This is a genomic window from Arenibacter aquaticus, from assembly GCF_003957295.1.
Lineage (GTDB): Bacteria > Bacteroidota > Bacteroidia > Flavobacteriales > Flavobacteriaceae > Arenibacter > Arenibacter aquaticus.
Genome location: NZ_RQPJ01000003.1, coordinates 333665 through 379124 on the forward strand (window position 1 = coordinate 333665; position 45460 = coordinate 379124).

26 protein-coding genes are annotated in these 45460 nt (G+C 39.4%); 6 read left to right on the plus strand and 20 right to left on the minus strand.

The window, feature by feature from the left end:
- Window positions 1-675: 675 nt before the first annotated feature.
- The 7 genes from EHW67_RS08365 to EHW67_RS08395 form a co-directional block, all read right to left on the minus strand.
- A complete protein-coding gene (locus EHW67_RS08365) occupies window positions 676-1509 on the minus strand; it encodes a sialate O-acetylesterase (RefSeq protein ID WP_126161925.1) in 834 nt (277 codons plus the stop codon).
- Between the two features lie 46 nt (window positions 1510-1555).
- Window positions 1556-3133: a sulfatase family protein gene (locus EHW67_RS08370; protein WP_126161926.1), complete on the minus strand. Its 1578-nt coding sequence runs from the start codon at window positions 3131-3133 to the stop codon at window positions 1556-1558.
- 50 nt (window positions 3134-3183) lie between these two features.
- Window positions 3184-6225, minus strand: a complete 3042-nt coding sequence (locus tag EHW67_RS08375; RefSeq protein WP_126161927.1) for a M64 family metallopeptidase — start codon at window positions 6223-6225, stop codon at window positions 3184-3186.
- Between the two features lie 1014 nt (window positions 6226-7239).
- Entirely contained in the window at window positions 7240-8988 is a 1749-nt protein-coding gene (locus EHW67_RS08380; RefSeq protein WP_126161928.1) for a RagB/SusD family nutrient uptake outer membrane protein, read from the minus strand.
- A gap of 12 nt (window positions 8989-9000) precedes the next feature.
- A complete protein-coding gene (locus EHW67_RS08385; protein WP_158285099.1) occupies window positions 9001-11979 on the minus strand; it encodes a SusC/RagA family TonB-linked outer membrane protein in 2979 nt (992 codons plus the stop codon).
- Window positions 11980-12037: 58 nt separating this feature from the next.
- Entirely contained in the window at window positions 12038-13873 is a 1836-nt protein-coding gene (locus EHW67_RS08390; protein ID WP_158285100.1) for a RagB/SusD family nutrient uptake outer membrane protein, read from the minus strand.
- A 34-nt stretch (window positions 13874-13907) separates the two neighbouring features.
- Window positions 13908-17138 (minus strand): SusC/RagA family TonB-linked outer membrane protein, encoded by a 3231-nt coding sequence (locus EHW67_RS08395; RefSeq protein WP_126161931.1) that lies wholly within the window; start codon window positions 17136-17138, stop codon window positions 13908-13910.
- A 575-nt stretch (window positions 17139-17713) separates the two neighbouring features.
- Between EHW67_RS08395 and EHW67_RS08400 the strand changes: the two genes are divergently transcribed.
- The gene (locus tag EHW67_RS08400; RefSeq protein WP_158285101.1) at window positions 17714-19621 is read left to right on the plus strand and encodes a ThuA domain-containing protein; all 1908 of its coding nucleotides are present in this window, start codon (window positions 17714-17716) and stop codon (window positions 19619-19621) included.
- Between the two features lie 348 nt (window positions 19622-19969).
- Here EHW67_RS08400 and EHW67_RS08405 read toward each other — a convergent pair whose 3' ends face one another.
- The 9 genes from EHW67_RS08405 to EHW67_RS20360 form a co-directional block, all read right to left on the minus strand.
- A complete protein-coding gene (locus tag EHW67_RS08405) occupies window positions 19970-21370 on the minus strand; it encodes a sulfatase family protein (protein WP_126161933.1) in 1401 nt (466 codons plus the stop codon).
- Between the two features lie 38 nt (window positions 21371-21408).
- Window positions 21409-23259, minus strand: coding sequence for an arylsulfatase (locus tag EHW67_RS08410; protein ID WP_126161934.1), 1851 nt, complete (start codon window positions 23257-23259; stop codon window positions 21409-21411).
- A gap of 73 nt (window positions 23260-23332) precedes the next feature.
- Window positions 23333-24571, minus strand: a complete 1239-nt coding sequence (locus EHW67_RS08415; protein WP_126161935.1) for an ROK family transcriptional regulator — start codon at window positions 24569-24571, stop codon at window positions 23333-23335.
- Between the two features lie 709 nt (window positions 24572-25280).
- Complete coding sequence (locus EHW67_RS08425; RefSeq protein WP_126161937.1) at window positions 25281-27893, minus strand: WD40/YVTN/BNR-like repeat-containing protein; 2613 nt, start codon at window positions 27891-27893, stop codon at window positions 25281-25283.
- 331 nt (window positions 27894-28224) lie between these two features.
- Window positions 28225-29799, minus strand: a complete 1575-nt coding sequence (locus tag EHW67_RS08430) for a sulfatase (protein ID WP_126161938.1) — start codon at window positions 29797-29799, stop codon at window positions 28225-28227.
- 1067 nt (window positions 29800-30866) lie between these two features.
- Window positions 30867-32753: a cytochrome-c peroxidase gene (locus tag EHW67_RS08435; RefSeq protein ID WP_126161939.1), complete on the minus strand. Its 1887-nt coding sequence runs from the start codon at window positions 32751-32753 to the stop codon at window positions 30867-30869.
- 124 nt (window positions 32754-32877) lie between these two features.
- A complete protein-coding gene (locus EHW67_RS08440) occupies window positions 32878-34548 on the minus strand; it encodes a metallophosphoesterase (RefSeq protein ID WP_126161940.1) in 1671 nt (556 codons plus the stop codon).
- Window positions 34545-35414 (minus strand): tetratricopeptide repeat protein, encoded by an 870-nt coding sequence (locus EHW67_RS08445; RefSeq protein WP_126161941.1) that lies wholly within the window; start codon window positions 35412-35414, stop codon window positions 34545-34547. The genes EHW67_RS08440 and EHW67_RS08445 overlap by 4 nt, the downstream gene beginning before the upstream one ends.
- A gap of 336 nt (window positions 35415-35750) precedes the next feature.
- Complete coding sequence (locus EHW67_RS20360; RefSeq protein WP_158285102.1) at window positions 35751-35909, minus strand: hypothetical protein; 159 nt, start codon at window positions 35907-35909, stop codon at window positions 35751-35753.
- Window positions 35910-36248: 339 nt separating this feature from the next.
- Here EHW67_RS20360 and EHW67_RS08450 point away from each other — a divergent pair, with 339 nt between their 5' ends.
- Window positions 36249-36962: a hypothetical protein gene (locus EHW67_RS08450; RefSeq protein WP_126161942.1), complete on the plus strand. Its 714-nt coding sequence runs from the start codon at window positions 36249-36251 to the stop codon at window positions 36960-36962.
- Window positions 36963-36988: 26 nt separating this feature from the next.
- On the opposite strand, the gene EHW67_RS08455 is transcribed toward EHW67_RS08450, so the two are convergent.
- Both EHW67_RS08455 and EHW67_RS08460 read right to left on the minus strand, forming a co-directional pair.
- Window positions 36989-37393: a DUF3761 domain-containing protein gene (locus EHW67_RS08455; protein WP_126161943.1), complete on the minus strand. Its 405-nt coding sequence runs from the start codon at window positions 37391-37393 to the stop codon at window positions 36989-36991.
- 71 nt (window positions 37394-37464) lie between these two features.
- Complete coding sequence (locus EHW67_RS08460; protein ID WP_126161944.1) at window positions 37465-38190, minus strand: hypothetical protein; 726 nt, start codon at window positions 38188-38190, stop codon at window positions 37465-37467.
- Window positions 38191-38364: 174 nt separating this feature from the next.
- Between EHW67_RS08460 and EHW67_RS08465 the strand changes: the two genes are divergently transcribed.
- From EHW67_RS08465 to EHW67_RS08480, 4 genes are all read left to right on the plus strand, one after another.
- Window positions 38365-38781: a hypothetical protein gene (locus EHW67_RS08465; RefSeq protein ID WP_126161945.1), complete on the plus strand. Its 417-nt coding sequence runs from the start codon at window positions 38365-38367 to the stop codon at window positions 38779-38781.
- On the plus strand, window positions 38778-39836 hold the full coding sequence (locus EHW67_RS08470) for an ABC transporter permease (RefSeq protein WP_238389870.1): 1059 nt from the start codon (window positions 38778-38780) through the stop codon (window positions 39834-39836). The genes EHW67_RS08465 and EHW67_RS08470 overlap by 4 nt, the downstream gene beginning before the upstream one ends.
- Window positions 39837-40256: 420 nt before the next feature.
- The gene (locus EHW67_RS08475; RefSeq protein WP_238389871.1) at window positions 40257-40970 is read left to right on the plus strand and encodes a hypothetical protein; all 714 of its coding nucleotides are present in this window, start codon (window positions 40257-40259) and stop codon (window positions 40968-40970) included.
- A 203-nt stretch (window positions 40971-41173) separates the two neighbouring features.
- Entirely contained in the window at window positions 41174-41671 is a 498-nt protein-coding gene (locus EHW67_RS08480; RefSeq protein ID WP_126161947.1) for a thermonuclease family protein, read from the plus strand.
- Between the two features lie 357 nt (window positions 41672-42028).
- On the opposite strand, the gene EHW67_RS08485 is transcribed toward EHW67_RS08480, so the two are convergent.
- A complete protein-coding gene (locus EHW67_RS08485) occupies window positions 42029-42859 on the minus strand; it encodes a carboxylesterase family protein (RefSeq protein ID WP_126161948.1) in 831 nt (276 codons plus the stop codon).
- A gap of 49 nt (window positions 42860-42908) precedes the next feature.
- Window positions 42909-44420 (minus strand): alkaline phosphatase D family protein, encoded by a 1512-nt coding sequence (locus EHW67_RS08490; protein WP_126161949.1) that lies wholly within the window; start codon window positions 44418-44420, stop codon window positions 42909-42911.
- Between the last annotated feature and the right edge of the window lie 1040 nt (window positions 44421-45460).

The window sequence follows — 45460 nt, forward strand, 5'->3', positions numbered from 1 at the left end:
TAGATTAATATTAATTAAACTATTTTGACACTTGTTTTTAATTTCAATTAGTCGCTCTAATTAAAATGACTTTAAAAATCAAGTAGTTATTTGAGTTGTTTTTAAATCGCCTGCCGTTGTTACTCAATCCACATTAACACGAACCCTTTTTTTTACCCGATTAAATTTTGGACTTTAGATTAATAGGCTGAGCATTTATTATTTTAATCTACATTTAATAGTTACAAAGACGCAACTTGTTGTTTTTCAGTTTTATAATTTCAACACTTATCCAATCATTACTCTTCTTCATAATATTTTGTTAAAAATATTATGAAATTACCACAACACTATCCTGTACTGTGCTGCTTTTATATATCATATTATTAAGTATTCCTAATGTTAGTGTTTATATACAATTAAGTGGTCTATAGAGCATACAAACAATATATAACTGATTCTCACGGACCTACCATTTGTTTTTAAAAGAACATTAATAAATTAATTAAAGTAAAGTCTTGAAGAACCCTCTGGCCAACCCTAAATACTACCGTATAACCTTCAAAAAAAATAGATTCTTACGTTTTACCCTACCTCATATATCTCCTACTTTTTATTATTAAAATAGACTAGTATATACTCTTCACACTGGCTTACATACCACATCATGGCTACAGTTAAAATTGCTTATAATTATTACTTGGACTTAACCTTATTTTTCCTAAGCAAGGCTATCATTGATTTCCCCATCTTTTTACCCAGCCATATATTGGATTCTGAGTTAAAATGGGTATTATCCTCCCAGGTTTCAAGTTTATCTGTATTTATGATACGGACATATTTATCAGCTGCGGCCACCCTTTCCTGAGCTGCCTGGACCACCTCGGTAAAATCAAAGTTCCAAGGGGTTTTTCTTAGAAGGCCAATAGAGATACGCCCCATAACTATAGGTAGGTTATCTTTCCCAGTCTCCTTTCTTACGTCATTATAGAGCAGTTTTAAATTGTCCTCATAGGCATTTGCCCATTCCAAAAACTCCGCATCGGATTCCCCTTGCATCCACAACATCCCAGAAATTTCATAAGACCTTCCCTCACCCTTTAAATTTTCAAGGGCGTTTTCCATATTCTTGAGAAATCTTACATACATGGGTTTGCCGGGAAGCCAATGTTTCCACAACTTGGTACCACCTCCGGAGGTCTTTACTATGGCTATGGTATGTTTCGGATATTTTTTGGCAAGTAGATGGGTAAAAGCAATTTCGGGACCGAATTTGAACTTTCTACGTTCTGCAAAAGTGTCGGTTCCCAATGTGACCCACATTTTCTTTTTATTGTCCCAGATCATACTATTTCCCGGGGGCACAGCATACTCCTCTGGCAGCCCTTCAGCTCTTCCGGTACCATCCATATTGGACTGTCCTCCAAGAATAAAGACCTTTACGGGCCGGGGAGAATCTATTTGCGCTATACAAGCCACACTTGCCAAAGCAAATAGAAGAAATAATAGTGGGGAAACTTTATATCTCATTTTTCTACATTTTATATGGGCCCTACAAAAGCAGCGCCCTTATTTATTATTCGGTCACCAATGCAGTGGTGTCCTTATATTGCTCTCTTAAACCGGCCAATTTTTCATGAAGATCTTGGGTTATATCACCATAGCCTTCTTGTCCGTATATATTGTGCATCTCTGTGGGGTCTTCTTTAAGGTCATAAAGCTCCCATTGATCTATATTATTGTAAAAGTGGATCAACTTATACCTATCTGTCCTTACCCCATAATGTCTTTTTACAGAATGCGGACCTGGGTATTCATAGTAGTGATAGTACAATGCATCTCTCCATTCCGTTTTTTCCTTCCCTTCCAAGATTGGCAGTAAAGATTTACCTTGCATATCCTCGGGCACTTCTACACCGGCCAATTCAAGAAAAGTAGGGGCATAATCTATATTTTGCACTAATTGGTCCACTGTTCCTGTTTTAAACCTGGATGGTAGTTTCATCACCAATGGTGTACGGAAGGATTCCTCATACATAAACCTTTTATCGAACCAACCGTGCTCTCCCAAATAAAACCCTTGATCCGAAGTGTACACTACAAGAGTGTTTTCTGCCAAACCATTTTCTTCCAAATAATCCAATATTTCACCTACACTATCATCTACGGAAGCAATACATCTTAGATAATCTTCAAGATATCTCTGATACCTCCATTCCATTAACTCCTTTCCACTAAGGTTGGCTTCCTTGTAATACTTTATCTCCTTATCATAAGCCTTGTCCCAGGCCGCACGTTGCTCTGGATTCATACGGTTTATTTGTCTTTCAAAATACTTACGGAGTGGTCCATCTATTTCCCCTTCCTTATCGTACATCTTTAGATCGTTCACCGGACAGAAATCTTTTATATGCATCTTCTGGCTTGCCGCCGCCGTTCTATTATCGTAATCATCGTAGAAATTATCGGGCAGGGGAAACTTTACATCGTTATATTTTTCCAAATAGGTAGTATCTGGCATCCAACATCTATGCGGAGCCTTATGGTGCATCAACATAGCGAAAGGCTTTTCCTGATCCCGGTTTTTTAACCAATCCAAACTAAACTTGGTAATGAGTCCTGTTACATAACCCTCTACCCTTTCTTTTACCCCCATTTCATTGAAATCAGGGTTATAATAATCTCCCTGTCCAGGTAAAATGTTCCAATAATCAAAACCAGTAGGGTCACTTCCCAAATGCCATTTACCTATCATAGCGGTTTCATAGCCTTCTTTTTGCAACAACTTAGGAAATGTCATCTGGCTGCCATCAAATCTCTGACTATTGATCTGCTGCCCGTTCAAATGAGAAAATTTACCGGTAAGCATAACAGCCCTACTTGGAGAACAAATGGAATTGGTAACAAAACTTCTGGTAAACTTTACACCCTCATTGGCGATCCTATCAATATTAGGGGTTTGGTTCAATTCCCCATTATAAGCGCTCATAGCCTGGTAGCCATGGTCATCTGTCATAATATAGATAATGTTCGGTTTTTTGGTGGCCACGGCCACCTTTTCCCCCTTACAGGACGAAAGACCCACAAGCAGTATCAAACCAAAAAGAATTAAACAAATATGCGATATCTCAAAAGTTGAATTTCTCTTTGACATTTAGAAAATTTAAGTGTTATATAATTGGTTTTTCTATTCTTATTAATTTCTTAAAACTTTACATCCACAGTAGAGAACCATTTTCTTCTAAGGTATTCCTCCACTCCCTTTCTTTCCCATTCCTCAAGCTCCCTATCCAAAAGAATCATTTCGGCTATAGACCCCTCCCAAAGACCTTCGGTCCTGGCCAGACCCGAACTGGACTTGGATTCCAACTGCACCGTTAGGATACAAAACTCCATTGGGTTTGGCGTATTGAACGGATCTATTTGAATTCCGTTCAAGAACACCTTTCCATTTTTGGTTTTGGGATCTATATTATCCTTGTCGAAAATAGCCTTGCCAGAGTCCTTACTTTTTCCCAACCAAGCATTGGACCCCCTAAAGAGGCTTGTTCCCGGGAAGGACATACTACTTTCCTTATAGACCATAATGATGGTTTGATAATCCTTCACCTCTTCTTTCATAATGGACACCCATACATGATCAAAAGCAGCAACACCTTTGCCATTCAATTTATTGGGCTCATATTTCATGAACAACTCGTTGGGACTCCTTCTAAGCTTATCTTTCCAATCCCCTACCGGCCCACGTTGAGGGTACACCTCATCTACCTTGCCATTCCCATCAATATCACTGGCATCAAACCACATCTTAATACTCTCATACCCCAATTCTGATGGCTCTATTGCAATAGGTCTTTTGTTGGCCAAGTCGTCCACTCCAAAACCGATCCTATTAACACTCTCCGCCCTGGATAGATTGTTCTGTGCAGCCACATAATAATTTCCGGTTGCACTGGGCTTAAAAGAATTACCTATAGCCAAAGGCTCTTCATAGGACTCGCCTTTTGTTTTCCGTGCATCGGCTGCATACCACTTGTAGGTATATCCTGGAAGTGGGTCCACGACAGACACGGCCCCTTCCATATTTTCAATTTCCAAATTATCAATCTCAAAAGGATATACTTCCGGAACCGTAACAGTACCCTCCATTAGCTCGTCTTCGCTATCTGTTACCATATAACTGTACTCCCCGGGCGCCAGATTTATTCTTTTATCATCAATGCCCATCTTGGACCTAACACTACTAGGTACCCTTAAATAATTAATATTGGGAATAGACTGTCCATTGGAAACAATTGCCACTTTGTTTACACCTTCATGGAGGTATACTTTCATGGTCGCCACATCCCATCCCGTATATAATGGCCTGGTCTGGTTAAAGTGTATAGTCTTGGATTCCAATTTCCCATTAACGGAAATCTGGGCATCCGACCCCTTTAAGTTGATACCGCCATAAATTACATCTACAGGATAAAAACCACTATTGGCCACTTCCACATCCCAAGACACGGAACCTTCACCTCCCTTACAATCCAAATAGGAATTGTCACTGGCGCTAAAAAATGTCTTTATTTGATGTTCTGGAAGCGTTATGGTCGCATTTTCAGGCTCATATATAATGCTTTTCCCATATTCATAAACTGCATTTTTCCACTTTACGGTATAGGGCGACTGACCACCGATAACACTCAGGGCTATGGTTCCATTATCTTTATTGATTTCTGAAGCCTTAACATCTGCCACCACCGCTATAGTGGATTTCTTCTTTTTATTTTTCTTGGATTTTTTGGTTGAACCAGCACTCCCCAGGCTACTTTCATAAATAGAGGCACGGGCCTTAGCAGTTCTAAATTCGCTATCCATTACCACAACGTCATAGATACCCACTCCAACTTCGTCCAATGATTCTGAGGTGCTTCCGTTGGTCCATTTGTAGGTAAATGGTGGGGTTCCTCCAGAAACAACGGGCTCCACATTAAAAAGTCCAGCTTGCTTACTAACTTTCTTAGTACGGGTTGTCACCTCCAATGGCTTGGCATCAGAAGTTGGTGCGGTATTTAATATATTCCATTGCACCTCAACCTTTGGGAATCGGGCAAATGGTGGATCAGGTCTAATATTTGGGGTTTCATCTGTAATGGAACAAACAAGTTCATATTCTTCAATTTCCCCAAATTCAACTTCCAGTTCATCGGTCCCGCTTGCAATCAATTTTCCATTTAAAAACCATCTTACCACTTGGGTATTGGGTTCCGGCACAATATGATCTACCGCAAACCGAAGCTTTTTATTACCTGCAATTTCAATTGATTTTTGTTCAGGGACAGTACTTTTAATAATATCCACCAGGTCATACGCCCTCATGGAAACCCTTTGGTTACATATGGGGCACATTTCCTCCGTATTATCAAACACCCCTGCACCCATTATACAACCTTGGGCAGTGGACCTATAATAATCCACAAGGTGATACTGATTTCCTTCAAAGGCACCTACCTTATCCAGGTATTGCGCTTCATAAGGAGTTGGCAATGGAGTACTGGGCTCTATCCACTTTCTCCATTTAATTTTTTCCCTTTCATATTCCAGTTCGGACGCGTAGGTAGGAAAGGCTGAGGTTCCTGTTGCTCCGGTGGTATACTCATCCCCCAAACTCATACAGGTATGGGAAATCTCGTGTAGCATTTTTCCTATTCCATTCCCAGCAATGACTGCATTACCTACCCGTTTCTCTAAATTACGGGCAGCTCCTCCGCCACCCTTCTCACGGTTGGGCATTATCAAAAAAGTAACCCATCCCCGGTGTTCACTTTTCCATGGCAAAAACAGCTTGTCGCGGATGGCATCCATAGCCTCCAAGTCTATCCCTTTTTTCCACTCAGGAGTATCGGGCATCCAAAGCCCATAAACATTAAAAAACTCTTTGTAATGGGAATATGCCGTTTGCGCTCTTTCATCTCCGTAAGTAAGGGCCGCGACCAAGGATTCCTCTATATCCTTTACAAATTCGCCCCTCATATCAGGGGAATTATAAGGCTCCTCCTCCCTAGAGGTCCATTGGTTCACAATAACTACGTTAATCCTATTGTCCTTATCCCCTGTTACCTGTATAGGAATTAATTCGGACATTTCAATAAACGCATCAATTTGAGCCTCTGTCCATTTTTCAGCCTTTCCCCTATTCTGGGTATAGCCTTGAAAGAACATCAAAGAAGCAAAACCAATAAACGCTATCCATTTTTTCATTCTAGGGAAACTTTAATTTTTATTTTTCGCAAATGTCCAAGCTTGAAAATCCCATTGACTCCAAGAAAAAGACTCTATTACATCATCCTAGATTATTTAAACCAAGTAATTAAACTTATTTTAAATAGTCACCCAAAACAATACACTCTGCAAAAATATTAATCCAACACTTCATTTTTAAGCTTTAAATTACCCACTTTATGTACTATTTAAACTAAAAAGCACATATTAGTGAGCATATGTTGAATAATATATCGCCAAAATTAGATAACAAGACAATACATTCCTATGTCAATAACATAATAATTTAATTAATAATCACGATAAAATAAAAATGCGCGTCCCATTATTAAATAATATTTAATAAGTTAGATCGCCTTTATATTCCTTTCCTACCATAATACCAAGGCTACATTATATTTAACCACCTAATAAACACAGATTACCATGAGGTTGCGTATTCCCCCCTCCAACTGCTCTCTTACAAGACTGAATATAGTGCCTGGTTTTACTAGCTAAGACCCCTCAACATTAAAGAATCCCGAACAACCAAGGTTGTCGGGATTCTTTTCTTTAAATCTATTACAACAGTGTAGTCTGGCAATACTTGATGACTACCTAGAGTACCTTGTAGCTCCCTTACTACGCCCTGTTTTTACTTATGGGTCACGTTAGGATACATAATCTTTATTTCCCAGCTACCTGGTCCGTTTATTTGAAGATTGGTTCTAAAGTTCAGCCAGTATTCGTCCTCAGGGTTGTAATCGTCATGATCTAGTACACCACATCCTCATTACCAAAGGCCAAGTCATTCACAAATCTGTTGCAATTGAAACCCTACGTTTTTTTAGGAAAGATAAAAGGGTAACTAAAAAAGTGTGTTTAGGTTTACTTCTAAAAGTATTAAAATCAAAGACCATTGGATTAAATATCCAATGGTCTTTGATTTTATTCCTGTTCTAAAACAAGTACTGAATTTACTCCCATATAATTGGGAGGGAAAAATACATGTGATTACCAGCCATAATTTTGGAAGTCGATCCCAAGTGCATTATACTTGTTTTGTTCGGTCAAAGGAATTGGCCACATCAAATACTTCTCATCTGTAACATTCCTTTTCTGCACCACAATTCGATCATAGTCAAAATCTTCTCCATTTTTGGTAATTTTCATTCCGGTAACAACACCTTCGTAATCGCCTTGAATTTCCCATCTACGCAAATCATAGTAGCGGTGTTCTTCAAAGGCCAATTCAATTCGACGTTCATTCCTCAATCTTGCTTCAAATTCACTTGCTGAAATTCCCGATGGTAAGTCGGGCATACCAGCTCTGGATCTAATCAGATTAACAGCAGCAAGAGCTTCAGGGGTAGCAGCCCCGTTTGCGTAAAAATTAGCCTCAGCAAAATTAAGATAGATTTCGGCCATTCTGAAATCATGCCAAAAACCATCTTTATTTGAATTGTTTTTAGAGTCGTAATGAATAAACTTTCGCAAATAATAACCCGTTCTGGTGTACAAGTTACTGTTATCCGAGATCTGAGAACTACCCCCTACATACGTTTCAACAGGAATTGTATTGTTGCTTAGGTTATGGAAATTACCATTGCAATAAACCGTTGAAAAAAGACGTGGATCCCGGTTTGCATATGGGTTTTCAGGATCATATAAGGTGTTTTCCGAATTATAGTTGGGTTGCAAATGATCGTCATCCAAATAAGGCATCTCTGGATCAAGCACCGGTACCCCGTCAATGGTTTCATAAGCATCAACCAACTCCTGGGATGGACTTATACCCGCTTTGGTTACATCAGGCACAACTGGAAGGCCGTAATTAGACCACAATGTCATTCTTGTTTTCCCTAAGATAGTCTCTTTCTCTTCTGAAGGAAACTCTACGTTTTCTGGTTGGGTAAGAAAATATTCCTGATATTTACTATACATCCCTGAAATGGATACACTAGCTGGATTGAATAAACCAAAGCCAGCACCCTCCAGTGCATCAACAGCCTCTTTAGTTATTTCTGCAGCTTCATTCCAATGGTCATTACCATCATTCCACAAAGGACTGGCAGCAAAAAGAATAGCTTGTGATTTAATAGCATAAGCCACCCCACGTGTCATAAAACCATCCTGAAGACCGTCAACCTGGCGATATAAAAGTTCTGGCTGTGCCAAGGCCGCATCACAATCGGCAATAATAGCCTGTACATTCTCATAAAAGGACGGCCTTTCCATTGTTGAAAAATCATAATCCAACGGGAGCACCTCCTTAAAAATAGGAACTGGACCATAGCGTTTTATTAATTGAAGATAGTAATAAGCTCTTAACAAATAAGCTTCAGCTTTCCATTGCCCCCTATGTTCCTGAACAGTAAATGTTGGTACGTCATCCACATTAGCAAGAAATACATTACAAGTTCTAATACCCTTAAACATATTGTCATAAAGTGAGCCCTTAATCAAATTATTGGCAGAAGACATATTTCCTTCATAATACCTTAAAGAATTACTGCCTGGTACCACATCCTGAGCATCCTGAGCCTCATCTGTAAACGAAGCTAAAAAAGTACCTCCTGCACTACTTGCACCATAATAGGGAAAGTAAGAATAAGCGGTTGCGAGATATTTGCCCGTTAGTTGGTAATCCGAAAAAATTTCATCATAGGTCACGCGTCCATCCGATCCAAAATCAAAGGGATCTTCACAAGATGAAAAGAACAGACCGAAGGTTATCAATAAGATTATAATTTTTTTTGTCATTTTTCTATTTCTTTAAAACGTTAAGTTAAGTCCAAGAACAAAAGCTCTACGGGTGGGGGCACTGTTGGTGGAATTCATAAAGACAGTCAAGTCATCACTTTTCATATTATCAATATTAAACAGGTTTCTTCCACTAAAATAAACCTGAGCTTCTTTGCTCCATATTTTATTGGATACGTCAGCTGGAATGGTATAGCTCACAGTTACCTCCCTCAATTGTAGATAGCTTTTATCTTGAAAATAATAATCATTTGCCTTATGACTGGCGCTACCATTAAGCGACAAAGCTGGTGCTGTAATCTCTTCACCATTGGCGTATCGATCGGCCGTCCAAGCATTCAAATGTTGCGTAAAGAATGTTCCGTTATTAAAGGACTCATAAAAGCCAGCACCACTGTTAAAAGTGCTCACCTGAGCCACACCAAAAAATAAGGCAGAAACATCAAATCGGTTCCATTTCATACTCAATTCTGTGCCATAGCTAATTCTTGGAATACTAGAATATCCCATTGGTGCTATATCCTGAACATTAATAACACCATCGTTATTTAAATCCTGATAGATAAAATCTCCTGGTCTAGGGGAAGCTCCCTCGTAAGCGAGTCCCGAAGCTGTAATTTCATCGGCACTATTGAAATAGCCGTTACCATTGGAATAGTCAATAAGATAGCCCCATTTTTGCCCAACACGATACCCCGTAGTTCTATAAGGATAAGCATAATCATCTCCCAAGTTCAATTCTGCTATGTTTTCAACCTTATTATCGTTAAAAGCAAAGTAACCATTTACTCCAAGAGAAAAATCTTTATTAAAATCCTTCTTATACCCCAACTGTGCCTCATAGCCATAAGAATGAACTTCACCATCATTCATTAAAGGCAAAGAACTAGAACTAACACCAAGCATAGCTGGAATGATGTTATTGGACACTAGGATATCTGTGCGTCGGTCGTCAAAGTATTCAAAAGACAGGGATAACTGATCCCAAAGTCCGATATCAAAACCAATATTGGCAATTCTTGAAGTCTCCCAAGTAATATTTGGATTTCCTAATTGATCCTCTCCAATGTTGTTTCCACCGGTGGTTAGGTTGTCTTTATAAAGAAAACGATTGTTTCCGGCTATATTATCGTTCCCAACAAGACCATATGAACCACGTAGTTTTAAGAATGTCACAGCCTTATCATCCTTTAAAAAATCAAAATTTGAAAGAACCAAGGCCGTCGACGCGGAAGGGAAAAATCCGTATCTGTTATCAGCACTAAATTGTTCTGATCCCTGATAGCCAGATACAAAATCAGTAAACAACAAATTCTTATAAGCATAATTAGCATTAAAGCCATAAGTCATTTTAATAAATGGCTGAACCCCTTCTGCAGCCTGCGAATTGTAATATTGTTTCTGAATTAAAGCAGTGGCGTTAATATTATGATTACCAAAGGTATTTTTATACTTTAAATGTCCCTGATATTCCGTTCTATAACTACTAGAGGTAGATTTTGTGAAAGTAACAGGCTCATTTCTGGCATTACCGAATCTCATAAATACCAAATCGTCTTTTATGGTCATATCACGTATCCACCTTTCATAATCGGTATTTCCATAAATATAAGATGTAGGAACCGTATAATACTTTATTTCACCACCTGTTGATAGTCCGGGAAGTAATTTATTAAGGTCAAAATTCAACCCACTAATAGAAGAAATATGTACACCTGTTGTTTTAACGTATCCTGCCCTGTTAATTTTAGCATAGGTAGAGTTTCCTTCTGTTTCTGTAACAACCACATTCCCTTCAGGAGTTAGCGGGCCATAAACAGTGGGGCCAAGATTAAAAATAGTTGAATAAATATTATTCGCTTGCGGATTCATTGTGCGATTTATCCTTCCAGAGATATTCATGTACCCACTGATGTAGTCATTGATCTTGATATCCAAATTGGATCTAATATCAAAGCGATTGGTTCCATATTTTTCAGGAACTGTACCATCGGTTATGTAGGGAGAATTTTGATGCAAATAACCCATTCCTACATAGTACTTAAAAACTTCTGAACCTCCACGACCACTTATATTTATGTCTTGAGTTTCCACCAAAGAATTGATAAACATATCGTACCAATTGTTATTAGGGTACAACTCGCGGTTTTCACCTGACTCATAATTGCGAATATCCTCTTCCGTATAAATAGAAGGATCGGTATTACCATCATTTACCCACGCCTCATTATACAATCGGGTATACTGTCCCGAGTTTAAAACAGTAGGCGTTGTAATTGGTGTTTGCATTGTGTAATTGGTATTCACGGTAATAGTTGATTCACCGTCATAGCCTTTCTTGGTTTTTACGGAAATAATCCCGTTACCCCCTTGTAAACCATATAACGAGGTTGCTGCAGCATCCTTTAATATTGTCACCGACTCTACATCGTTTAAGTTTATATGGTTATAACTATTGGTTACCATTCCATCTACCAATATAATAGGTGCTTTTCCGTTAGTTGTGGAAATCCCTCTTATGTAACCAGAAGTATAACCTGGAAAGCGTCCTAAAAGAGCACTCCCTAAAGTTGATGTCTTGGTTCTGGATAAAACATCCTGTGATATGGTTACGGCGGAAGCACCAACAGAACTCATAGTCCTGTCTCCTGTTAAAAGAGACACGGTATTATCGCGCCCCGAAACGTCTGTTTCCAAAATTACCGAAAAACTATCCTGTCCCTCAAAGGTTACAACCTTAGTTCTATAACCGTCCAAAGAAACATAAAGTTCTTCTTCTTCAGGAAAGGCTTCTTTTATGGTAAAGGCACCATCAACCCCACTAACAGTATTGATAGCATTATTTTTGGTTTTAACAGTAGCTCCGGGTAATCCATGCCCAAAAACATCTTTTACCGTGCCTTCTAGATAAGCACCATCTGTTTGAGCGTTTATATGACCCGCGGATAACATAAAAATTATCAGCAAAATCGAAACTATGTTTGATGACATATTATTTCTTAAATTTATCATTTATATAAAATTTAATTGTAAAAATTGTAATGGTAGATTACCATCCTGGATTTTGAATATCAACCCCGGTACTATTTAATATCCTGGAAACTTCTAAAGCATCATGTGGATGAAGCAAATATTTTGAGCTATAACATGCTTTTTCCAATCCTTCTCCAGTCCAAGTCTGCGTTTCCGGATCATAGCTATCCCCTACTTGAAAACGCATATGGGTTAAAGTACCATCTACACTTTTCTCGATCCACATACCGGTAGCGTAACGAATAACATCCATATCATCACCAGGGGCGGTCCATCTTCGCACATCATAATAACGGGTCTCTTCATACGCCATTTCTATTCTGCGTTCATTTCGGTACATCAAACGAAGATTATCCTGATCAATGGTTACACCTTCCACTTCATCCAGATTAGGCATACCCACGCGATCTCTAATTGGTTTAATCGCTGCTAACGCCTCGGTCAAGTGATTGTTTTCAATTGCACATTCTGCATAGTTTAAATATATTTCGGCCAAACGCATATAACGCCATGATACAGCAACGTTTCTACCCCTTCGCTGTAAGGGATGATAGTGTCTACGCGGATAATAACCCGTCTGTGTACGCTTAGTATTACTTCCCATAATACTGCTATTCCCCGTTCTAAAAGTCTCTATCGTTATCTGTTTATTTTGCTGATTTAATGCCGTTGAACCGTTGTAATAAACAGTTGCATAAAAACGGGGATCGCGATCTACATAAGGATTTGTTTCATCATATCCCGACCCAGAGGCGAAATTTGGGGAAAGATGTTTGGCATCATTATAGGGTTTAGCAAGGTCTAGGATATATTTCCCGTTTGTCATAGGGTAAGCATCCACCAACTCTTGAGTTGGAGCCATTCCAGCCGATACTGCATTATTAATAGGCAATCCTTGATAATTCCAATTGGTACCTACATTGTTTGTAGCCAAAATAGTTTCCTTATCTACTGGGGAAGAGGAATAATCCCTTGTGGAAGTACTGTATTCTTGATAAGCATTGTCTCCAAAAACAGAGGTATTACGAACGGTTGTATACAATTCAAAATCATGTGCCAAAAGCTCGTCCAAGGATTCTTTACAGATTGCTTCAGCTTCCTCCCAATAATTTTGTCCATCAGCAAACAAAGGGCTGGCCATAAACAGTGCCACTCTTGATTTTAGTGCAGCGGCTATACTTTTATTCATTCGCCTAAAGTCTGTACTTAATTCTGGCCTCCAAGGCAATTCATCAGATTTCATAGCTTCACGACATTCACTAATGATAAAATCAGCAACCTCCTTATAGGTAGACAATTCAAGGGTTGTCTCATCAAAGCCCACTTCGGTGGGTTCGGTAAGAAGATAGACACTACCATAACGATTAATAAGCTCGGTATAATAAAAGGCCCGCAAAACTCTAGCTTCAGCGGTCCACTGTGCCCTTTCTGTTTCCGAAGGAACGGCAGCAGTGTCTATACGACTAAGGAACACATTGATACGGCGTATTCTTAGGTAAAAATATTTCCAGGCCGAGACATTATTCCCAAACATTCCCTTCATATAGCCAAGTTTGTTATTATTGCCGACAGTGGTCACAGCTCCCAGATAAAGACTGGCACTGTTAGCTCCATTTCTACCAATACTCCAAGCGTCATCCGATATAGCTGTAGGCAAATTCTCTAGGCCTACATAGCGATATGAGAAACCTGGAAATGACTGGTAGCACGAACTTAAATAACCACCTGTAGTTGATTCGTCACTAAAAATCTCATCTAGGGTCTGTGTTCCATCAGGAGAGATATCTAAAACATCACTACAGGAGGCAAACAGAAATAAAGAAAAGACGGTTATCAATATTTTTGTTTTCATATTTTTCATTTTTTTATTTAATAATTGCACCAATCTAAATCTTAACGTTTACACCAAAATTGAATATCTGAGTAATAGGAATTAAAGGGGAACGTCCAATCTCTGGATCTAAGTGAGAAAACCTATTTTTTGTCCAGGTAGCAAGATTACTCCCATTGGTATATATCCTAATTTTTTGTAATCCTAAATTTTCACACAAACTCTTTGGAAAAGTAAAACCAATCTCTACGTTTTTCAATCTTAAATAAGATACATCGGTAGTAAAAAATGAGTTGATAGTGTGGTTGTTATTCCTTTTAAAGGAGGCCAATGCCGGATAAGAAATAGTTTCCCCATTTTCCCATCTTTCCTGAGTCCAGTGATTTTGCTGATACTCAAAATAATAACCAGGGTCCCCGTATTCCCACACTCCAGAAGCCGTAAAGTTTTTGGTAACCTGAGCAGCTCCCTGGAACATTAGGGACAAATCAAAACCTTTATAAGCAATGTTTAATATTGAGCTGTAACTGACTTGAGGAACAGTAGGGTATCCTATTACGTCGTTATCCTCAGGTCCTATATTACCATCACCATTTAGGTCCAAATATTTTAAATCGCCCAGTCGCGGCTTGGCTCCTGAATAAGTGGTTTCATCAATCTCCTCCAATGAAATATAATACCCATTACCAGGGGAATCCCAATCAACAATTTTACCGGTATATTGACCTATAGAAAGGCCTTGCTTTCTATATTGTAAATAATAATCATCCCCCTGACTGGCTTCATCGGCAAATACGTTTTTATTTTTCGCATAAGAAAAGGTATTACGAATACCCATAGAAAAATCTTTAGTGAATTGCTTACTGTAGCCCAGCTCAACTTCAAATCCTTTGTTTTCTACAATTCCAAGGTTAGCTTTAGGATAAATGGTGCTAAGTCCTGTAACTTCAGGAACGGTCTGGCGCGTTATTAAGATATTCTCTCTTCTTTCTTTAAAAGCATCCACGGCAAGCGTAAGTGAGTTTTTAAAGAAACCTAGATTAATACCATAATTCTGCTTATAAGCTACCTCCCAGGTAATATTAGGATTACCAAGTAAACTCTCTGTTACAAACAAATCACTAATTGTTGCAATTCTCCCACTGGTCCCAACATTCATTTTATCCAGATAAAGGAAGCGTGAGCCACCAATATTATCACTACCTACTTTACCATAAGATGCCCTCAACTTAAAATTGGACAAGAAGTCGACCGACTTCATAAAAGGTTCGTTAGAAACCACCCATCCTAAAGATCCTGCAGGAAACACTCCAAACCGATTACCAGGAGCAAACTGCTCCGAACCGTTATAACCAACATTAAATTCCGCCAAGTATCTGTTTTTATAGCCATAAGTAGCACGACCGGCAACGCCCATATAATTATAAGGGAGCAAGTTTTCACTACTTCCACCAGCAGCTTCACTATTATCGCGTTGGGCCAATATCATTCCCGAAACTTTGTGAGTACTATTAAAGGTTCGGTTGTAGTTTATAATCCATTGTAAATTTGTTTTATACCTAAAACTAGAACCTTTAGACAGGGTTATGGGATAAAACTGGGGCTCTTGTTCTGGCGTAAATTCTATAAGGTCATATGTTTCACCTTCCAAAGTCTGTTCTTCATTAATATCAAACTGATAACTGTTGTAGCTCTTTTTACCATTAAGAGTAGAGCTGGAATAGGTATCAAAGGACACCATCATTTTAGATGAAAGCCCCTTGGTTATCATCCCTAGGTCAAAGTCAATATTAGCAGTTGTATTCAGGTTATTGGATTCTGAACTATTGTAACCGCGGTAATTCAACAAGGCGTAAGGATTCTTATAGCTCACACCGTCCGGGTTAATAGGATTACCTTCTGGAATTCCATACTCTTCCCATCCTGCAGGAGATAGCGGACCAGGTGTAACAGGTGTCATTGAATTAATCCCTACATATATTTGTGAAGCCTGTGCGGTAGTCCCATTTACCTTACTTAAATATCCGGCTAAATTAACACCTGCAGAAATCCAGTTATTTACTTTCATTTCTACATTAGTTCTGAAATTGTAACGGGTTAATTTAAACTGTGGATCATATCCTAGTTCGTCTTTCGGCAAGGCGTTATAGAAACTCTTTTGATCAAGAAGACCGGCGTTAAAGAAATATTTGAAACGCTTATTTCCTCCAGACATATTCACATTGTATCTATTTATAGGTGCAAAGTCGTTTGTCATTATTTCATACCAATCAGTATTGGGGTAAAAAGGGCTCGTTCCAGCTTTCATCAACGCAATCTGACGGTCGGAATATTTTGGAGCATACCCATCGTTAATTAGAGCCTGATTTCTCATTGCGGCATAGTCCCACGAATCCAACATTTCCGTTTTATAGGTCAAGTATTGCATTCCGGTTTCATAAGAAAAATCGATCGAGGGTTCTTCGGTATTACCTACTCGTGTGGTCACCAAAATAACTCCGTTAGCCCCTCGAACCCCAAATACAGCGGTAGCTGAGGCATCTTTCAAAACCGTGACATTTTCAATTTCATTGGGATCCAGTTGTGTAATATTATCACGAGGAACCCCATCTATAAGTATTAAAGGCGAAGATCCATTGGTTGTACTAAGCCCTCTCAAATAAATTCCGTAACCCTCAGCTCCAGGACGACCACTACTTTGAACGGTAACAAGGCCTGGAAGACGTCCGGTAAGAGCACCCACAACGTTTGGGGAAGGACTCTGTTTTATGCCCTCTGTTTTAATATCGGCCACAGAACCTGTAACACTTAATTTATCCTGCTTACCGTAGCCAACTACTACAATTTCTTCAAGCTCTTCAATACTATTTTTCATTGTGACATCGACAACGGATTTTCCAGAAACAGGAATTTCCTGACTCTCCATGCCCAGATAACTGAATACAAGAACGGCATCTTCAGGCACATTTTTCAAGGTGTATTTTCCATCAAAATCCGTAACAACACCTTTGTCTGTTCCTTTAATTGAAACCGTGACGCCAAGAATAGCTATTCCATCAGATCCAGTAACGGTTCCCAAAACAACTCCTTGCTGTTGCATCATACTAGTAGAACTTCCAAAAACACCGTCAACAGTCTTAACATAGTCATTGGACGACAAAGCCGATGCCATAGCATCTACACTACTAAAAAGTAAAAACACCAATACGGCCCGAGCCATATTTTTTTTCCTTTCAGCAAGCAAATGCAGTATTAATAACTGTTTGTACCGTAGCTTTTTTTGCATAATTTAATATTTGTTTAGAAGGTTATTATTGAGGTTTTTAAAAAAACATTCAAAAGATCTATTCCTGTAAAAACCTACTCACCCAGCAATATTATGTTAAAATCAATGGCATTTACAACAATAAATTAACACAAGGCTGTACTATTTTAACAAATTCATAATCCAGATATACTATATTAGCCCATCACTGTATTATATCTACAAATATTAATTAATCTTTATAATATTTAGTTAAAAAGTTTACTGAGATATTGGATAATTCTATGTAATTCTTATTACTCTTTGCGCTTATCACCAAAGCTTAGATTTTGGCCCGTAAAATGTTTTGAATATTATACCCCAAGAGGTCTCCCTGAACTAATCTTTTACTCTTGTGGATGTTTTACAAAAAAGGGTTCGGCATTTATTTTGAAAAAAGGCTAATTGGAAAGGGTTTGATCAAGAAAACACACAAGAGCCAACTACTTTTAAGAATTCATTTTTTTATAGTGCAGGTATTAGCGGTAATGTATATTTTTAAGCGGATAATTCACCATACTTCCATTAGTTCAAAGGAGGATAACAAAGAAACGTTTATGAAAAATATTTTCCATAAGAGATTGGCCATTATAGCTTCAATTTTATGCTGTAATGTACTAATGGTTAAAGCTCAAATAAAAAATGCCTCTTTTGAAAAAGACCGAGTAACCGGCGAGAGACAGGTTGTAAATAAGCTAAAAGGCTGGACCATCAGCAGCGGCAATGTGGAATTGATTACAAGCAAAGTGTTTTCGGCAGCTGAAGGAAACCAAGTCCTGGATTTAAATGGCAACCAAGCCGGGAGTATAAAACAGACCATAAAAGGGCTTGAAAAATCTGCAGATTATACTTTAAAATTTGAATATGCCGACCAGAAAGGCAGGCAGCGAGATGACCAAACCCTCTTAGCTACTGCTAAGGTCATCATTAACGGAACAACAGTGGCAACAGTCCGAAACCTATCGCCGGCACCCAATTACATTGGGGGCATTGGTTTTGGTTTTAAAGCCACATCCAAAGGAACCGCCACTATAGAATTTGTATCCACCACCAAAGGGGACATGGGATTGGTACTGGACAACCTAAAAATAGAAATGGGATCCCCTATTACACCTCCGGTAAATGATCATTTAGTAAATGGTGGTTTTGAAATGAAAGTGGATAGCGATAGTGGAAACCCCCATATATATGGAGAGCAGCTACCCGGATGGTTGATCATGCAAGAAAATATAGACCTTATCGCCATTGACCGCTTTGGCTCACCAAGCGGAAAATGGGTTATTGATTTGGGAGGTCATGGACCAGGGGGCATTGCGCAAACCGTAACTGGCCTAACAGCAGGAGCCAAATATCGGTTATCAGCTCTATATTCACGCCATCAATCCTGGGACCAACAAGATCCACTAACCGGTGAAATCTTTATTGATGATGAAATGGTTCTAAGTCTAAACAGGGACAAATTAACAAAAGCACCCCGTTGGGAAAAGATATCGCACGATTTTATAGCTCCACCCGACGGTGAAATAACCCTCTCATTCTATTCAACAGCACTAAAAGTAGGAGGTGGAATTTTATACGACGACATTAAGATTGAAAAGGTAAGTGAAATAGCAGAACCAAAAAAAATTCCGGTACTCATTATTGATGGTTTTAGCAATCATAATTGGAAATTGAACACCCAATATTTACAAAAAATACTTGAAGCTACAGGGAAGTTTAAGGTATCGGTAAGTACCTGCCCCAATCAAAACACGAATAAATTCGATTGGGAAAGCTGGAATCCTGACTTTAATTCCTACCCCGTTGTGATTCAGACTTGCAATAATATTTTTAAAGAAGATAGTTTGCAATGGCCCAAACATGTAAAGCAAGCTTTTGAAGAATATGTATCAGAAGGCGGTGGGGTATATATGTATCACGGTGCAACCAATGCTTTTAAAGGATGGCCTGCCTACAATAAAATGCTAGCTTTAGGATGGCGAAATAAGGATTTTGGGGTAGCTGTAACTATTAATGAAAAAGAAGAACTGGAGATTATTCCCAAAGGAGAAGGTGAAAACACTGGGCATGGTGCACGAACAGATGCCTTGGTAACCCGAATAGTGGGCCACCCTTTGCATATTGGTATGCCAAAATCCTGGATAGCTGCCGATGTGGAGATTTACCGATACGGAAGGGGCACTACCGACAATCTGGAAGTATTATCATATGCCAAAGACCCAAAAACCCAGTTAAACTTCCCCATGGAGTGGACGGTTAATTTTGGAAAAGGCAAGGTCTATTGTTCTACCTATGGCCATTTATGGAAAAATCAAATATGGCCACCCAATATGCGTTGTGCCGCTTTTCAACAATCTATTGTACGGGCGTTACAGTGGTTAAGTGGAAATGCAGTAGAGAATTATGTGGAACCTGATTTTCCAACATCTGAAAGCACTGTTTTGAGAGCAGCAATATTAGATTAAAAATTTTTAATTGGACTATCCCGTAAAATAAATGTGCAAATAATAGAATAGATCAAGGACGACTGCCCATAGCAGCGCTGGACTTGGGAATAGCTCAACTGTTTTGAACGAACTGCAGAAACACGGAATCAAAAAGATTCCGGAAGACCAAGCCAAGAGCTACTTGGACACAAGGGAGTCCCCTAAAATGGTCGTCGTATATTAGAATAGCACATCTTGTTTTATCAATTTCAACTCCTTATGATCTCGGCCTGCACGAGCAAGCGGGCACAAAAAAAAGGGTCGGACTCTTTTTCTAAAGTCCGACCCCAATTATTTTTAAAATATGTGCTTTAAATGATACAGGGTTTAATTAATTCTGCGCTTCATTAATTTGGTTACTGCAGAATCACATTTCTTGGAATAGAGCTCCACTAGATCTTTATATTTTTCATCATAGGCTAAATTATTAACCTCGTTCACATCTTCTTTTAGGTTATACAGCTCTATAAAATCTGGAGCAGCTTCATACCTAATAAACTTCCATTCCTCATCCCTATAACTTTCTGTTTTGGGAAGCAATGACTCCCCTTCCCTTTGATGCTCAAAAAAGGCAGAGGACCGCCAATCAGCAATATCGTCATCATAAAAGGACGTCAGACTCTCACCTTGATAGCTTTTGGGAATTTTCACTCCCGCCAAATCCAAGATGGTGGGGGCAATATCCAAGTTCAACACCATTTCCTCAAAGGTTTTCCCTCTATCGGATTCTGATTGTCTGGGATCATAGATCATTAGAGGTACACGAAGCGACTGCTCGTGCATCAACCATTTACCAGCAAATCCACGTTCACCCAAATAGTAACCGTTATCTCCCATAAATACAATTACGGTATTATCTGCCAAGCCCTCTTCTTCCAATGTGGTCCTTATTCTACCTATTACACTATCTACCGTACTGATCATCTTATAATATCCTTTCACCATTTTCTGGAACTTCTCTGGGGTATCATAGCGCCAGTACCATCTTTTCCTGTTCATGGAGTGTTTCATAAACTCGGGCAATGCCTCAAAAAAGGCAGGGTCTGCCGTTTCAGGGGTGGGAATTTCATTATTTACATACAAACTATCGGCATATTCTGGCCAGAAATACTGTTCCTCGGCACCATCATCCGCGTGTGGCGACCAAAAGGATAATGAAAGACAAAAAGGTTTATCTTTTTCAGATTTAATAAAGTCTAAGGCATGATCCCCATTAATATCGGCCAAATGTTTTTCCTTACCGTCAACTTCCCTGAGGTAGGGCCAAAATGTCTTTACACTGGTATCAAACAACGAATCTTCCACGCCCTTATTGACTTTTACCCCAAATTTACCAATGAGACCAGTTCTATACCCTGCTTTTTTAAGCAGATAAGGATAACTCTCATACATATAGGCATCCTTCAATTTAGGCTTGCCAAAATTAAAATCGTGGGTTCTTTCATATAAACCCGTAAGGATAGTAGCCCTACTCGCCGCACAGATAGGTGTGGTTACAAAGGCGTTTTTAAAATACAGGCCAGAACTGGCCAATTTATCCATATTGGGGGTGTTGATTATGGAATTACCGGCAAAGCCCAAGGCATCCCATCGTTGATCATCGGTAAGGATAAAAATAATATTTGGTTTTTCCGCAACAACCTCCTCCGGCTTTTGCCCCCCATCTTTACATGAGGCAACAAACACCAAAAACAACACTATAGCTACTACTTTTACTAATTTCTTCATTTTACTACAATAAAATACAACCTATTTAAACATATAAATTAATCGAACAGCACTACTTTCTGCTCATAGCCCTTCCTTAGAATCTCATCTGGCACTGAGGGCACATATTCACTTATTTTCTGGGCATCTCCGGCACCTAAATAATCGACATATACAAAACCCGCTCCACTGATCTTATCATTCCTTAGCCTAAATGAAGATTGAAAGCAGGTAACGCCAGCCTTTAGATCTACCACAAACTTGGCAGATTTCATTTTATCATCCAACTGTACCGTTTGTTCTATATTACCCACTTTTAGGGAAGCTGATTTAAAACTATTCTGCGTTTCCCCCTTGGCATTCTCATTAATTCTTTTTCCCGTCTCATTGGGCCACCTATTTACATACACCTCATACCTACCATCACGTGCCACGTTTACCGTCCATATTTTTTCCTTATTTCTGGTATGTGCGTCATGGGAATACAGGGTAACGGGGTTTTCATGCTCGGTACCCACATACATGGTTGCATATTCCCCAAATTCTACGGAAACATCTTCCCACCAATCCTCATACCGCTTATAAAGTTCTTCTACAACCTCTGGATTTTCTGTCGCTACGTTCACCTTTTGCTCTCCATCTTCTTTGATGCTGTACAATTCCTTTTCCTCCCTGTTCACCAATCTCCAATCTTTGGTAAGCACTTGGTATTCCTTATCCTTTACAGGGTATTCCACACGTTGATTGTGTACCACTACCGTTCTATCATCTTGCCAATTTGTCAACTCCCCATTTAAAAGAGGCGCTAGGCTTCTACCATCAAACTCTAAATTATCCGCCCCTTTAAGTCCGCATAATTCTATTAGGGTGGGAAGCACATCTACATGGGCCGAAAGCGCATCTATATCCTTGCCGCCCTCTATTCCTCCTTCTGGCCAGCGAATAAAGAATGGCACCCGGTGGGCATTCTCATACCCCCATATCTTTGCCCCTCTCATACCAGCGGTATATCCTTCTTCAACATAACCTGTTTCAAAATCCATCTCAACACCACCAAACCACGGACAGGGTCCATTGTCGGTCATAAAAATGACTATTGTATTCTCATCAAGCCCCAAATCACTCACCTTGCGAAATAGCGTGGCAACATCCTCATCAATTTTTTCCACCATGCCATAATACTTCGCCAAGCGTTCCGATACCTTGCCTTTAAAAGGCTCTACATATTTCTCATCCACATTCAAAGGCGCATGGGGAAGGTTGGTAGGGATATAACAAAAAAATGGCTCGTCCTTGTTCTTCTCTATATAGTTAATAGCTTCATTAAACCATACCGTATTACAGTAGCCGTCATATTTCTCAAATTTACCATTGTGCTTATAGGTGTCGTCATAATAATCGTTGCCCCAAAAATCCGGTGATTGGCCTATGCCACCTCCACCATGCACTATGGCTTCCTGAAACCCCCTGTCGTTGGGTCTAAAGGGATAATTCTCTCCAAGATGCCATTTACCAAAGATACCCGTCTTATAGCCATTGTCTGAAAATACGTCAGCCACTGTGGTCACCCCTTCCTTTAGCAAGGACCTCCCTCCAATGGTATGCCATACCCCTGCCCTGGCAGAATAGGTACCAGTAAGCAGCGCAGACCTTGTAGGGGAGCAGGAAGGATCCACGTGAAAGTCCGTAAAACGAACACTCTCGTTATAAAATTGATCTAGATTGGGAGTTTTAACATACGGACTACCCAGACAACCTAAATCGCCATACCCTTGATCATCGGTCATGATCAAAATAACATTAGGTTTCTTAGGGCCTGATATTGCGACCTCTTTTTTTGAATCTTCCTTACAACTTATTAAAACCAGCCCGAGTACCAAGGCTAAAGCAACACCTTTTATTTTTAGCATTATATTTTTATTGATTTTGTGCCCTAGCTGAAAAAGACAAAAGTTGCATCAAGAAAAAGATGCAACCTTCTGTTTATTTAGTTTTTTTGGCACCGGATAATTCCAAGTTTAAAATTTTCTCCAGGACTACGGATACCGCACCAATGGAAGTTGCCTGATCACCAAATGTAGAGGGTTGTATTTTAACCCTTGTATTTCCGGCCAAGAGGTACTTATCACGCTTCTCCTCTATTAAATTGAAAAGCAGATCGCCATTCAAGGAAATCCCACCTCCTATATAGACGGTTTCCGGATTTAATAAATTTGCCAAGGTCCCTATTCCTTTACAGAGGTACTCTGCTACCTCATCATATATTTTTAGGGATGCAGGGTCTCCTTTTTTTGCTGCCCGTGCTACCAATTCGGCCGTAATAAGGTCCTGATTCCCTCTACATAGTTCATTTAACAATTCAGATCCGTTTTCTGCCAACAACTGCTTGCCCAAAGAGGCGATCCTATGACCAGAGGCCAAAGCCTCCAGACACCCGTACATACCACACTTACACTGCACGGTACTATCCGTATCCACTGCAATATGTCCAAACTCCCCGGCGAATCCGGAAAAACCTTTTAAAAGATTCCCCTCAACCACCAAACCGGAGGCAATTCCGTATCCAATGTTTATAACGGCAAAATTTTTCTGGTTATTCTTCTCTCCCATCTTCATCTCACCCAGTGCCATCAATCGCGTTGAATTATCATAGAAAAAAGGCAAGTCCAAATGCTTGTCCAACTCCTGCCTTAGATCAATGTTTGTCCAACCAAAATCGGGCGAAGATTCAATAATTCCCGTTTTACTATTCACCAAACCGGCAACACCAATCCCAACTCCCCATATTTTTGCTCTAGGCTCCTTCCTACTCTGGAGTTTGTTAATCAGCTTAACAACCTTGTCAACAATACTCAAAAATCCCTTTTCCAATTCGGTAGGAACCTGTATCTCGGAAATAAAATTGGCATTAAGATCAACCATGCACCCCCGTATATAGGTGGCGCCCAAATCTATTCCAATTATGTAATTGTTATCATTTTTAAATTTAACGATCATGGGCGGGCGGCCTCCACTGGAACTACCTACACCAAGACTTTCTACCAGACCATCAACATTTATCAACTCATCTACAATCCTAGTAATGGACGGGGGCGTTAACCCCGACTCCTTAGCCAAGGCAGACCTACTAATTTCCTTATTGTGCTTAATCAGCTTTAAAACCACCTTTTTATTGGCAAGATGCAAAAGCGCCGCATCCATTTTTGCGTATTCTTTTTTCATGTAATAAGGGTTATGTTTATCAAAGATATTAAAATACCTTTCATATATGACTTTTCAATAAAAAATTTTTAAAATACTAAACCCCATTTAATTAGCAAATACCATATACGCGGCAGTTAATTTTAAATTAACCTTTAATTTACAAAAGTAGTCGATTTTTAGGGCTAGGATACAAACTTATAATAATTATATTAAAAAGATAATCGGGACCACCTTTTGCAGGATAAATAATAAAATAGCTCTAAAATTATGTGTTATCCTTAAAAAATGGATTAGGCATCAAACAATCCTGCCATAAACTATCCACGTTTAATCTTCCTCTATGTTTTCAATATTTTCAATATCCAAAACAAAGATATTACGCCCATGTGTACCGTTATTTTCGGTTTTCCGTAGATAGCCCGAACCTGCTCCCACCTACAAGGTATTTGGCCTATCTGTATGACCTGCAATGGTTTCAATTCTACCCCCCATAAATTCTGGCCCCACTGCTCTCCATTTTAATTTTGCATATGATGATTGCTGTATTGATTGCAAATGATCTTGCCAGGATTTCTGCCTAAACGCTGGCAATGATTGGTCTTGGGCTAATGCGTACATAGACATCATCAAACAAATTAGGACCGTCCTAGAAACATTTTTTCATACTATACATGCTGCACTAACTATGTCAGGCTTGACTCATTTTTTTATTGACATATCCTGTTCTCTAATGCTTGGGCCTACTCCCCTCCTCTACCTTTAATGTTCCTGTCAAGGTCTCCCCATTCATTTCCAGCAATATTTTATATACACCCTTCTCAATAAATTTGTCATAATGGATAAAATAAGGTTTTGGACTGCTTTGTTTTTTAATTATCAAATTCCACCTAAATTGGTTCATGCCCTCTTTTACGGCCAAGGCATGTGACCAGATCAATTCCTCCCCTTCATTATATATTTTAATGTTGACATCTTGACTTTTGGTGGCCCAAAATGTGATAGGTACTTTATTAATGGTGTTATAGTCTATATCCCTATGCGTATCGTTTACCCAAGGCCTTTTTACGGAGGGAGTATCAAACAAAAAGCTTTTTTTCAAAGGTAATCCTAACTCCAAAGCTTTGTGCAGCGGCTTCAGATTTGTTTTGTAAATACCCCTGCCATGGGTTGCTACCAAAAGATCAGATGTATTTTCTTCAATCTCGAGATCTGCCACAGCAACAATAGGCATATTCTCGCCCAGCAAAGACCATGTTGCCCCCCTATCCACCGAAATATATACTCCGCGCAAGAGCCCTGCATAGAGCACATCTTCAAACTTGGGGTCTTCACAGATAACATAAGCTGTTTCATTGGGCAAGTTCCCCTGTATTTTATGCCATTTTTTACCTCCGTCTTCGCTTACATAAATATGATTGGAAAAGTCGTCATAATTAATTCCGGACAAAGTAATATAGATCCTGGATGCGTCGTATTTTGAAGGAACAATGCTACGTATATATCCATTTGGAAGACCTTCTGAATATTCTTTCCACTTAGCTCCATCATCCTTGGTAGCCCAAAAGGCACCTTTATCCGTGCCAACGTACAAATACCCAGGTTTTATTGGCGACTCTGCAAAAGCCCCGGCCGAAAATGACTGCTTTTCCGCTTGGGAAGAATTGCTCAGATCACCGCTTATAAGCTGCCAATCATCCCCCCTGTTCTCACTCTTAAACACATAATTCCCTGCATGATAGAGTGTTTTGGAATCATAATGCGAGATAGCATAGGGAGTAACAAAATTATATTGTAGGGTCCCCCCATGGTTTTTGGGCAATTTGGGCTTAATGGACACAGACCGATCTTTCTGCATATCTTTTCGTCTAGCGGCTCCATTCTGGGAGCTGAAGTAGACCGTATTGGGATCTTCGGGATCAACTTGGGTAATACAGCCATCACCCCCACTCCAAGCATCTATCCATAGGTATTGCCACCGATCTGCATATTTTGGATTCCATTCCACGGCCGGACCATAAACGGTAGCATCGTCCTGAGTGCCCCCATATACCAGATATGGATCTTGATTGTCCACGGCAATGTCATAAAATTCCCCTGCAGGAATATTGTTGTGATGCATCCAAGATTTCCCCTTGTTATAGGTAACATAAAGTCCCCCATCATTTCCCACCGCCATATGATCGGGAAAGTCCGGGTTGATCCATAGTTCGCATTGATCCAGATGAAGTTGGTCCGCGTCACTGGGAAACATATGAAATACATCGCCACCGATTAAATTGAAATCCCTGCCTCCATTGGTGCTATGGGCCATTCGCACACCGAGTCCGAAAATTTCCTCATCATCCTTGGGATTTACATAGATATCCTGAAAATACCAACCTACAACTGAATTGATCATTAGTTCTTCGGTATGGGTTCGTTCCCAATGTTTCCCTCCATCCAGAGTTTTGTAAATTTCAGCTGATTCCTTTTGCCCCTTATTGTCTACCAGGGCATATGCCTTTAAGGGATTTGTATAGGAAACGGCTACACCTATTCGTCCAACTTCCGGGCCTTGTGGAAAACCATTGGATGCCTTTTCCCAAGATTTACCAGCATTCCTACTAACATATATAGCGCTATTATTACCGGTAATCCCTGGATTGTTCTCCCATAGGGAAGCATACATAACGTTAGGGTCCGAAGGGGAAATAACAACGTCATTCGCAGCTGTTTTTTCATCAACGAACAGCACATGCTCCCAGGTATCTCCCCCATCCTCAGTTCTATAGATGCCCCTGTTTTTATTGGTAGACCAGAAATGCCCTAAAACTGCCACCACAACAATATTAGGGTCTGTGGGGTGCACCGCTATCTCCCCTATATGCCAGGAGTCATCCAGACCACAATGTTTCCAGGTATTCCCACCATCAATGGATTTATAAACACCGTTCCCCGGCATTGTAAAATTTCGTGCCTTCTTTAAACTTTCGCCACTCCCTACGTATAGTATGTCCGGGTTTGATGGGGCCAGCGCTATGTCCCCTATTCCCAAAACTGGTTGATCCTCAAAAAGTGTCTTCCAAGTAAGCCCATTATCGGTCGTCTTCCACAAATTACCTGATCCAAATGCCACATACATGGTACCAGGGTGGGTTGGATCCAATTGAACAGCTTCTACCCGGGCTGAATTTACAACTGGCCCCAAAGGCTCCCATTGCAATCCCAATGTCTTAGCTTGGCTTAGTTTTTTATGCTGGCGATACGATGCTTCCAAAGGGGAAGCTGGCTGTTGACCATCTGCTATTATTGGATGTAAAAATAGCAACAGTCCTACTAGGTATAAGAAATGTAGTTTCATCAGATTAAGTTTTTCCAATATTATGATTTTAGTTTGTCTTTCGTACTATCCATTTGTTCATCGCCACTAAGATTGTCATTACAACACCCCATTGAAAGAGGGAAGTTGCCAGACTCGACTGCCCGAAGGGATCCTAGCAATTGCCGAATATATGTTGATGAATTAAGGCACAATGTGCGCCCAGCTATCCAGCGAATATTTCACCAACCCCGTACTAACCAAGGACTATGCACATCCTTAGAAAAATACTACATTTTATCGTCCTAAAAGCTCCAAGGCTTTAAACAATGGGCCATACTCCTAGACATCTAATTAGTCCCTTTATACAGTCCTACTCCGCACCGTTAATTCGCTCCATCCACTGCTTCCGCTCTGCGCTTTCATAATGCTCCTTGGATCTAATGGGCGGTATATGGTGCTGCCCAAGAGGTATTAAAGAGCTCTTGGGAAAATCGATGGGATTGGATGGGATAAAGGACCTCAACTGGGATTTAACGGACTGCAAGCTATCTACCTCTTCCAGGTTGTACCATTCGTCCGGATCGTTATCAAGATTATACAGTTCACTGTACCCATCTATATAGTCTATAAAATGCCAATTTTTGTAGCGTACGGAATAACTACCGTAATCATAGGTGGTAATTATGGGCCTTGGCACTTCCTTTTCGGGATCTTGCAATATAGGCCTAAGGCTCACCCCATCCATATCCTCCTTTTCAGGCAGGTTACAAAGATCTACCAAGGTGGGGTAGATATCCATCAGCGAGCTAAGGTTGTGCGTTGCTATGCCATTCTTGGATCCCATAGGCATTTTTTCAAGCTGCTTGGGCACCTTGATCATCAATACGGAACGTATAACGTTTTCCCACAAGGCAAATTTTCGCCAATGTTTTTTTTCTCCCAATTGCCACCCATGATCGGACCAAAGCACCACAATGGTATTATCGGCATAGGGGCTTTGCTCCAATGCCTGCAAAAGCCTGCCTACCATAGCATCTGAAAAAGCTACGGAGGCAAGGTAACCTTGGATGGCTTTTTTCCATTGGCCTGCCTCGGTTACATGCTTGTGATAATTACCCCCTCGGGATATCAATTCCTTTGCAAAGGGACCCAAATCCGTGGTATCGCCTTCCATCAGGTTTGGCAATTCTATCTCCTCCAAAGGAAACATATCATAGTACTTTTGCGGCACGTACCAGGGAAGATGGGGCCTATAAATTCCCGCGGCAAAAAAGAAAGGCTTGTCATGTTCCTTTCCTATCTGCTCGGAAATAAAGTCTACGGTCTTATAATCGCCCATTTCTTTCTCCTCAACATCCAATCCGCCCCAATCAAACATACTGTACATATGTTCAAAAGGCTTCATATTTACGGGGGTCTGCTCAGGAAAAGGATTTTCTGGCATAGGCTTCTTTATGGCCGGATAGTAGTCATCCCATCCCAAGGTATCTACTTGACTATAGTGGAATATTTTTCCCGCCCCTACCGTGCGGTAGCCATTGTTCTTAAAATGTTGCCCCAGGGTAAGGGTATTGGCAAGCTTTGGCACCTTTCTCCAATCCTGATAATTGGAATACATTCCGGAATTATAGGTATGCACCCCAGTTAGAACAGCCGATCTTGAAGGGTTGCAACCGGGACTAGGGCAGTAATTCTTGGTAAAATTAACCGAGTTTTTGGCAAATGCATCCAGATTGGGGGTGATGGTCTGCGAACTACCCCCAAGTGGCCGAATCCAATCGTTCATATCATCCAATGAAATAAACAACACATTTGGATGGGCTAGCAATTGCTGCTCTTTTTCCTTTTTATCATTCTTACAGCCTACTATCAACAGTGAGAAGAAAACAAGGCTCAGTTTAACGACTTTTCCCAAGGAGTGGGTTCTAGATTCAATATAGGTCATGGCAGGGGTTTGTTTAATTTATAATTCCTTTATTTAGGACAATAACTTTTGGCCAGCACTTCAAAGCTAGTTTAAGGCATAAGCTGTACTACCTGGCGCGGCTATTAGTAGCTTAAAAAATGTTCCCATTTTTTGGTTTTAAAAGGAGTCTCTTAATAAGACAACAGCATTTTATTGGGATACAGCTTTAGACTAGCAAAGTTAATGTCCAAAGTAAAAAAATATCAACTAATAAATAGTGGATGATATTAACCGATAGATGGCATATTTAAACAATTGAACTAGTAGTATTGTAGGGTTGCGACCGTCAAATTCATACGGCAGTCACTTCGACATGAGCCCTTTTTCGGGCGATTGAGAAGTCGCACATATCAGGAAGGAGCCGCTTGTGTGATTTAGCTCATGGCATTTCTATTTTACGGGTATTCGTGAATCTCCTACCTCGATTTCATCGGACAATTAAGAAATGGATGAATCTGAAAAAATTTGTTTGGATTGAAATTGCCAGGAACCACCTACCTCACAATTCTTGTTCTGTTCATTTTTTGCATCGCCAAAAAAACGAACCAAAAAACGCTAGGCTAATTTTTCTTTTCTTGAAATCTACGGACTTTCCACAGCCCAAGCGCCCAGGCCGCTTTCACTAGGGTGAAATGCTCTATGGACGCCTTCCCCCGCCCAGTGTAAAAATCCTTGATTTACTACTAAAATAAAAATAGGCCGTTTCTTTGATCCATTAACATTTATAGTGTAGATAAATCATTGTTCGTTATTGAATGCCCTTCAACTTTGTCTTAAAGTCAATTGTAAAGCAGATCTTCTTCCGTTGTGGAGATGACATGGCCGTAAAGAATTATTGAAGCCTTGGAAATAATTTAAGCCATGGCATCGGTTCCTAAGGTTGAACACGATGAATTGCATAGGTTGATATTGTGTGGATAGCGCAGTCCAGGTTCGACAGGTTGAGCCTGCCTGGCGGCAGACAGGCTCGAGGAGACATTAAACATGCCAGAAGAAATAATAAACGAGCTCGATGAGAAAGCAAAACAACCTTAATCCTTAACCAATCAATCCCCCCTATCCCCATAGTCAGTTACATCCGATAGCGTCTCCATAAAAGCAATAATATCCTTAATTTCCTGATTGGATAGCTCCAAGGGCGCATCGGGCAAGGTTTGGTTTTTAATTTCCAAGCCCATACCTGCCCCTCCCCCAAGGTTGTAAAACGCCAGTACCTCTTCCAATGTCACAAATGAACCGTTGTGCATGTAGGGGGCCGTTTCGCTTATATTTCTAACGGTAACCGTTTTAAAGGAGTTTTTAAAATAGGGGTGATTATCCAATGAAAAACCATTGTCCATTCGCCCCAAATCTGTATCCAACTGTGGCGCAATGGTATCAAAACCTTGGGTAATGCCCAACACCTCCGATTCCGATTCCATATAAAAAGGAGGAACGGTACCATTGAAGACCGGGGCAAAATGACAACTTCCGCAGGCCGCTTTCCCCATAAACAGATTAAAGCCCCGCTTGGCATTCTCGGGATACTCCTCGGTTTCGTTACGCACATATTTATCAAACGGACTGTTCAATGACTTTAAGGAGTTTACATAGGCCGCAATGGCATTACTTATAGAACGCTGATTTATATCCTCCTTGTAAATACCCCCATAGGCCTCTTTAAACAGCCTAATATAATTGGTATCCTTTTTTAGTTTATCTACAATTGCATCAAAACTGGTATTGAACTCCAAATCGTTATCTATCACATGTACCACTTGTCTTTCAAGGTCGAACGCCCTCATGTCCCAAAAATAACGGGTGGAATAGCCTGCACCCAACAAGGTTGGTGCATTCCTATCCGTAAACACCCCTTTTTGATTGGATACACTTTTGGGCAAACCATCGGTAAAAGCTTTTTTAGGATTATGACAGCTGACACAGGACATCACATTGTTATTGGAGAGCCGAGGATCCTTAAACAACAATTCACCCAAGGCTATGGTCTTGGGGTTATCCAAAGGCAAATACACCAGTTCTGAATAAAAATCCGTATCCAGAAAATTGATATCGAAGATATTCTTGGCCTGATAGTTTTGGGCATGCTTCTTATAAGGCTCTAGCCTTATATTATTTACATTTTGAAATTCCAACAAGGCCGCATACAAGGGGTTGACCACTTCTTTTAAAAATGTCAACCTATCAAAATCATTAAAACTTATATCGGCATTTAATCTTTCCTTTCCCTTTGTAAAGAGTTTTTTAATGGCTTCAAATTCGCCCTTGGCCTCTGGCAAAATACCTATTTCAAAAAAGGAAAAGGTGTTTTCCATACTTTGCCAACTCACGGCACTTTCTTCCAAAGCATTTACGGAACCAGGCGTATCAAAGCCGGTTATCCCCAGCGTAAAGGTCCTAACGATACCTGACCGGATACACTCAATTATCTGGCTCGACTTAAAATTGACCGGGAAATGTATTTTAGCAATAAAATCTACCCGCTCTTTGAGTCCGTTGGCCAATTCCCGTATGTGTTTCAGATTTTCCTGGGAAGCCTCTTCATACACAGCTTCATCCAATGCCTGTAATCCGCAGGGTTCAATAACCGCACCGGCTTCAAAATGCTCGCTTACCTTGGGCAAAGGTGCCCCATTTATATAAGTACCATTGTAAAAGGTCTGGTAGTAATCAAAAATAAATTCGATCTTCTTATAGACCAACCTTGTTTTTTCTACCTGCCTTTTCAGGGTTTCCCACTCGCTCAAAGAGCTTGCACTGTTGGCCAGGGTTGCCAATGTATCCACCTCATCTTGAAAGCCGTGAAAATTGGCCGCATATAATGCTGCAACCTTTTCCGGAATAACATCCATTTTATACGGATGGGTCCGGTTCCTGGCCGACAACATCAACAAACCAATAAAAATTGAACCCAATAAAATGCTTGTCCTTTTCATTTTCAACAACCGCTTTTCACCATTTCTGGGCTTTTTAATACCGCCAGCCTTGCTTTCCTACTTTGGCCAAAACCTCCAATGAATACTATGGAAGACTAATATAAACAGTAGCCTTTTTGCCAATCTATTCTATGGTCACAGATTCGCTATAGGTGTTTTCATTAGTCACGATTTCCATAACATACAGGCCTTTTGGCATCTTGCCCACATTGATGGATTTCTTTCTACTCTTCTTTACCAGTTTCCCAATGTTGTTATAGATTTTTACCTTCTTTAGTCGCTCATTATTATCCAGTTTAAGTTGCACCAATTCCTTGTCGGCATCATAACGGAGTATATCACTTTTAGGAATGGAATTACTGGCGTCCGCTTTAAGACTTATTCCGGCCTTGTTGATGGTAAAATAATCATCAATACCATCATTATCCCTAATGAACTTTACGGTCAGGTTTTGTCCGCCCTTACCATCGTCTTCCACCTCCATAACACAGGATCCCAGTTGGTTCAAGGAAACGGACATGGCTTTGTGGTTTAGGTCGCCCCCGGATATTTTACCGGCAGATCCCGTAGTTATGTATACGGCTCCTTCAGTGGCCACACTCGTTTTTTGGTATGCCCCATCGCTATCCGCTTTCCCGTCTCCAAAACCATTGGCACCAACGGTATGTCCGCCCTTAGAAATTTCATCCGGGTTAAAGGTATTGGCAAACCCGTAATGGCCGTTCAAGAAATAAGAGCGCTCATAGGAATGGCTATGCCCGTTTAAGATAAGGTCCACTCCGTTATCTTCCATCATGGGCATAAAATTTTGCCGCATTTCAATTAGTCGGTCTTCGGTATCGGAGTCATGGGACCCTTTGGTGTATATGGGGTGATGAAACAAGGTCACTATCCAATCTTGTTTGGTGTTCTGAATATCGGCCAGTGTCCAGTTGTACATAGCACCTCCAACCTCTCTGTTGGTATGGTGAGAGTCCAGTATTATAAAGTGAATATTGGCATAATCAAAAGAATAATAGGCCTCTGTCCCTGAGGCGGTACCACCGGCCTGGGCGCCAGTAGGAAAGGTAAATATATCATAGTAGGGACCGGATTGTGTGGCAGAATCGGCCGACTTACCATCATGGTTACCCAAACAGGACCAAGCTACGGATTTTTTCAACATATCGTCATAAATATCAAAAAAGGCATTCTGATATTCCTCATCCGTACCACTACCATAGGCGTTATCCCCTAGAAACAACATCATATCGGTCTTACCGGTATTTTGGGGTGCATTGTCCACATAGTCGTAATAGGCATCCCTTACGTTCCGCTGGTTATTATTGGCGGTCCCTGCATCCCCCAAAATCCATGCACGTACAAATTGTTTTGTACCGGCAACAGGCGATGTAATGACATACATATCGCCAGAATCACTTTCGGACAAAACACCTGATTTATTACCGATATTGAAATAATATTTGGTATTTGGATTTAGACCGGACAAGGTAACCACATGCTCGGTTGTTAAAGCATCATAGGATACTTTCTTGGATAAAGATTTTAGTTCCGTACCGTAATGCACAACAGATTCAGTTGGGCTATTGGTTCTCCATTTTACCACAACAGATGTTGGGGTCCCACTTTGCAAGTAAGGACCTCTTTCTACCTCAACGGAAGCAGCATGCTGTGGAAGGCCAATAGTATTGGTTGCCGCAACAGTACTTACATTGGGAAGATCTGCAACGGAGGTTTGCGCAACTGAATAGGCCGAAAATAGGGCCACTAATAAAAAGGTACTTTTTTTGATCATGATTTCTGGTTGTTGATTATACTTTCCAAGCTCTTTATTTGTTCTTTTAATTCTATTACTGCACTCATATTTTTAAACCTTGTATCCAATTGCCGAATAGCAGCGCTGGCCAATTTTAGGGATATAAAGGCCTCATGCGGTTTATCAATTTCCGTTAAATACATTGCCTTCCTATAATACCAGAACTCCTTTCTATTGTATTCAAGGATAAAATAATTGTATTGTTCCAGGGCCTTTTCGGTTTGATGGGAATCTTTTAAATAGTCCAATTTTCTAAGCTGAAGCGATAAGGTATGCGGCCCCAGTTTGTCCAGCCCCAATTGGATGGCTTCTAAGGCATCTTTATAATTTTTATTGTTTTCGGTGAGAATAATGTTGCTGTACTCCAAAATATCCTCTGGACGTATATCGGTCATATTATGGATCACATAACGGTAGGCCTTCAAGGACTTTTTGTAGGATTTTAGTTGGAATAATATTTGGGCCTGCAGTTTTTTAGCCTTTACGTCCTTACTGTCCAATTCCAAAAAGGAGGCAATACTATTTAGGGCCTGGTCATAGTCTTGGGTTAAGTAATGCACCTCGGCAATATTATAATGTACCGACTTATCGGTATTTCCCAAGGATTGTGATTTATGGTAATCTTTCAGTGCAGAGTCGTACTCCATATGCTGTTGGTACAGCAGCCCCCTTTGGTAATACAATTCAAAATTGTTGGGATCTTCGGAAATCTCAATGGTTTTTTCCGCTATCCGTATGCTTAAATCCCCATGGGCAAACATTGGCATGGAAAGCGATAAAAATAGAAGTAATAGTAAGCCTCTTTTTACCACGAAAAGTATAGCCTCCTTCTTATTAAACATCATTTGTATTGGTTAACATAATTTCCTTCCCCTCAGAATTTTTCCATCAGATTTAAAATAGGCCATGTACTGTCCTAAAGAACTACATTTTCAACCTATATATCCCCCTCCTTCGTTTAAGTTCTCATTTTAAGATGGAATATTAGCAATTTTAAGGGCTCTAAAACCCTACTATCAAACGTATTCAAACAAAGTCAAAGCTGTTTTTCTGCTGCGTTAATTTTTTGTTAAAAATGAAAAGGGGACGAACCAAATTTCAATTCATATCATTCCCCAAAAAAACAGGCGTTCACTTTCTGTAAACGCTTGTTATAAATTCCTAATTAATGGTAAGGCAAATTAATCTGAATCAGGATTTTTGTCAACATCACCATCATCGCCTTCCGTGGCCGAAAGGTTTTCATATAAGCTATCGGTTTCTGCATAACTATCATCATCGCAAGCAAAAAAGGACATATTAGTAACTACAAGGACTATTATAAAGGCTATTTTTTTCATGTTTTGGTTTTTAAAAATTGGACATAGGTGTTGCTGTTCGGACTGGTCCAAATATTTTTTAGCAACACATTGAGAGTGTTGGAGTACTCCTTTTTTTTTGTTGGGAAGTGGAAAACGTATGCAGAAACTAGGAGCTACTTCCCAATGGCTATTCGCTTACTACATTTGTTTTCCCTTGGTGTAATTGATATGCTATCATGACTACATCAACAATTACAAGGCAAAGAAATGGGGTTTGGTTAAGAAGGACTGGAAACCCCATGGAAAAGAAATTCCAGTTGTTTTTTTCCATGGAATTTCCAAATTTGTAGTAGTTTTAAGGAGCCTAGGAATAATGCTATGTCTAAAGAATTAGTAACACTTGTTTTTAAAAAAGCCGAAATAGAAATAGGGTCTTCAGTAAAAACGAGAATGGCACAATATCTTGCCGATATCCTTTTAGATGATTATAAATATCCCATCAGCGAAAGAACACTTAGGGATTATTATACTGCTTTTGTAGAAAAAGAAGAGGCGAATAATGAGGAGCTGAAACCTCAATTAATTACGTGTTTCTGCAATTATTTGGGTTATGATAATTATGCGAGCTTTGTAACGGAACACCCTTTTGAGAAAAAAGAGCTTCCTTCAAAAAGGGTTGTTGAAGTGGGGGCAGACTCTAAAAATAAGAATCGTATTATCCTATTTTCTTCTGCATTAGCCTTTACGGGTTTATCGTATTTTGGATTTGTTAAGGAAGAGGAGAACTGTATGGTTTGGAAAGAAAATCATTATGAAAGAACGGCTTGCACGGGAGCGTCCTTAGAAAGTCCTTTAAAAGAACTAATACTTGAAGAATTTAGAAAAATTGAAAATTTTGATTCTTTGGTGGACAGAAAAACCAAAGGGAAAGAATTGTGGTATGATAAATCCAATGGGAAAGTAGAATTTTTCACCTATCATGGCTATCATCCAGAAAATAACAAGCCTTTAAAAAGTGTAACGGATCATATATATCAAACTTATGTTTTGGATAAAAGGAAGGATGCAGAACAGATTGGACTAAAGGATTAACTTATAAAATTTATACAGGGTACAGTTTATTCATAAAGCCAATAAGAAACTCCTCCGTGATGGGAACAGGCACCTCTTCCAGTTGCCCTTGACGTTGTTCCATCATTGCAAACGGCACCGATTCTTGTCTTTACGCTGTTGGTTTTTATTTTATTATTTGAAGTTGAAATTGATGGCCTATAGTTGTAATCACTTTTACGCTTTAAATTTTTGGGGCTGTAATAATTACTCGGATTATTCTGGACACGGTTAGAACTACTTGAATTTTGAATTAACTCAGTTTTGTTAGTTTTCCTATCTGGAGTAGAGGCGGAATCCCTATTTACGTAGATCACAAGTAGCAAAACAGCAATTAAAATACTGGTTTTGGGATAGGTACGGGCTACACCTATGACTATACCGAGAAGTATGATACTAATAATCCAAGACATAATATATTATTGATATAAAAAGGCCATAGCCCAATTTGAACTATGACCCTTAATATTATGAAAATATTTCCTTATTCATCAAAAAAGAAATCATGTATTTCAATGATGCTACCACGGCCAATCTGTATTAAATTTTTGGTTTCCTTTAAGTAAATGCCAAGTGACTTTTCATTGTAAATAAATTTCATATCTTCATTGTAATCAGTAGTTACATACAAGTCTCCTGAAAGTTCATAAAATGGAATTGTAGTTTTGCTTTTTACTTTTATTCCTTTATTTACAATTTTCCCGTTGGTCAATTGATCTTTAACAAAACTGTCATCTTTTTCTCCTGAAGCAACCTTGGTATAGGAGGTCATCATATTGATCCATTCTTTTGAATCTATTAAAAACCAACGTACTTTGTCAAAGTCGATGCCATATTCATTTATCCAACCATAGCTAGTAAATCCAAGCAAAATTTGCTTCTTCCCATCCAACTCCGGCTTATCCTGGGGTACAAATTCTTGGATTTTAAAGGTGATTACCGATGTGGCGGACATGTCCTTTAATTTTTTACCATTAAAATCAAGTGTTTTTAAGGAAAAATTGACCAGTTCGGGATTATTGGACAAGATCCATTCAGTTGCCGTTAATTCTGCACGTTCTTTCATCTGCTCCACCGCCGCAATCCCAGCACCAATGGCCAACAAGGCCCCTGCTCCAGCCGCTATAGCAGCTCCGTTATCTTGGGCTTGTGCATTTTTCGGGACTAAAAATGTGATGATAAGTAAAAATAGTAGGGTGATTTTTTTCATAATTTGTTTTCTGAATTCGGTTTTTGGTTTATAAAATTTTCTCGTTAGAATAAAGTTGTTCAACCGCCAAGTTAATATTAATAAATAGGGGAGCAATGCGGAAAACCGCAATGTAACTACTCATATTTTTAGTTGTTTTACTGTCAAATCATTTTAAAGCCAAATTAACCACCAATGGAAAAAACAACTATTAGTGCCGAATTAAAGAGTCATTTTTTAAGACTCTATCAAATGGCATTTGCCGATGACAACTTTGATATAATGGAACTTCAGATGCTTTATCAATTTGCAGATGATCGGGGCATACCTGCAAAAGAGCTGGATAAATTGCTATTGAACCCTGTTATTAATCGCGCCTCAATACCTACTGATTTAAACACCAAAATAGAATACTTATTTGATCTATCTCAAATGATTATTGCTGATGGAATAATCACCGAGGATGAAAAAAATACCTTGAAAAAATATATTAAAAAGTTTGGTTTCCTAGAGGAAAACATTGAGGAATTAGCCAACTATTTATTGGATTTTGTTCAAAAGGGACAAACCAAAGACGTATTGATTTCCGAATTAAATAAATCAGAATTATGAGTTCTATAAAACAACTTTTTAGTTTAAAAAAGACTAATACCGTAGAGAAGGTTAATCCAAAAGAAGAGGATAGAGAGTCGATTCGTATTACGTACTATCAAAGTGGTTATGGAGCTTCTATAAAAGCAACCGGTAAACCTATTATCCTAAAGGCTTGTTTGCAAAATCTTTTTGGCAGTTTTGAAGATCAATGCAAAAAACAAGTTCTGGAACAAGAACGTTTAAAACAGCCATATAGGGAAGCACAAGAAAAACACCGTACGGAGTTGAAGAAGTGTGAAACTGGCCATGGCATATATGAGAAAAAAAGGGACGATGTAACTGGTCAAATTGATAAGGTGAAGCATGATATTGTAGATGTAAGAAAAAATCCTCACACCCATGGAGTGGATGCGGATAAAAGACCTAAAGCACAATTCTATATAGGTCTTGCCTTACTTCTGCCAATTACTCTTTATCTATTGGTTTTCTATGTGTCCGCATCCTATTCGTCTTTTTTTAAGGAGTTTACCAATGATATGCTTTCTGCTGCCATTTTTGACAAAGATGCCTTTACTAATGCCTTTAATGATAGCTGGCTGGAAGGCTTATTGGTTATAACCATCCCTTTTGTTTTTATGGGATTGGGTTATGTTATTCATATGGTTCAAAAAGGTAAGGGCTTTAAAAATGTATTGAAAATTGTTAGCCTTTACCTACTTACCTTTTTTTTTGATGGACTACTGGCGTATCAAATAGAAAAGAAAATTTATGAATTCAACAAGACTATAAATTCTGAACCATATGATCTAAAAATTGCTGTGATGGAAGCAGAATTTTGGATGATAATCTTTGCGGGTTTTGTAGTATATATTATTTGGGGACTAGTTTTTGACTTTGTGATGAAAGAATATGAAAATATTGATAAAATAGAGGCCTTTATAAAGTCTAAGAAGGAGGAAATTTTAAATCTACAGCATCAACGACAAGAGCATTCGCAAAGATTGGAAGAGTTTGAACAACACAAAACAGCCCTAAATGGTTTAATAACAGAACTACAACACAAAATTGACTGATTTGTATTTCCCATTAAGGAATACCTTCACTACCACTCCCAATATAAAGAAGGTTGGTTTCAGGCCATTAGCTCAGAAATTGCTATTCCGCATAAGGAAAAAACTCAGTTGCTTGAAGAATGTGAGCTTACCGCGACTGAACATTTACAAGAAATGAATTTAACAGACACAGACTTTCAAAATTTAGTGTACTCAAATAATTAGGAGATGAAAAAAACATTTAAACCATTCATTAAAATTGCTTTGGTTGTACCAATTTTTATGGTAATAATTAACTGTAAATCAGATGAAAAGAAACCCATCGAAAGCACCAAAATACCGCGTGCAACCAAGATTGACAAAAGCTCATTCAATCTAAATTTAAATCTACTTCTAGATTTATCGGATAGAATAAGTCCAGTCAAATTTCCAAATGAGGCAATGGAGTTTTATAAAAGGGATGTAGGATATATAAAATCAGTTTCCAGTGCTTTTTTAGAGCATTTAAGCAAAAAAAAGGTGCGTCAGGCAAACGAACAAATAGAATTGTTTTTTGAGCCGAGTCCAGCTAATTCTGATATCAATAATTTGTCCAACAAACTTAAGTACAGTATTTCCAAAGATAATTTATCAAAAGAAATACTTCATGAGGTTGATAGCTCCTATTCCAATTATCCCCTAAAAATATATGAATTGGCTATTAAGGATAATAATTACATTGGGTCTGATACATGGAGGTTTTTTAAGAATAAGGTAGGTGATTATTGTATTGAGGAGGGGTATAGGAATATCCTGGTCATTTTAACCGATGGCTATATCTATCACAAAGACACACAGTTGAAGGAAGGAAATAGAACATCATTTCTTATCCCGCAGGAGATAAGGAAGAATAAATTGAACTCTTCCAAATGGAAGGAAAAATTTGAGAATCAAGATTTTGGATTTATAAAAATAAATAAAGATCTGTCGGATATAGAAATATTAGTTCTAGGGATTAACCCTGATTCCAAAAATGTTTATGAAGAAGACGTTATAAATGCATATTGGAGTAAGTGGTTAACAGAAATGAACGTTAAACGCTTTGCTATAAAACAAGCTGTTTTACCTTCTAATATGGATAAAATAATTAAAGATTTTATTTTGGATCCCATTTAATCCAAGATTTGGTTTTATACAAGAAGTTCAATTTTAAAAAGAATTTTATTCTAAGAGTGGTCTTTCAGTGCATTTAAACTTACTTTGTAATAGTTAAAATTGAATTACCTTAAATGAATATTACCCTTTTTGTTCTCAATAAAACCCTATGTTTTATTCTCCTGTTTACTTTAAACCAGGCTTGTAATAATAAACACCAAAAAATGGTTACCCCTGCCGCTTTGATCTCAAATTCTAGTGAGACTGGCCAGGACAATATTATTACTGCCGCGAGAAATGGATTAGACGAAAAAATTCAATTGGAGGCCAAAATCATTAGGATTTTGGACGGTGATACTGTGGAAATATTATATGGTCAATTGCCAATTAAACTGCGATTAGAACATATAGACTGTCCTGAAAAAAGAGGGAAACAACCGTTTGGAAACAGGGCTAAAATAGTGTTGTCCGACTTATGTTTTGGCCAAACTGTTCGAATTTCATCAGATGGAAAATTTGACCGAAATGGGAGATTGATTGGAGTTATTTTCAATAAGGACAACATAAATGTGAATAAGGAAATGGTAAAACTGGGTATGGCTTGGCACTTTAAGAAATATTCAGATGACATGAGCTATGACGATCTGGAAAGAGAAGCACGAGAAGCCAAAGTAGGTTTGTGGAGTGACCCTAATCCCATTGCACCCTGGGACTACAGGTAAGTAGATTTTCATTGTGAGATATGTTTTTCTTTGCTGGCTTTTTATAAGCTCAACTATATCATTCACATAATCAATGGACAACATTATTTTTCCTACAACAGCACCGTGTTGAGTGGTATGTCGGAAATCCCGACATATCATATCCTCGACTAATTCTCCTTCCTTAAAACCATTGGAAGTGTGCTCTGTAATGGTTGTTCTTCCATTATTAAAAAGAATGGCCAATTGTGCTTGAGTGAACCAAAAAGTTTCCTTTATAAACTGAACCTATACTTCTATTTGAAGATTATTAGATCTGTAATTAATTTTATACTCATTAACGTTTTTTCATGATTACTTGGCAAACTGAATGGCATTTTACCTGTCCTCTGCTTCCCTTTCCTTTACCTGAGCAAAAAGCCAATCCAGCAATTCCTGGGTATCAAAAGCCGGGTGCCAGCTGCTATGACCCACATCCGGAAACTCAGTGTATTTAGGATTTCCACCGGCCTTTTTAATGGCAGCTACCATATTTCTAGAAAAGTCGACCGGAACGGTGTTGTCCTTATCACCATGAAAAACCCATAGGGGTATATCTGCAATATTTTTAGCAAGCTCAGGGTTGCCACCCCCGCAGATGGGGATGGCCGCAGCGAAAATATGCGGGCGACTTAGGATGTAGTGCCAAGTTCCATATCCACCCATGGACTGACCGGTAATATAGCGTCTACTGCTATCTATATTAAATTCTTCTTCCAAGGCTGCTATGGTTTCAAAAACCAAGGCTTCTACATTGGGTTGATTATACCTTCCCCGTGCCATCAGACGTTCTTTTTCACTCTTTCCCGGAGACCTTCCCCAATCAGCGCCAGGTGGACATTGGGGCACAAAAATTAAGGCAGGATATTTTTTTCTATTTTCCAAAGTGGACAATACTTGTGCTGCCTTGGAACCTGCAATTTGCTTGATATTATCCCTACCCCTGCCTGCTCCTCCAGACAGACATACTACCAAGGGGTACTGTTTGTTGGGATCGTAATCCAAAGGTTTCAGCAAGCGATAGTGCAGCGTATCTTTTTGCTGGCTTACATGGGTTCTCTCCATGAACAATTCGGCTATTTGCGTCACCTTGGTCTGGGAGACCACTTTGGTCACTCCAAAACAGAATATACCCACTGCTATGATCCATATTTTTAGAACCTTCCCCATTTCCTTTATATTGCTTCCTTACCCTTCTGAATTAAAATTAACTTCCTTGTCAATTAATTTCGGCCAGTTTTTCTGTCTCATAAAGTAAATTTCCCTCTTCATCATAGTGTTGAAAGGTGGCCACTGGAATACCATCCTTTCTTTGCACGGTAACCGACAAAAACCCACCACTGGCGGACTCCTTATCCCCTTGAATATAGAATTGTTTAATCAAGCTATCGGGATCGGTTGAGTTGGGGTCTCCTGCCAAGCGTCCAGCGCGAGAATTGTTATCTACCAAGGCCCCTGTAGAGAATTCTTCAATTCCACTGGGGTGCATGGCATGGTATTGCCAATGCCTGTCGCCACAAATAATATAAAGATTTTTCTCAAGGAAATCATTATCCACCAACCATTGGAAAATTGCTTCCCCCTCATGCCTAAAACCGTCATGATTTACGTGATTATCTGTTTTGTAAGCATCATCTGGCCCCACCATGGGAGTTGGGGAAATTATGAGCTTAAAACTGGCATCGCTCTCCAATAATGTCTCCTTAAGCCAATCTAATTGCTCTGTTCCCAACATCGTTTTGTCGGGTCCGTCTTTCATTTTATTGGGGCTTCTGTAGTCCCTACCTTCCAAAAACCACAGCTGAAGATCTTGGTTCATGCGATGGGTACGATAGGTTTTGGCATGTATGTCCTCCAAATCCACCACAGGCAATTGCTCTTTAAAATTCTTGATCCCCAATTCATGGGATATAGGAAGCTCCTGGTAGGGATCGGCATCGTTGTATCTATAATCATGATCATCCTTTTCCCAATAGGTTGCCACCTTACTAAAAAGTTCCAAAAACCTGGGTTGGGCAAATTGTTCATGGTATTTTCTGCGCATCCCTTCTTCATCTACCACTTCCATTCCATTATATCCTCCTGGGTGGGGGTTCTTCCCGGCTTTAACGGCTCTGTCGAAGTTGGTCTTGTGAGGATGGTCAAAATAAACGTTATCCCCAGTACCAATGAAGTAATCTGGGTTCAGGTTTTGGATAGCCTGCAATGCCGGATACCCTAGACGCTTGTCTTCTCCGGAATACTCCTTTCCTTCCTCATATTTCCCGTAGTGGAAAAAATAGTGGTTCATACCCGTTACCACCACCATTGATAACTTTTCACTGCTATTGGGGCCAGGCAAGGTTTTAAAAGTGGCTATATCACTTTCAAAAAGCGTATTCTTGTCCTTTCCAAATTGGAGACGGTAGAAGTATTTATTTCCTGGCTGCAGACCTTCTATTTTCTTTTTAATTATAAAGTCGTTCTCTGAGGTAGCCTGTAAAAAGTCGGAAACCAAGGGGTTTTCAAAAGTGGAGTCGGTATCAATTTCAAATCTCGCGATCCCATTGGCACCGCTTATATCCCCATTGACCAAGCTGTCCGTAAGGGTTAATCTGGATTGAAGGATTACGGATGTTGAAGTGGCTTCACCGGCCATTATTCCTTGTCCAAGGTAAATATCCTGCACTATGGGGTTGCAGGAGGTAATTAGGATGGCGATGAGAAGGGTAATGCTAAATGTTTTTATCATATTGTGGTGATTGTTGCCTACGTTTAATGTTTGGTTCGTGTTCCCTGCCTGTAGGCTGACAGGGGTCAAGCACCGAATTTAGCAAATAAAAACGAAACTTGCCGGTCCCCCACCCGCTTTGGAATTCACTTGATTTAGAACCAAATTAAAAATAGGCCGGTTCTTGGTTCCTTCAACTTATAGTGTGTATATAAATCATTGCTCGATATTGAATACCTTCCAACTATGACCTGAATGTCATTTGTCAAGAAAATATTCTTCCACAGTGGACACTAATATCATTATTCGGTTTCCCTCAAGCATTCAAAACAACTGGGGTGGTCACTTCGACAGCATCCTTTTTCGGGACGACGAGAAGTCGCACATATTGGGTTTTGGTTACTACATATTATATTATTGTCCAAAGCTGGGAAATTATTCAAACAATTGAGGTTTCGTTCAGCTACCTGTGAGATTTCTCCTCCCTATCGGTCGTTCGAAATGACTGTTTTACGTCACTTCGACAGAGTCCCTTTTCGGGACGACGAGAAGTCACACATATTAGGGTTTTGGTTACTACATATTAAATTATTGTCCAAAGCTCACGTATTAATAACTCTATTTATGTTTTGTTTGAGTTACTTGTGAGATTTAGCTCATAGCATTTCTATTGTACGGGAATTCGTGAATCTTTTACCTCGGATTGATCGGACAGTTAAGTAATGGATAAATCTGAAAAATTTGTATGGATAGGAATTGATAAGAACGGTCTACCTCAAAATTCTTGTTCTGTTCATTTTTTGCATCGCCCAAAAAACGAACCAAAAAACGCTAGGCTGATTTTTCTTTTCTTGAAATCTACGGACTTTCCACAGCCCCAGCGCCCAGGCCGCTTTCACTAGGGTGAAATGCTCTATGGACGCCTTCCCCCATCCGGTGTGAAAACTCCTTGATTTTCTACTAAAATAAAAAAAGGCCGGTTCTTGGTTCCTTCAACTTATAGTGTGTATATAAATCATTGCTCGATATTGAATACCTTCCAACTATGACCTGAATGTCAT

What these genes read in the sequence shown, in the direction of transcription:
- EHW67_RS08365 (WP_126161925.1), bottom strand. Translation starts at nt 1,509, where the DNA reads ATGAGATATAAAGTTTCCCCACTATTATTTCTTCTATTTGCTTTGGCA.
- EHW67_RS08370 (WP_126161926.1), bottom strand. Translation starts at nt 3,133, where the DNA reads ATGTCAAAGAGAAATTCAACTTTTGAGATATCGCATATTTGTTTAATT.
- EHW67_RS08375 (WP_126161927.1), bottom strand. Translation starts at nt 6,225, where the DNA reads ATGAAAAAATGGATAGCGTTTATTGGTTTTGCTTCTTTGATGTTCTTT.
- EHW67_RS08380 (WP_126161928.1), bottom strand. Translation starts at nt 8,988, where the DNA reads ATGACAAAAAAAATTATAATCTTATTGATAACCTTCGGTCTGTTCTTT.
- EHW67_RS08385 (WP_158285099.1), bottom strand. Translation starts at nt 11,979, where the DNA reads ATGTCATCAAACATAGTTTCGATTTTGCTGATAATTTTTATGTTATCC.
- EHW67_RS08390 (WP_158285100.1), bottom strand. Translation starts at nt 13,873, where the DNA reads ATGAAAACAAAAATATTGATAACCGTCTTTTCTTTATTTCTGTTTGCC.
- EHW67_RS08395 (WP_126161931.1), bottom strand. Translation starts at nt 17,138, where the DNA reads ATGCAAAAAAAGCTACGGTACAAACAGTTATTAATACTGCATTTGCTT.
- EHW67_RS08400 (WP_158285101.1), top strand. Translation starts at nt 17,714, where the DNA reads ATGAAAAATATTTTCCATAAGAGATTGGCCATTATAGCTTCAATTTTA.
- EHW67_RS08405 (WP_126161933.1), bottom strand. Translation starts at nt 21,370, where the DNA reads ATGAAGAAATTAGTAAAAGTAGTAGCTATAGTGTTGTTTTTGGTGTTT.
- EHW67_RS08410 (WP_126161934.1), bottom strand. Translation starts at nt 23,259, where the DNA reads ATGCTAAAAATAAAAGGTGTTGCTTTAGCCTTGGTACTCGGGCTGGTT.
- EHW67_RS08415 (WP_126161935.1), bottom strand. Translation starts at nt 24,571, where the DNA reads ATGAAAAAAGAATACGCAAAAATGGATGCGGCGCTTTTGCATCTTGCC.
- EHW67_RS08425 (WP_126161937.1), bottom strand. Translation starts at nt 27,893, where the DNA reads ATGAAACTACATTTCTTATACCTAGTAGGACTGTTGCTATTTTTACAT.
- EHW67_RS08430 (WP_126161938.1), bottom strand. Translation starts at nt 29,799, where the DNA reads ATGACCTATATTGAATCTAGAACCCACTCCTTGGGAAAAGTCGTTAAA.
- EHW67_RS08435 (WP_126161939.1), bottom strand. Translation starts at nt 32,753, where the DNA reads ATGAAAAGGACAAGCATTTTATTGGGTTCAATTTTTATTGGTTTGTTG.
- EHW67_RS08440 (WP_126161940.1), bottom strand. Translation starts at nt 34,548, where the DNA reads ATGATCAAAAAAAGTACCTTTTTATTAGTGGCCCTATTTTCGGCCTAT.
- EHW67_RS08445 (WP_126161941.1), bottom strand. Translation starts at nt 35,414, where the DNA reads ATGATGTTTAATAAGAAGGAGGCTATACTTTTCGTGGTAAAAAGAGGC.
- EHW67_RS20360 (WP_158285102.1), bottom strand. Translation starts at nt 35,909, where the DNA reads ATGAAAAAAATAGCCTTTATAATAGTCCTTGTAGTTACTAATATGTCC.
- EHW67_RS08450 (WP_126161942.1), top strand. Translation starts at nt 36,249, where the DNA reads ATGTCTAAAGAATTAGTAACACTTGTTTTTAAAAAAGCCGAAATAGAA.
- EHW67_RS08455 (WP_126161943.1), bottom strand. Translation starts at nt 37,393, where the DNA reads ATGTCTTGGATTATTAGTATCATACTTCTCGGTATAGTCATAGGTGTA.
- EHW67_RS08460 (WP_126161944.1), bottom strand. Translation starts at nt 38,190, where the DNA reads ATGAAAAAAATCACCCTACTATTTTTACTTATCATCACATTTTTAGTC.
- EHW67_RS08465 (WP_126161945.1), top strand. Translation starts at nt 38,365, where the DNA reads ATGGAAAAAACAACTATTAGTGCCGAATTAAAGAGTCATTTTTTAAGA.
- EHW67_RS08470 (WP_238389870.1), top strand. Translation starts at nt 38,778, where the DNA reads ATGAGTTCTATAAAACAACTTTTTAGTTTAAAAAAGACTAATACCGTA.
- EHW67_RS08475 (WP_238389871.1), top strand. Translation starts at nt 40,257, where the DNA reads ATGGAGTTTTATAAAAGGGATGTAGGATATATAAAATCAGTTTCCAGT.
- EHW67_RS08480 (WP_126161947.1), top strand. Translation starts at nt 41,174, where the DNA reads ATGGTTACCCCTGCCGCTTTGATCTCAAATTCTAGTGAGACTGGCCAG.
- EHW67_RS08485 (WP_126161948.1), bottom strand. Translation starts at nt 42,859, where the DNA reads ATGGGGAAGGTTCTAAAAATATGGATCATAGCAGTGGGTATATTCTGT.
- EHW67_RS08490 (WP_126161949.1), bottom strand. Translation starts at nt 44,420, where the DNA reads ATGATAAAAACATTTAGCATTACCCTTCTCATCGCCATCCTAATTACC.